The sequence below is a fragment of the Stenotrophomonas sp. PUT21 genome, assembly GCF_052232875.1.
Lineage (GTDB): Bacteria > Pseudomonadota > Gammaproteobacteria > Xanthomonadales > Xanthomonadaceae > Stenotrophomonas > Stenotrophomonas maltophilia_N.
Window position 1 is genome coordinate 2,379,221 of the sequence record NZ_CP197645.1, and the last position, 56,980, is coordinate 2,436,200.

General features: G+C 66.4%; 51 protein-coding genes and 1 pseudogene (2 of these 52 cut by a window edge). 31 read left to right on the forward strand and 21 right to left on the reverse strand.

Features of this window, described 5'->3' with window-relative positions; all coding sequences use genetic code 11:
* From ACTT2I_RS10960 to ACTT2I_RS10975, 4 genes are all read left to right on the forward strand, one after another.
* Positions 1-997 carry the 3' portion of a homocysteine S-methyltransferase family protein gene (locus ACTT2I_RS10960; protein ID WP_293982235.1) on the forward strand. Its footprint begins 110 nt before the window's first position, so only the last 997 of its 1,107 coding nucleotides appear in the window; its start codon lies beyond the left edge, outside the window; its stop codon occupies positions 995-997.
* A 63-nt stretch (positions 998-1,060) separates the two neighbouring features.
* On the forward strand, positions 1,061-3,745 hold the full coding sequence (gene metH, locus ACTT2I_RS10965) for a methionine synthase (protein WP_421099381.1): 2,685 nt from the start codon (positions 1,061-1,063) through the stop codon (positions 3,743-3,745).
* 91 nt (positions 3,746-3,836) lie between these two features.
* Positions 3,837-5,042, forward strand: coding sequence for an MFS transporter (locus ACTT2I_RS10970; protein WP_088434646.1), 1,206 nt, complete (start codon positions 3,837-3,839; stop codon positions 5,040-5,042).
* Positions 5,043-5,114: 72 nt separating this feature from the next.
* The gene (locus ACTT2I_RS10975) at positions 5,115-6,485 is read left to right on the forward strand and encodes an amidohydrolase family protein (protein WP_088434647.1); all 1,371 of its coding nucleotides are present in this window, start codon (positions 5,115-5,117) and stop codon (positions 6,483-6,485) included.
* A 16-nt stretch (positions 6,486-6,501) separates the two neighbouring features.
* Here ACTT2I_RS10975 and ACTT2I_RS10980 read toward each other — a convergent pair whose 3' ends face one another.
* From ACTT2I_RS10980 to ACTT2I_RS11005, 6 genes are all read right to left on the reverse strand, one after another.
* A complete protein-coding gene (locus ACTT2I_RS10980; RefSeq protein WP_088434648.1) occupies positions 6,502-8,586 on the reverse strand; it encodes an acyltransferase family protein in 2,085 nt (694 codons plus the stop codon).
* Between the two features lie 67 nt (positions 8,587-8,653).
* Positions 8,654-9,346 carry a DUF2058 domain-containing protein gene (locus ACTT2I_RS10985; RefSeq protein WP_293982221.1) on the reverse strand — a complete coding sequence of 231 codons (693 nt, stop codon included), beginning with the start codon at positions 9,344-9,346 and terminating at the stop codon, positions 8,654-8,656.
* A gap of 9 nt (positions 9,347-9,355) precedes the next feature.
* Positions 9,356-9,595, reverse strand: coding sequence for a SlyX family protein (locus tag ACTT2I_RS10990; protein ID WP_019185948.1), 240 nt, complete (start codon positions 9,593-9,595; stop codon positions 9,356-9,358).
* Entirely contained in the window at positions 9,588-10,937 is a 1,350-nt protein-coding gene (locus ACTT2I_RS10995) for a UDP-glucose dehydrogenase family protein (RefSeq protein WP_421099380.1), read from the reverse strand. The genes ACTT2I_RS10990 and ACTT2I_RS10995 overlap by 8 nt, the downstream gene beginning before the upstream one ends.
* Positions 10,938-10,959: 22 nt before the next feature.
* Positions 10,960-11,940 (reverse strand): FKBP-type peptidyl-prolyl cis-trans isomerase, encoded by a 981-nt coding sequence (locus ACTT2I_RS11000; protein ID WP_088434651.1) that lies wholly within the window; start codon positions 11,938-11,940, stop codon positions 10,960-10,962.
* An 84-nt stretch (positions 11,941-12,024) separates the two neighbouring features.
* Complete coding sequence (locus tag ACTT2I_RS11005) at positions 12,025-12,561, reverse strand: glutathione peroxidase (protein WP_253247768.1); 537 nt, start codon at positions 12,559-12,561, stop codon at positions 12,025-12,027.
* A gap of 487 nt (positions 12,562-13,048) precedes the next feature.
* On the opposite strand from ACTT2I_RS11005, the gene ACTT2I_RS11010 reads away from it, so the two are divergent.
* The 7 genes from ACTT2I_RS11010 (at position 13,049) to ACTT2I_RS11040 (ending at position 17,632) form a co-directional block, all read left to right on the forward strand.
* The gene (locus ACTT2I_RS11010) at positions 13,049-13,303 is read left to right on the forward strand and encodes a hypothetical protein (protein WP_293982213.1); all 255 of its coding nucleotides are present in this window, start codon (positions 13,049-13,051) and stop codon (positions 13,301-13,303) included.
* A gap of 2 nt (positions 13,304-13,305) precedes the next feature.
* A complete protein-coding gene (locus tag ACTT2I_RS11015; protein ID WP_019185943.1) occupies positions 13,306-13,668 on the forward strand; it encodes a GntR family transcriptional regulator in 363 nt (120 codons plus the stop codon).
* Positions 13,665-14,540, forward strand: coding sequence for an ABC transporter ATP-binding protein (locus tag ACTT2I_RS11020; RefSeq protein WP_088434654.1), 876 nt, complete (start codon positions 13,665-13,667; stop codon positions 14,538-14,540). The genes ACTT2I_RS11015 and ACTT2I_RS11020 overlap by 4 nt, the downstream gene beginning before the upstream one ends.
* Positions 14,537-15,565: a hypothetical protein gene (locus ACTT2I_RS11025; protein ID WP_293982207.1), complete on the forward strand. Its 1,029-nt coding sequence runs from the start codon at positions 14,537-14,539 to the stop codon at positions 15,563-15,565. Before ACTT2I_RS11020 ends, ACTT2I_RS11025 begins: the two co-directional genes overlap by 4 nt.
* Before the next feature lie 27 nt (positions 15,566-15,592).
* The gene (locus tag ACTT2I_RS11030) at positions 15,593-16,474 is read left to right on the forward strand and encodes a GIN domain-containing protein (RefSeq protein WP_421099379.1); all 882 of its coding nucleotides are present in this window, start codon (positions 15,593-15,595) and stop codon (positions 16,472-16,474) included.
* Between the two features lie 30 nt (positions 16,475-16,504).
* On the forward strand, positions 16,505-17,113 hold the full coding sequence (locus ACTT2I_RS11035; RefSeq protein ID WP_421099378.1) for a DUF2884 family protein: 609 nt from the start codon (positions 16,505-16,507) through the stop codon (positions 17,111-17,113).
* A gap of 93 nt (positions 17,114-17,206) precedes the next feature.
* Positions 17,207-17,632 carry a hypothetical protein gene (locus ACTT2I_RS11040; RefSeq protein WP_088434658.1) on the forward strand — a complete coding sequence of 142 codons (426 nt, stop codon included), beginning with the start codon at positions 17,207-17,209 and terminating at the stop codon, positions 17,630-17,632.
* A 178-nt stretch (positions 17,633-17,810) separates the two neighbouring features.
* On the opposite strand, the gene ACTT2I_RS11045 is transcribed toward ACTT2I_RS11040, so the two are convergent.
* Positions 17,811-19,223 (reverse strand): class II fumarate hydratase, encoded by a 1,413-nt coding sequence (locus tag ACTT2I_RS11045; RefSeq protein WP_088434659.1) that lies wholly within the window; start codon positions 19,221-19,223, stop codon positions 17,811-17,813.
* Between the two features lie 295 nt (positions 19,224-19,518).
* Between ACTT2I_RS11045 and ACTT2I_RS11050 the strand changes: the two genes are divergently transcribed.
* The 7 genes from ACTT2I_RS11050 to lpdA all read left to right on the forward strand — a co-directional run bounded on the left by ACTT2I_RS11050 (position 19,519) and on the right by lpdA (position 30,394).
* On the forward strand, positions 19,519-20,841 hold the full coding sequence (locus ACTT2I_RS11050) for a hemolysin family protein (RefSeq protein ID WP_088434660.1): 1,323 nt from the start codon (positions 19,519-19,521) through the stop codon (positions 20,839-20,841).
* 37 nt (positions 20,842-20,878) lie between these two features.
* A complete protein-coding gene (gene purB / locus ACTT2I_RS11055; RefSeq protein WP_026070207.1) occupies positions 20,879-22,246 on the forward strand; it encodes an adenylosuccinate lyase in 1,368 nt (455 codons plus the stop codon).
* Between the two features lie 62 nt (positions 22,247-22,308).
* On the forward strand, positions 22,309-23,712 hold the full coding sequence (locus ACTT2I_RS11060; RefSeq protein ID WP_421099377.1) for a ribosomal protein uL16 3-hydroxylase: 1,404 nt from the start codon (positions 22,309-22,311) through the stop codon (positions 23,710-23,712).
* Positions 23,713-23,726: 14 nt separating this feature from the next.
* A complete protein-coding gene (locus ACTT2I_RS11065; RefSeq protein ID WP_421099376.1) occupies positions 23,727-24,635 on the forward strand; it encodes a GNAT family N-acetyltransferase in 909 nt (302 codons plus the stop codon).
* Between the two features lie 184 nt (positions 24,636-24,819).
* Complete coding sequence (locus ACTT2I_RS11070; RefSeq protein ID WP_421099375.1) at positions 24,820-27,651, forward strand: 2-oxoglutarate dehydrogenase E1 component; 2,832 nt, start codon at positions 24,820-24,822, stop codon at positions 27,649-27,651.
* A gap of 43 nt (positions 27,652-27,694) precedes the next feature.
* A complete protein-coding gene (sucB, locus tag ACTT2I_RS11075; RefSeq protein WP_088434664.1) occupies positions 27,695-28,897 on the forward strand; it encodes a dihydrolipoyllysine-residue succinyltransferase in 1,203 nt (400 codons plus the stop codon).
* 60 nt (positions 28,898-28,957) lie between these two features.
* Complete coding sequence (lpdA, locus tag ACTT2I_RS11080; protein ID WP_088434665.1) at positions 28,958-30,394, forward strand: dihydrolipoyl dehydrogenase; 1,437 nt, start codon at positions 28,958-28,960, stop codon at positions 30,392-30,394.
* A 143-nt stretch (positions 30,395-30,537) separates the two neighbouring features.
* Here lpdA and ACTT2I_RS11085 read toward each other — a convergent pair whose 3' ends face one another.
* The 8 genes and pseudogenes from ACTT2I_RS11085 to ACTT2I_RS11120 form a co-directional block, all read right to left on the reverse strand.
* A complete protein-coding gene (locus tag ACTT2I_RS11085; protein ID WP_088434666.1) occupies positions 30,538-30,753 on the reverse strand; it encodes a hypothetical protein in 216 nt (71 codons plus the stop codon).
* A 109-nt stretch (positions 30,754-30,862) separates the two neighbouring features.
* On the reverse strand, positions 30,863-32,287 hold the full coding sequence (locus tag ACTT2I_RS11090; protein ID WP_019185928.1) for a replicative DNA helicase: 1,425 nt from the start codon (positions 32,285-32,287) through the stop codon (positions 30,863-30,865).
* 214 nt (positions 32,288-32,501) lie between these two features.
* Positions 32,502-33,062 carry an NADPH-dependent FMN reductase gene (locus ACTT2I_RS11095; RefSeq protein WP_088434667.1) on the reverse strand — a complete coding sequence of 187 codons (561 nt, stop codon included), beginning with the start codon at positions 33,060-33,062 and terminating at the stop codon, positions 32,502-32,504.
* Between the two features lie 121 nt (positions 33,063-33,183).
* Positions 33,184-35,127 carry an asparagine synthase (glutamine-hydrolyzing) gene (gene asnB / locus ACTT2I_RS11100; RefSeq protein WP_421099374.1) on the reverse strand — a complete coding sequence of 648 codons (1,944 nt, stop codon included), beginning with the start codon at positions 35,125-35,127 and terminating at the stop codon, positions 33,184-33,186.
* Between the two features lie 3 nt (positions 35,128-35,130).
* Positions 35,131-37,410, reverse strand: a complete 2,280-nt coding sequence (locus tag ACTT2I_RS11105; RefSeq protein WP_421099373.1) for a thiamine pyrophosphate-dependent enzyme — start codon at positions 37,408-37,410, stop codon at positions 35,131-35,133.
* A 46-nt stretch (positions 37,411-37,456) separates the two neighbouring features.
* Positions 37,457-38,116, reverse strand: a complete 660-nt coding sequence (locus tag ACTT2I_RS11110; RefSeq protein WP_421099372.1) for a glutathione S-transferase family protein — start codon at positions 38,114-38,116, stop codon at positions 37,457-37,459.
* A gap of 91 nt (positions 38,117-38,207) precedes the next feature.
* Positions 38,208-38,758: pseudogene (locus ACTT2I_RS11115) on the reverse strand (GNAT family N-acetyltransferase).
* Positions 38,759-38,888: 130 nt separating this feature from the next.
* Positions 38,889-39,719, reverse strand: coding sequence for a glycine zipper 2TM domain-containing protein (locus ACTT2I_RS11120; RefSeq protein ID WP_088434672.1), 831 nt, complete (start codon positions 39,717-39,719; stop codon positions 38,889-38,891).
* A gap of 159 nt (positions 39,720-39,878) precedes the next feature.
* Here ACTT2I_RS11120 and ACTT2I_RS11125 point away from each other — a divergent pair, with 159 nt between their 5' ends.
* Complete coding sequence (locus tag ACTT2I_RS11125) at positions 39,879-40,103, forward strand: DUF6116 family protein (protein WP_088434673.1); 225 nt, start codon at positions 39,879-39,881, stop codon at positions 40,101-40,103.
* Positions 40,100-40,861: a TatD family hydrolase gene (locus ACTT2I_RS11130; RefSeq protein WP_088434674.1), complete on the forward strand. Its 762-nt coding sequence runs from the start codon at positions 40,100-40,102 to the stop codon at positions 40,859-40,861. Before ACTT2I_RS11125 ends, ACTT2I_RS11130 begins: the two co-directional genes overlap by 4 nt.
* 22 nt (positions 40,862-40,883) lie before the next feature.
* Here ACTT2I_RS11130 and ACTT2I_RS11135 read toward each other — a convergent pair whose 3' ends face one another.
* On the reverse strand, positions 40,884-41,696 hold the full coding sequence (locus tag ACTT2I_RS11135; RefSeq protein ID WP_421099371.1) for a tRNA threonylcarbamoyladenosine dehydratase: 813 nt from the start codon (positions 41,694-41,696) through the stop codon (positions 40,884-40,886).
* Positions 41,697-41,792: 96 nt separating this feature from the next.
* On the opposite strand from ACTT2I_RS11135, the gene ACTT2I_RS11140 reads away from it, so the two are divergent.
* Together ACTT2I_RS11140 and ACTT2I_RS11145 are read left to right on the forward strand one after the other, a co-directional pair.
* Entirely contained in the window at positions 41,793-42,233 is a 441-nt protein-coding gene (locus ACTT2I_RS11140) for a cytochrome c (protein WP_088434676.1), read from the forward strand.
* A gap of 118 nt (positions 42,234-42,351) precedes the next feature.
* Positions 42,352-42,837: a glycine zipper 2TM domain-containing protein gene (locus ACTT2I_RS11145; RefSeq protein ID WP_019185918.1), complete on the forward strand. Its 486-nt coding sequence runs from the start codon at positions 42,352-42,354 to the stop codon at positions 42,835-42,837.
* 88 nt (positions 42,838-42,925) lie between these two features.
* Here ACTT2I_RS11145 and ACTT2I_RS11150 read toward each other — a convergent pair whose 3' ends face one another.
* Entirely contained in the window at positions 42,926-43,129 is a 204-nt protein-coding gene (locus ACTT2I_RS11150; protein WP_019185917.1) for a cold-shock protein, read from the reverse strand.
* Positions 43,130-43,361: 232 nt separating this feature from the next.
* Between ACTT2I_RS11150 and ACTT2I_RS11155 the strand changes: the two genes are divergently transcribed.
* The 3 genes from ACTT2I_RS11155 (at position 43,362) to arsC (ending at position 45,516) form a co-directional block, all read left to right on the forward strand.
* Complete coding sequence (locus ACTT2I_RS11155) at positions 43,362-43,847, forward strand: DUF456 domain-containing protein (protein ID WP_293979092.1); 486 nt, start codon at positions 43,362-43,364, stop codon at positions 43,845-43,847.
* A gap of 149 nt (positions 43,848-43,996) precedes the next feature.
* On the forward strand, positions 43,997-45,163 hold the full coding sequence (locus tag ACTT2I_RS11160; protein ID WP_172407586.1) for a phospholipase A: 1,167 nt from the start codon (positions 43,997-43,999) through the stop codon (positions 45,161-45,163).
* On the forward strand, positions 45,163-45,516 hold the full coding sequence (arsC, locus tag ACTT2I_RS11165; RefSeq protein ID WP_421099370.1) for an arsenate reductase (glutaredoxin): 354 nt from the start codon (positions 45,163-45,165) through the stop codon (positions 45,514-45,516). Before ACTT2I_RS11160 ends, arsC begins: the two co-directional genes overlap by 1 nt.
* 9 nt (positions 45,517-45,525) lie before the next feature.
* Here the strand turns inward: arsC and ACTT2I_RS11170 are convergent, their stop codons facing one another.
* The 3 genes from ACTT2I_RS11170 to ACTT2I_RS11180 all read right to left on the reverse strand — a co-directional run bounded on the left by ACTT2I_RS11170 (position 45,526) and on the right by ACTT2I_RS11180 (position 48,346).
* A complete protein-coding gene (locus tag ACTT2I_RS11170; RefSeq protein WP_293979087.1) occupies positions 45,526-45,885 on the reverse strand; it encodes a hypothetical protein in 360 nt (119 codons plus the stop codon).
* A gap of 108 nt (positions 45,886-45,993) precedes the next feature.
* Complete coding sequence (locus tag ACTT2I_RS11175) at positions 45,994-46,629, reverse strand: glutathione S-transferase family protein (RefSeq protein WP_421099369.1); 636 nt, start codon at positions 46,627-46,629, stop codon at positions 45,994-45,996.
* A 199-nt stretch (positions 46,630-46,828) separates the two neighbouring features.
* Positions 46,829-48,346 (reverse strand): fumarate hydratase, encoded by a 1,518-nt coding sequence (locus tag ACTT2I_RS11180; protein WP_019185911.1) that lies wholly within the window; start codon positions 48,344-48,346, stop codon positions 46,829-46,831.
* Positions 48,347-48,500: 154 nt separating this feature from the next.
* Between ACTT2I_RS11180 and ACTT2I_RS11185 the strand changes: the two genes are divergently transcribed.
* The 5 genes from ACTT2I_RS11185 (at position 48,501) to ACTT2I_RS11205 (ending at position 54,843) form a co-directional block, all read left to right on the forward strand.
* Positions 48,501-49,397, forward strand: coding sequence for an RNA polymerase sigma-70 factor (locus ACTT2I_RS11185; RefSeq protein ID WP_293979083.1), 897 nt, complete (start codon positions 48,501-48,503; stop codon positions 49,395-49,397).
* Between the two features lie 35 nt (positions 49,398-49,432).
* Positions 49,433-49,876, forward strand: a complete 444-nt coding sequence (locus tag ACTT2I_RS11190; protein WP_421099368.1) for a carboxymuconolactone decarboxylase family protein — start codon at positions 49,433-49,435, stop codon at positions 49,874-49,876.
* A gap of 252 nt (positions 49,877-50,128) precedes the next feature.
* Positions 50,129-51,994, forward strand: coding sequence for a sulfatase-like hydrolase/transferase (locus ACTT2I_RS11195; protein ID WP_421099367.1), 1,866 nt, complete (start codon positions 50,129-50,131; stop codon positions 51,992-51,994).
* A 102-nt stretch (positions 51,995-52,096) separates the two neighbouring features.
* Entirely contained in the window at positions 52,097-53,968 is a 1,872-nt protein-coding gene (locus ACTT2I_RS11200; RefSeq protein WP_421099366.1) for an ABC transporter ATP-binding protein, read from the forward strand.
* A 95-nt stretch (positions 53,969-54,063) separates the two neighbouring features.
* The gene (locus ACTT2I_RS11205) at positions 54,064-54,843 is read left to right on the forward strand and encodes a ferredoxin--NADP reductase (RefSeq protein WP_019185907.1); all 780 of its coding nucleotides are present in this window, start codon (positions 54,064-54,066) and stop codon (positions 54,841-54,843) included.
* A gap of 108 nt (positions 54,844-54,951) precedes the next feature.
* Here ACTT2I_RS11205 and ACTT2I_RS11210 read toward each other — a convergent pair whose 3' ends face one another.
* On the reverse strand, positions 54,952-55,434 hold the full coding sequence (locus ACTT2I_RS11210; RefSeq protein ID WP_421099365.1) for a glutathione peroxidase: 483 nt from the start codon (positions 55,432-55,434) through the stop codon (positions 54,952-54,954).
* A gap of 128 nt (positions 55,435-55,562) precedes the next feature.
* Here ACTT2I_RS11210 and ACTT2I_RS11215 point away from each other — a divergent pair, with 128 nt between their 5' ends.
* Positions 55,563-56,980, forward strand: partial view of a M3 family metallopeptidase gene (locus ACTT2I_RS11215; RefSeq protein WP_421099364.1) — the 5' portion only. It continues 754 nt past the right edge of the window; 1,418 of the gene's 2,172 nt are visible here — the first part of the coding sequence; it begins with the start codon at positions 55,563-55,565; its stop codon lies beyond the right edge, outside the window.

Here is a 56,980-nt window from a genome sequence, read left to right on the forward strand (position 1 = left end):
TGGGCTGGAGGAGGACGATTACCGGGGCGAGCGCTTCGCCGACGGCTACGACCACCAGCACGGGCCCGGCTGCGACCATGCCGTGCCCGGCGACGCCCCACAGGGCCATGACCTCAAGGGCAACAACGACCTGTTGCTGTTGACCCGCCCGGAGGTCATCGGCGGCATCCACACCGCCTACCTGGAGGCCGGTGCCGATCTGGTCGAGACCAACACTTTCAATGCGACCTCGGTCAGCCAGGCCGACTATCACCTTGAACACCTGGTCTACGAGCTCAACAAGGCCGGTGCCGCCGTGGCGCGCGCCTGCTGCGATGCGGTCGCGGCGACCACACCGGGCAAACCGCGCTTCGTGATCGGGGTGCTCGGCCCGACCAGCCGCACCGCCTCGATCAGCCCGGACGTAAACGATCCCGGCTTCCGCAACACCAGCTTCGATGCGCTGCGCGAGACCTATCGCGAGGCCATCGATGGCCTGATCGACGGCGGCGCCGACACCCTGATGGTGGAAACCATCTTCGACACGCTCAACGCCAAAGCCGCGCTGTTCGCCATCGAGGAAGTGTTCGATGCCCGCGGCGGGCGGCTGCCGGTGATGATCTCCGGCACGATCACCGATGCCTCCGGGCGCACCCTGTCCGGGCAGACGGCCGAAGCGTTCTACGCCTCGGTCGCGCATGGCCGGCCGCTGTCGATCGGGCTGAACTGCGCGCTCGGTGCCAGCGACATGCGGCCCCATGTGGAAACCTTGTCCACCGTGGCCGAGTGCCTGGTCAGTGCGCATCCCAATGCCGGCCTGCCCAATGCGTTCGGCGAGTACGACGAAACCCCGGAAGAAATGGCCACCACGCTGCGCGAATTCGCCAGCGCCGGTCTGCTCAACCTGGTGGGCGGCTGCTGCGGCACCACCCCGGCGCATATCCGCGCGATTGCCGAGGCCGTGGCCGATCTGCCCCCACGCCGCCTGCCGGCGCCACCGCTGGAAGACGCGGCATGACCGCGTCCGCCCCACGTTCCCGTTGTCGTTGACCCTCCTCCGCCAGCCCGTGCCAGCCTGCCCATGACGTCTTCCCGCCACACCCGCCTGTCCGGTCTCGAGCCGCTGGTCATCACCCCGGACCTGCTGTTCGTCAACATCGGTGAGCGCACCAACGTTACCGGCAGCGCGCAGTTCCGCAAGCTGGTGAAGGAAGAGCGCTACGAAGAGGCGGTGGAAGTGGCGCGCCAGCAGGTCGCCAACGGCGCGCAGATCCTCGATGTGAACATGGACGAGGGCCTGATCGATTCCGAGAAGGCGATGACGCGCTATCTGAATCTGATCATGTCCGAGCCGGACATCGCCCGCATCCCGGTGATGGTCGACTCTTCCAAGTGGAGCGTGATCGAGGCTGGGCTGAAATGCCTGCAGGGCAAGAGCGTGGTCAACTCGATCTCGCTCAAGGAAGGCGAAGCGCAGTTCATCGAGCAGGCGCGCAAGGTGCTGCGCTACGGTGCGGCCGCCGTGGTCATGGCCTTCGATGAAGATGGCCAGGCCGATACCTGCGCGCGCAAGGTCGAGATCTGCACCCGCGCCTACCGGATCCTGGTCGACCAGGTCGGCTTCCCGCCGCAGGACATCATCTTCGACCCGAACATCTTCGCCGTCGCCACCGGCATCGAAGAGCACGACAACTACGCGGTCGACTTCATTGAAGCCACCCGCATCATCAAGCGCACCCTGCCGCACTGCCATGTTTCCGGCGGTGTCTCCAACGTGTCGTTCTCCTTCCGCGGCAATGAGACCGTGCGCCAGGCGATCCACTCGGTCTTCCTGTTCCACGCCATCAGCGCGGGCATGGACATGGGCATCGTCAACGCCGGCGCAATGCCCATCTACGACGATCTGGACGCCGAGCTTCGCGAGCGCGTGGAGGATGTGATCCTCAACCGCCGCAGCGACGGCACCGAGCGCCTGCTCGAGATCGCCGAGCGCTACAAGGGCAAGAAAGGCGACGTTCGCGGCGAAGACCTGGCCTGGCGCGAAAAGCCGGTCAACGACCGCCTTGCGCATGCGCTGGTCCACGGCATGGACGCCTGGGTCGAGCAGGACACCGAGGAAGCGCGTGCGCGTTCGACCCGTCCGCTGGATGTGATCGAAGGGCCGCTGATGGACGGCATGAACATCGTCGGCGACCTGTTCGGCGCCGGCAAGATGTTCCTGCCGCAGGTGGTCAAGTCCGCACGGGTGATGAAGAAGGCGGTGGCCTACCTGCTGCCCTACATCGAGGCCGAGAAGGCGCGCAGTGGCGACACCGCCAAGAGCAACGGCAAGATCATCATGGCCACGGTGAAGGGCGATGTGCACGACATCGGCAAGAACATCGTCGGCGTGGTCCTGGCCTGCAACAACTTCGATGTGGTCGATCTGGGCGTGATGGTGCCGGCGCAGAAGATCCTGGATGCCGCCCGCGCGGAGAACGCGGACATCATCGGCCTGTCCGGGCTGATCACGCCCTCGCTGGAAGAGATGAGCCACGTCGCCCGCGAGATGGAACGGCAGGGCTTCACGATGCCGCTGATGATCGGCGGTGCGACCACCTCGCGCGCGCATACCGCGTTGAAGATCGACCCGCACTACAAGGCGCCCACGGTGTGGGTGAAGGATGCCTCGCGTGCGGTCGGCGTGGCGCAGTCGCTGATCTCGCGCGAGCTGCGCGATGCGTTCGTGGCCGCCAACGAGGCCGACTATGCCGACATCCGCCAGCGCCACCGCAACCGTGGCGACGCCAAGCGCCTGGTGACCCTGGCCAAGGCACGCGCCCAGCGCTTCGTGGGTGACTGGGCCACGTACACCCCGCCGGCACCGCGCAAGCCGGGCCTGCATGTGCTCGACGATTACCCGTTGGCCGACCTGGTCGAGGTGATCGACTGGACCCCGTTCTTCCAGGCCTGGGAACTGGCCGGCAAGTTCCCGGCGATCCTGACCGATGAGATCGTCGGGCCGCAGGCGACCGATCTCTACAAGGACGCCCGCGCAATGCTCGCCCGCATCGTCGAGGAGAAGTGGCTGACCGCCAAGGCGGTGTTCGGCCTGTGGCCGGCCAACAGCGTCGGCGATGACGTGCACCTGCGTACCGACAACGGCCCGGCCGTGCTGCACTTCCTGCGCCAGCAGGTGGACAAGCCCGTCGAACGCCCGGATTTCTGCCTGGCCGACTTCATCGCCCCGGCCGATACGGGCAAGCAGGACTGGATCGGTGCGTTCGCGGTGACCGCCGGGATCGGCATCGATCCGCACGTGGCCCGCTTCGAGGCCGACCACGATGACTACAACGCGATCCTGCTCAAGGCGCTGGCCGACCGTTTGGCCGAAGCCCTGGCCGAGCGCCTGCACCAGCACGTGCGCATGGACTACTGGGGCTACCAGCCCGATGAGCAGCTGGACAACGAATCGCTGATCGCCGAGAAGTACGCCGGTATCCGCCCTGCGCCAGGCTATCCGGCCTGCCCGGAGCACAGCGAGAAGGCCACGCTGTTCCAATTGCTCGATGCCGAGCGCAACGCGGGCATGCAGCTGACCGAAAGTTTCGCGATGCTGCCCACCGCAGCGGTATCGGGCTATTACTTCAGCCACCCGCAGAGCCAGTATTTCGTGGTCGGCCGGGTCACCCGCGAGCAGGTGGCCGACTATGCCAAGCGCAAGGGCGTGGACCGCGTACAGGCCGAACGCTGGCTGGCCTCGAACCTGGATTACGATCCGGAATGATCGCCGCGCCCGACAACGGCCGGTGCCAGCGGCCATAATGCCCCGGTAGATACCCGCTGCCGGTGGGTGCGCGCAACCACCGAGACCCCGCATGACCGCCCTCCCCCGCGACGCCGTTCCGGCTGTTCGCCTGTCCTCGTTCTATCTGTTCTACTACGCCGCCCTCGGCGCGTTCACGCCGTACTGGTCGTTGTTCCTGACCTCGCGTGGCATGAGTGTCACCGCGATCAGCGTGATGATGGGCCTGTGGTACGCCACCCGCATCGTCGCACCGACAACATGGACCTCCATCGCCGCTGCTTCGCCGCGCCCGATCTTCTGGCTGCGGCTGGGCTGTGTACTCACCCTGCTCACCTTCTGCGCGTTCCTGCTGCCGTTGCCGCAGCCGTGGCTGTACCCGGCGATGATCGCGTTCTGCTTCTTCTACAACGCGGTGATGCCGCAGTTCGAATCGATCACGCTGACCCACCTGGGCAGCGACAGCCACCGCTACGGTCTGATCCGGGTCTGGGGCTCGCTGGGCTTCATCGCCGTGGTGATGCTGTTCGGCTGGATCATCGAAGGCGATGGCGGCGCCGGCAACGCCCACCTGCTGCCGTGGCTGATGCTGCCGCTGTTCGGCCTGCTCACCGCCTCGGGCTTTGCCAACCGCTACGCGCGCAACCTGCAGCGCAGCGAGGGCGATGCCAGTGGCTTCTGGCAGATCGTGCGCAAGCCGCAGGTGGCGGCGTTCTTCCTGGCCGCGTTCATGGAGCAGCTCTCGTTCGGGCCGTACTACACGTTCTTCTCGGTCTACATGGATCACCACGGCTATGCGACCTCCACGCTGGGCGTGTTGTGGACGGTGGGCGTGGTGTTCGAAGTGGGCGTGTTCTTCACCATCGGTCGCTTCTTCCGCCGCTATGACGCCAGCTGGATGCTGCTGATCGCGCTGCTCAGTTCCACCGTGCGCTGGGCGGTCACCGCCCTGTTCCCGGAGAACCTGCCGGTGATGCTGGTCGCCCAGACCGCGCATGCGCTCGGCTTTGCGGCCTTCTTCGCCGCCGCGATGCAGATGCTGGCCACCTACTTCCCCGGCCGCCTGAACGGCCATGGCCAAGGCCTGCTGTACGGATTCTCGTCCGGTGTGGGCGGCGTGCTCGGTGCGCTGATCGCCGGGCAGTTGTGGCCGATCGACCAGGGCCGCACCGCCTTCCTGGCCGCCAGCGGGTTCGCGCTGGCCGGCGCGCTGCTGTGCTTCTTCGCGATCAGCCTGCCGCTGTTGCGCGCCGGCCGCAGGAAGCCCGGAATCGTGTAGAGCCACGCCTCGCGTGGCCCTGCCGTCACGTTGGTGCCGGTACGCTCGGGACTCCCCAACACCGGAGTCCCCATGCGACGTTCCCTGCGCCTGCCGACCCTGTTCACTGCCCTCGTGGCCGCCTGTGGCGCCGCCAATGCGGCCCCCCCGATCATTCTCGACAATGCCCGCGTGTTCGACGGCGAACGCGATCTCGGCATCACCACGCTGACTCTGCGCGATGAGCGCATCGCGCACATCGGCCCGCCGCCGCCCGCACTGGCCAAGGGTGCCAAGCGCATCGACTACCAGGGCAAGGTGATCCTGCCCGGCCTGGTCAGCAACCACATCCACGTCGGCAACACCGACGGGCTCGAGCATGGTGACCGCTTCTATACCCGCGACCATGTGGTCCGCGACCTGCAGCAGTTCCAGCGCTACGGCATCACCACGGTGACCGCGCTGGGCATGAACGGCGCCGCGTTCCCCGCGATCCGCGCCGAGGTCCGTGACCAACCCGCGCTCGGTGCGCAACTCTATGGCGCCGGTGGTGGCATCGGTGCGGCCGCAGGCGCGCCCCCGGCCAACACGATGGGGCTTGAGCACGATCCCGTCGCACGCCCGACCACGCCCGATCAGGCCCGCGCCGCGGTCCGCGCGCAGCAGCAGGCCGGGGTGGACGTGATCAAGCTGTGGGTGGACGACCTCGGCGGCCGCTTCCCGATGATGGCCCCGCCGATCTACCGCGCCGCGATCGATGAAGCGCACCAGCACCAGCTCAAGGTGGCCGCGCACATCCATGATCAGGCTCCGGCGGCGGACCTGGTCGCGGCCGGCGTGGACATCATCGCGCACGGCATCCGCGATACGCCGGTCGCCCCGGCATTGGTCAGCGCGATGCGCGACAAGGGCGTCTGGTACATCCCGACGGTCAACATCGACGAGGCAAACTATCTGTACGCCGAGAATCCCCAGTGGCTGCAGCAACCGTTCCTGGCCAATGCCCTGCCGTCGGCGGTGCGTGAGCGCTGGCAGCAACCGCAGTGGCAGCAGGAACAACTGGCCGGCGATGGCATTCCCAAGGCGCGCGCGTCCGTGGCGATGAACCTGCGCAACCTGCGCACGCTGCACGAAGCGGGGGTGAACATCGGCTTTGGTACCGATGCCGGCGCGATGCCGCAGCGGGTGATCGGCTTCGCCGAGCATCGCGAGCTGGAGTTGATGACCCAGGCCGGCTTCACGCCGGCGCAGGCACTCCAGGTGGCCACCGCCGATGCGGCGCGCGTGCTCGGCCTGGAGGATCGCGGCCGCATTGCGGTGGGGCGCCGCGCGGATCTGCTGGTGCTGGGCGCCAACCCGCTCGACGACATCCGTAACAGCCGGCGGATCGACGCGGTCTGGCAGGCGGGCCAGCAGGTCGCCGGCCCGATCGAGGCCGCCGCGGACACTGCGGCCCGCGACTGATCACCAGGGGGTGGAGTCAGGGGACGGCGGCGGGTGCCGTCGTCTCCAAGCGCTCCAACTGTGCCTGGAAATCAGGCAGCAGCAGACGATTGCCATAGCCGCTGAGATGGTCGCCATCGAAGAACAGCGGCTTGCCTTCGCGGGTCGGCAGGCACTGCTCGCCAGGGCACAGCAGCGGCATCGGATCCCAGATCGACGCGCCGGGCAGCCCCGCAGCCACCTGCCGCAGGCCGGCCAGTACCGGCGCACGCAGAGCCTCGATCTCGCTGCGCGGCACGGTCATGCCGTTGGCGCAGATCGGGTTGTGCCGGTTGAACGCATCCGAGCACCGATACGGCGGCGCCGGCAGCACGGGTTTGGGCGCTTCCAGCACGATGTGCACGCCACGATCGGCCAGCGGCGTGAGCTGCTCGACCCACTGCGCGATTTCGGCGGTACGGCCAGCATTGGCCGTCTCGCTGAGATGATCGGCGCGCACCTGTGCGACGTCGAACAAGGCGTACTGTTCGGACAGGCGCGGCAGGCGCAGGCCCGCCAGCAGCACCACATCGCCTGGCCGCGCACGCGCCTGGATATCCTCCAGCACGTTGCGTGCGTATGCCTCGCAGGCTGGATTGGGGCCCTGCCAGGCACGCAGCCCGACCAGCGCGCAACCGCCGCTGCCATACAGGCGGATCGGCGCGCCATCCAGGACGGCCAGACGCTGCAGCATCTCGTGGTAGGCCAGTGCGTGCGAATCGCCGGCCACGAACAGTTGGCGGGTCGATGCGGTACGTCCCGGGCACTCACCGCGCTCATACAGGCGCGCCTGACCGCCCAGGACAGGCACATTGCTGACCCGCACGCGGCAGTCCGGGATTTCCTTTTTCAGCCCCTTGGCATACGGATACCAGTCCAGCGGGGCCCGGCTGACCACGCTGAGCGAGGTGTACTGCTGCGTCTTGACCAGTGCCGACTGCAGCCCGGCGCCCAGCACCAGGACCCCCAGCCCTGCCGCGACCCAGCGCGCGTTGCTGACGCGCCAGCGCGCGCCATGCCGCAGCGGTTGTTCCACCCACCGCCATGACAGCCAGGACAGCAGCGCCACGCACAGCAGCGCAGCCCCGCCGGTCGCCACGGTCTCCAGGCCCACGGTCCAGCGAAACAGCACAAACACCGGCCAGTGCCACAGGTACAGCGAATAGGAGAGGCGACCGATCGTCACCATCGGCGTGGTCGCCAGCGCGCGCCCGATCCAGCCGCCCGGCGAGCGCTGCAGCAGCCCCAGCAGTCCCAGCGTACCCAGCACCGGCCATAGGCCATCCATCCACGGTGAATGTCCCGGCCGTGCCGCCCACAGACCATAGCCCAGGGCCACAAGGCTCAGCAGCAACAACGGCGAGCGCCAGCTGATCCCGCGCGGCGGCACTGGGGGCGGCGTGAACCGACCGCTCAGCGACAAGACCTGGAACAGCAGCACTCCCGCGCCCAACTGCCAGAACCGCGTGGTGGTCAGGTAGAAGGCATCGATCTCATGGCCCCCCTGCCGCGCGCGGAACACCGCATACCCCAGCGAGGCCAAGGTCGCCACGCCGAACAGGCCCAGCGACACCCAGCGTCCACGCGTGCCTCTGGCCCACGCCAGGAACAACAGCGGGAACAGCAGGTAGAACTGCTCTTCGACCCCCAGCGACCAGGTGTGCGTGTACGGATTGAACTCGGTACGCGGCGAGAAGTAATCATTGCCGGTGCTGGCCAGCACCCAGTTGCTCAGCCCGAAGAACGCCATGCGCCCGGTCTTGTCGCTGGTCTCGCTGAGCCAGGATTCGGGAATCAGCAACGCGCTGAGCATCGCCGTCGCCAGCAGGCACACCACCAGTGCCGGGGCAATACGGCGCATGCGGCGCGCATAGAAGCGCGCCAGCCCGGCCCAGCCGCCGACCGCCGGCAGGCGATCCACCGAGGCGCTGACGACGAAACCGGAAATGACGAAGAACACGTCCACGCCAGTGAAGCCGCCCGGCAGCCAGCTGGCCTTGAGGTGATAGAGGATGACCGCCAGCACCGCGATCGCACGCAGGCCATCAATGTGCGGGAAATACCCGGGACTGCGTTCCTGCATGGCCCTGCTCCTGACATGCAACGGGCGCCTGACGGCGCCCAGTGCGTTCAACAATGGTGGCGTTGGCTTACCAGACCAGGTCGTCGGGCACCTGGTACTGCGGGTCGGCATACGGATCTTCGCCGGCCGGTGCATCCGGGTCGACCTTCAGCGCCACGGACGGTGCGAACACCGCTTCGGCTTCGGCCAGCACCGCGGCGGTCACCAGCACATAGCGCCCGTTCTGCTGCAGCACGCCCAGCTCGCCGGCATTGAGCGCCTTGAGCTGATCGGCCGTCACATAGATGCGCTTGATCTTGCCGCCATACGGGAAGTGGCGCGCGATGTCGGCCGCTTCGGCGTTGAGGGCCTTGCCTTCCAGCAGGACCTCCAGCTTGGCCTTGGCTTCGCGACGCAGACGCGCTTCTTCCTGCTTCAGGCGCTCGGCCTCGATGCGGTCGTCCTTTTCCTTCTGCGCACGGATCGCATAGGCCTTGGCGAGATCGATGTCCTCGCGAGAGCGCGGCTTGCCGGGCGCGCCCTGCGGTGGGCGGGCGCCGGCGGGACGACCCTTGCCCGGCGGACGGCGGTCGCCGTCGCGCGCGGGGCGCTGGCCTTCGCCCGGCTTGCCGGCCGGGCGTGCGCCCTGCGGCTTGCCGGCCGGGCGGCCATCGCGGCGCGCATCGGGCCGACGGTCCGGCTTGCGGTCGTTGGTTCGTTCGGGTTTGGGCGCGGCTTTGAAGCCAAGGCCCAGCAGCTGGTCGCGGAGAGTATCGCTCATGACGTCAGATCAGTAATGCGGAGGCGGCGGCTCTTCGGCCGAATCGGAATACAACGCGGTGCGGACCTTGCCGAGGTCTTCGAGCAGAATGCGGGTGAGGTCGGCATTGCGATTGCCTTCCATGCGCGCATCGGCCAGGGCCTCGCTCAGTTCGGCCAGCGCCTGCTCCTGGAAGGAGACGCGCATTTCCAGCTCGATCAGGCGTGCTTCCAATGCCTGTTCGCGCTCGGAGGGTGTGGACTCATGCATTCAACGAACGTCCCCGGCCAATGCCGTAGTAAGCCAGGCCCGCGGCTTCGATTTCCTGCGGGTCGTACAGATTGCGGCCGTCGAACACGACCGCATCGCTGAGCATCTCGCGCAGGCGGACGAAATCCGGGCTGCGGAACTGCTTCCATTCGGTCACCACGACCAGCGCATCGGCACCCTCCAGGGCGTCGTAGGCGTTGTCGCAGAACACCAGATCATCGCGATCGCCGAAAATGCGGCGCGCTTCTTCAGTCGCTTCCGGATCATAGGCGCGCACCTGCGCACCCGCCTCCCACAGCTGCGCCAGCAGGCGGCGGCTGGAGGCTTCACGCATGTCGTCGGTGTTCGGCTTGAACGCCAGCCCCCACACCGCGAACGTCTTGCCGCGCACGCCTTCATCTTCGCCACGGTCGTAGTGGCGCTGGATCAGGGCGTACAGATGGCCCTTCTGGTGTTCGTTGACGGCTTCGACCGCGTTCAACAGCTTCGGCTCGTGGCCGTATTGCTGGGCGGTCCGGGCCAGGGCCTGCACATCCTTCGGGAAGCACGAGCCACCGTAACCGGCACCGGGATAGATGAAGTGCCAGCCGATGCGCGGATCCGAGCCGATGCCCTGACGGACCTGCTCGATATCGGCACCGACCTTCTCGGCGATGTTGGCGATTTCGTTCATGAACGAAATCTTGGTCGCCAGCATCGCGTTGGCCGCGTACTTGGTCAGCTCCGCCGAGCGTACGTCCATCTCCACCACGCGGTCGTGGTTGCGATTGAACGGCGCATACAGGCGGCGCATCAGCGCGACCGACTCAGGATTGGACGCGCCCACCACGATGCGGTCCGGCCGCATGCAGTCGGCGACCGCGTCACCTTCCTTCAGGAATTCGGGGTTGGAGACCACGTCGAACGCGATCTCCACGCCGCGCTCGGCCAGCGCCTGGGCGATGGCCTCACGGACTTTGTCGGCCGTGCCTACCGGCACGGTCGATTTGTTCACCACCACCACCGGCACGGTGATGTGCCGGCCGATGGTGCGGGCCACGGCCAGCACGTACTGCAGGTCGGCACTGCCGTCCTCGTCCGGTGGCGTGCCCACGGCAATGAAAATCACCTGGCCATGCGCGATCGCGGTAGCGGCGTCGGAGGTGAAGGTCAACCGCGACGCATCGTGGTTGGCCTTGACCATCGGCTCCAGGCCGGGCTCATAGATCGGGATGATCCCGTTGTTGAGGCCGTCGACCTTGGCCTGGTCGATATCGACACAGATCACCTGATGGCCAACCTCGGCCAGGCAGGTACCCGTGACAAGACCGACGTAGCCGGTACCGAAAATCGCAACGCGCATGGGCGGTGGTGCTCCAGATCCGTTACGGCAGAACGTTCAGCAGCTCGACGTCGAACGTCAGCGTAGCGTTCGGACCGATCGGGCCGCCCGGGGTGCCCTGCTCGCCATAGGCCAGCTCGCCCGGGATCCAGAAACGGTACTTGGAACCGGTCGGCATCAGCGAGACGCCTTCGGACCAGCCCTTGATCACCTGGTCCAGACCGAACTCGATCGGCTGGCCGCGCTGGTAGCTGCTGTCGAACACGGTGCCGTCGAGCAGCTTGCCTTCGTAGTTCACGCGGACCTTGCTGGTCGGCATCGGGCGTTCGCCCGAACCCGGACGCAGCACTTGGTACTGCAGGCCCGAGGCGGTGGTCACCACGCCCGGCGCGGTCTTGTTCTTGGCCAGGAAGTTGTTGCCTTCCACGCGGTTGGTACCGGCCTGGGCGGCGGACTTGGCTTCCATTTCAGCCTGCTTGCCCTTCATGAAGCCTTCCAGCGTGGCCTTGGCCTGCTCGGCGGTCATCTTCGGGGTGCCGTTGTTGAACGTGGTGCTGACCGCGTCGAACAGCGCGTCCAGATCGACATCATCCTTCAGCGGTGCCAGCGACGGGCCCACGGCGAAGCTGCCCAGCATCAGGCCGACCTTCTCGCGGTCCACCTTCGGCGGCGCGGTGCCCGGGGCAACGCCCGGAACCGGCTGGCCGCTCTTGGCCATCACGGCCTGGCGCAGGGCGGCATCGGTCTTCTGCGCCTCTTCCTGGCTGATCAGCGGCTGCTTGCCTTCAAAGGCATTGGTCACGCCGCGACGCAGGGCGGCCAGGTCGATCTCGCTGGAGATCGGACCAAACGAATTGGCCACATCGATACCGATGGCGTAGCCAAGCTTTTCGCGTTGGGTGTTCAAAGTGGAAGTCTCCTTGACAGCCGCGCGGGCGGCTGGTTGTTGCGACATCGCGGTACCGGTGGCACCCATCGCCAGAATCAGAACCGACGCCGCGGCGCCGCGCATTCCCATCTTCATTCGCTGCATTCCTGGAAGTGACTGGACGCCGACGTCGGCGCGAAAGCAACCATTGTCGCACGCGCGTCCGAGATGTCGATATCGTCAGCGCTTGTTGGCGGTGACAGAGAGTTCACGTTCGATCGCCGCGACCAGCTTCGGATCGTCCGGGGTGACCTTGCTCGGGAACTGGGCCACCACCCGGCCATCGCGGCCGATCAGATACTTGTGGAAGTTCCAGCCCGGTGACACGCCCGTGGCGGTGGCGAGACTGCGATACAGCGGCGTCGCCTCCGGCCCGGTCACCACCACCTTCTGGAACATCGGGAACTTCACGCCGTAGGTCAGCGTGCAGAACTCCTGGATCTGGGTCTCATCGCCCGGCTCCTGGCCCTTGAAGTCATTGGACGGGAAGCCCAGCACCGAGAAACCCCGCGCAGCGTATTTGCGCTGCAGGGCTTCAAGGCCTTCGTACTGCGGGGTAAATCCGCACTTGCTGGCGGTGTTGACCACCAGCAGCACCTTGCCACCGTACTGCTTGGCCAGATTGACCTCACCCTTGCCCGCCAGCGGGCGGTAGCTCACATCCAGCAGATCGGCCGCCTGGGCCGAGGCGCCGGCCAGCAGACCGACCGCCAGCATCAGCACAGACCACCGCGCCCGGCGCGGAACGCGGTCGCGACGGACGGGCGACATCAAAGACACGTGGTGCATCGCGACACTCCAAAGTAGGGAACAACAAGGGGAAGAAGCGCCTGGCAGGGGCTGCCAAGGCTGCGGCGGGCACTATATCACCAGCGTTTTTGCCGCCGGACGCCGCCGGCGCGGCGCCGGCCAGGCGTATTCATCGGCTGCTTTGCGGCATCTGGCGGTGTCGCGCGCTTGTCGGCCATCCTCAGGCCACGGCCTGAATACGCCTCTTGATTGCCATACCATTGACATCGATGAATGGCGACTGGCAGATACCGGCGCCCCGCACTTCGATATAAACCTTTAAATTCAATTACTTGAGGACGCCCACTGACTGTCATACACCCCCTGCCATCAGTTGGGTCAATCACCCAGTTGATCTTCGGCGTGCCGGTGTTATAGTTGCATACAACACCAGTCATCTAGACAGGGGAAGCCCATGAACCGCATGCGCCACCACCACGCTGCCAAAGCCATCACCGCCGCCTCGGCGTTGCTGTTGCTTGGCTGGTTCGGCATCCCCTCCGGTGACGCTGGCAGCCCTGCCAGCGCCAATGTGTTTGAAGGCCCGCAGGACGCAGGCGTCATCGAGGCAGGGAACGCCGACGGCGCCCCCACGCCTCCCCGCCGGCTGCACAGCTCCCTGTCCATGCCTTACTTCTCATTCGCGCAGTCGCTGAACCCACGGAGCTGACCATGAGCGATATTCAATGGAGCGATGGTGCTCCGATCTACCGCCAGCTGAAAGAGCGCGTGATTGCCATGATGCTTGACGGCATCATCAAGCCGGGCGATGCCCTGCCTTCGGTTCGGCAGGTTGCCGCCGAGTACCAGCTCAACCCCATCACCGTTTCGCGCGCCTACCAGGAACTGGCTGATGAAGGCCTGGTCGAGAAGCGCCGCGGCCTGGGCATGTTCATGACCGAAGAAGCGGCCACGCAGCTGCGCAGCAGCGAGCGCGACCGGTTCCTCAATGAAGAATGGCCGCTGGTTCTGGAACGCATCCAGCGCCTGGGCCTGAACCTCGACGAATTGCTGCCCCAGGGGAAATCCTCATGAATGCCGTTGCAAGTGATGTCGTCATTTCCGCTCGAGGCCTGCGCAAGGCCTATAAACAGACCGTGGCGCTGGACAACACCAGCTTCACCATCGCCCCCGGCCGCATCACCGGCCTGATCGGCCCCAACGGCGCCGGCAAGACCACCCTGCTCAAGGCGCTGCTCGGCCTGACCTCGGTGGAAGGCGAACTGCGCGTGCTCGGGCTGGACCCGACCACGCAGCGCAACGCGCTGATGAACGATGTGTGCTTCATCGCCGACGTGGCGGTGCTGCCGCGCTGGATGAAGGTGCGCGAGGCGATCGATTTCGTCGCCGGCACCCACCCGCGTTTCGACCGGGCGCGCTGCGAGCGCTTCCTGGCCTCCACCAAGCTGCATCCCAAGCAGCGCGTGCGCGAACTGTCCAAGGGCATGATCGTGCAGCTGCACCTGGCGCTGGTGATGGCCATCGATGCCAAGGTCTTGGTGCTGGACGAGCCGACCCTGGGCCTGGACATCCTGTACCGCAAGGAGTTCTACCAGCGTCTGCTGGAAGACTACTTCGACGAACAGAAAACGATCATCGTCACCACCCATCAGGTGGAAGAGATCGAGCACATCCTCACCGATGTCATGTTCATACGCGATGGCCGCATCGTGCTGACCACCGACATGGAAGACATCGGCGAACGCTATACCGAAGTGCTGGTCTCGGCCGATGCCGTGGAGGCCGCACGTGCACTCAAACCGATCGACGAGCGCGCCCTGCCCTTCGGCAAGACCGTGCTGCTGTTTGACGGGGTGCCACGCGCCCAGCTCACGCCCCTGGGCGAAATCCGCAGCCCGGGGCTGGCGGATCTGTTCGTGGCCATCATGAAGGGAACCTACGCATGAACACCGTCAACCATCCCATCAGCAAGGCCAGTGCGTTCAAGTGGCTGCTCAAGCGTGAGTACTGGGAAAACCGCGGCGGCTTCCTGTATGCGCCGGTGATCGCCGGCGGCATATCGCTGGTGATGAGCCTGCTCGGCATCGTGTTCGGCCTGGTCGCCATGCACCGTGCGGTCAAGAGCGGCGGCATCCACATCGACAACGAAAGCGTCAACATCAACGGTCTGGACCTGAGCCTGCTGACCAGCAAGCTCGATGCCAAGGACCTGCATGACCTGGCCAACGGCCTGGACCTGACCCTGATCCTGAGCTCGGGCTGGCCGCTGATCGTGCTCGCCTTCGTGGTGTTCTTCTACTGCCTGGGCGCCCTGTATGACGACCGCCGCGACCGCAGCATCCTGTTCTGGAAGTCGCTGCCGCTGTCGGATACGTCCACCGTCCTGTCCAAGGCGCTGAGCGCATTGCTGATCGCCCCGCTCATCGCGGTGATCGCCTCGGCGCTGACCATGCTCGGCTTCCTGGTGATGATCTCGATCGTGGTGATCGCCCATGGCGGTGATCCGATGATGCTGATCTGGGGGCCGGCCAGCCCGCTGACCATCATCGCCGGCCACCTGTCCTGGATCCCGGTCTACCTGCTCTGGGCGTTGCCCACCGTCGGCTGGCTGCTGCTGTGCTCGGCCTGGGCCAAGACCAAGCCGTTCCTGTGGGCGGTGATGCTGCCGCTGTTTGCCGGCATCATCGTCAGCACCACCAAGGTCATGACCCTGTTTGACCTGACCGGTGGCTGGTTCTGGAAGCATATCGTCGGCCGCCTGCTGCTCAGTGCGGTCCCGGCCACCGACCAGTTCTACCGCGGCGAGTCGATGTTCAGTGGCAACGGCAACATGGACAACCTGGTCAACGAACTGGGCCCAAGCCACCAGCTGGCCGCCTTCGCCATGCCGGAACTGTGGATCGGCGCCGCCGTCGGCGTAGTGTTCCTGTTCCTGGCCATCCGTCTGCGCCGCCGCGCCGGCGAAATCTGATCCCTGCCCTTCTTCGAGGAGCCACCCATGATCCGCAAGCTCGCTGTTGCCTCCCTGCTGTTGCTGCCGCTGACCGCGTTCGCCAATGAACCGCAGTGCAAGTTCAACGAACCGCGCGACCTCAAGCTCGACCTGGCCGGCGCCAAGGCCGTGGTGTTCGAAGTGAACCAGCATGATCTGGTGTTGCAGGCCGGCCCGGGGACGGCCCAGCTCGGCGGCCGCGCCTGCGCCTCCAACGCGGATTGGCTGCGCCAGCTGACCGTGACCCAGCAGAAGGTCGGCGACAAGCTCGTCGTCCGGCTGCAGCGCGAGGGCCGCAGCCTCAGCATGAGCGGCAACAGCTACGCCTACCTGGACCTGCGCGGCACGGTGCCGGACACGATTCTGGTGCAGATGAAGGTCGGCTCCGGCGATGCCAGCGTCACCGGCGCGCATTCGCTCAGCGCGGATGTCGGCTCGGGCGACATCAAGCTGGAGAACGTCAAGGGCCTGGTGACCGCGGCGGTCGGCTCGGGCGATGTCACGCTCGACGGCGCCGGTGCACTGAACGTGCTGTCGGTCGGTTCGGGCGACTTCAAGGCCCGCAACGTCCGCGGTGATGCCAAGGTCGGCACGATCGGCTCGGGCGACTTCGAGCTGGACATGGTAGGTGGCAACGTCGAGATCGGCGTGGTCGGCTCCGGTGACACCGACGTGCGCCAGGCCAAGGGCAGCGTGCGGGTCGGCACGGTCGGCTCCGGCGACACCGAGCTGCGCGATATCGGCGGCAGCGTCACGGTGGACCGCCATGGCTCGGGCGACGTCACCGTCCGCGATGTCGGTGGCGACCTGCGCGTGGCCAACAGCGGCAGCGGCGATATCCGCCACAGCAATGTACGCGGCCGGGTTGAACTGCCGCGCGGCAAGTAAGCCTTTCTCCTCCACTGACGGATACGCATCATGACGACTCGACTGCTGCTGCCTGCCCTGCTGTTGTGCCTGCCCATCGCTGCCTGCACCGCCCCCGACAGTGGGAAAGGCAAAGCCCCCGCCGACCAGAGCGCCGCCGCCCCGGCCACCAGCGCGCTGGACAGCGAGAGCATCGGCAAGACCGTGCAGGAGGCCACCGACAAGGCCCGCAAGGAAATCGCCCAGGGCAACATCTCCATCTCCAACGGCAAATCGCCGAAGGCCGAGATCAGCCCCCAGGGCGACCTGCTCATCGATGGCAAAGCGGTGCCCGTGGACGCCCACCAGCGTGCACTGCTGCAGGACTACCGCAAACAGGTCGAATCGCTGGCCAGTGCCGGCATGGAGATCGGCGTGGCCGGTGCCAATCTGGGGGTGAAGGCAGCCGGTGAGGCGATCAAGGGCATGTTCTCCGGCGACACCCAGGGCATCGAAGCGCGGGTGAACGAGGAGGCCAGGAAGATCGAAGGCCAGGCCCAGAAACTGTGCAGCCTGCTGCCCGGCATGATGGCCAGACAGCAGGCGCTGGCGGCCGCGCTGCCGGCCTTCCAGCCCTACGCGACCATGGACCAGAGCGACATCGACGACTGCGGCAAGTAAACGGGCGCCTGCCTGCGACGATGCGTCGCAGGCAGGCCCTTCCCGGCGCCGGAGGACTACAATCTGCGTTCCCGCCGCATGCGTTGCCTGCTCATGAAGAAGCTGAGTCTGTTGCTGTTCGCCCTGTTCTGCCTGGTCGCTACCGGTTGCGATCAGGAGTACCGCAATCACCGTGCCGAGCGCAGCAAGCCGAAGATCACCGTCAGTGACGGCATGGTCACCGTGCGCCGCGCGCCCGCACCCAACATCATCATCCTGCCCAACGGGCACATGAAAATCGATGAGATCGAAATCCCGCTTAATGACGAGCAGCAGGCGATGCTGCAGGGCATGTTCGGCCAGCTGCAGGTGCTGCGTCAGAACACCCTGACCGATGCCCCGCCGGACCCGGCCAAGCGCTCGGTGAAGATCCAGGTGCCGGATGGCATGCAGCCGATTCCGCCGGACCTGATCACGAAGATTCCGGAATTCAAGGATTACACCGAAACCTTCGGCAATCTGCAGGCCGATCGCCACTGAGTCTGTGCGCGAACCCCGCAGTGACCGGCAGGCGCCTGGGCAGATGTCCCCCGTCCGCCGCCTGGCGGCAACGGCCTCCTCCTTGATGTTGCCCTGGGGCCCGCCGGCCGCTACGGGGCTCAGCCACAAAAAAACGGGCCGTTCGGGCCCGTTTTTTCGTGTCAGTCAGTGCCCGCGATCAACCGCCACCACCACCACCGGCATGGATGCCGCCGGCCGTCAGCGCGGCCGGATCGAGCAGCCTGCGCAGCTCCGCCTCGGGCAGACCGCTGTCTTCCCGGGCCACGTCCAGCACCGGGCGCTGTTCCTTGTAGGCACGCTTGGCGATCGCGGCGGCCTTTTCATAGCCGATGATCGGGTTCAGCGCGGTCACCAGGATCGGGTTGCGATCCAACGCCTCGCGCACACGTTCCTCGCGCACCTTCAGCCCGGCGATCGCGGTATCGGCCAGCAGGCGGGTGATGTTGGCCAGCAGATTGATGCCATCGAGCAGGTTCGCGGCGATCAACGGCAGCGTCACGTTCAACTGGAAGTTGCCGGTCTGCCCGGCCACGGTGATCGCGGTGTGGTGGCCGATCACCTGCGCGCACACCATCACGGTGGCCTCGGGAATCACCGGATTGACCTTGCCCGGCATGATCGAGCTGCCCGGCTGCAGCGCCGGCAGTTCGATCTCGCCCAGGCCGGCCAGCGGACCGGCATTCATCCAGCGCAGGTCGTTGGCGATCTTGATCAGCGCCACCGCCAACGCGTTGAGCTGGCCGGACAGTTCAACCGCATCATCCTGCGCGGCCAGGCCTTCGAACTTGTTCTCGGCACTGTCGAACTTGATGCCGGTCTGCTGCTTGAGCTGCTTGGCCACCTGCGCGCCAAACCGCGGATCAGCGTTGATGCCGGTGCCGATCGCCGTGCCACCCAGCGGCAGCCGACGCAGGCGCTTGAGGCTGTCTTCGATGCGCTCCTGGGCAGAGGACAACTGCGCCGACCAGGCACCGAATTCCTGCTCGAAGGTCAGCGGCATCGCATCCATCAGATGGGTGCGGCCGGTCTTGACCACCTTGCGCAGTGCGCGGCCGCGCTTGTCGATGGTCTTGCGCAGGTGCACCAGCGAGGGCAGCAGCTGCTCATGCACGCCCAGCAGCGCCGAGACGCGCAGCGCGGTCGGGATCACGTCGTTGGAGCTCTGCCCCTGGTTGACGTGATCGTTGGGATGCACCGCGGTCTTGCCCGCCTTGCCGGCACGGTTGGCCAGCGTGGCGATGACCTCGTTGGCATTCATGTTCGAGGACGTGCCCGAACCGGTCTGGTACACATCGATCGGGAAGTGCGCGTCATGGCGTCCCTCGGCGACTTCGGCGGCCGCCGCTTCGATGGCCTTGCCGATGTTGCGCGGCAGATGGCCCAGCTCGACGTTGACGTTGGCCGCAGCGCCCTTGACCAGGCCGAGTGCGCGGATGAAACCGCGCGGCATGCGCTGGCCCGACACCGGGAAATTATCGACGGCGCGCTGGGTCTGCGCGCCCCACAACGCATCGGCGGGCACCTGCAGCTCGCCCATGCTGTCGTGTTCAATCCTGAAACCCTTGCTCATTGCTTCAACTCCGCACATCTTTCGTGGATGAAAGGGAACCTGCGGCTGGCAACGGGCCTGATTCCCTGGCTGGCGGCTCTGATCACGATACTCCCAAGCCCCACTGAAACCCAACAACGCAGTGGATCGGCTAGACTCGGGATTCGTTTTCATTCAGACAGACTGCCGCCCCCATGGGTGACGATCCCGACAGTAGTACCGGGCGTGCCGCCGCGCACGCACTGATGACCGCCCTCGCCGCCCCGGCGAACGCGGGTGCCATTCCGCCTCAGGCAGCAGCGCTGCGGAGCCGCGGATGATCGGCAACCTCCTGCTTCTTGTGCTGGCCCTGCTGCTGGTGGTGCTCAACGGCTTCTTCGTGGCCGCCGAGTTCGCGCTGGTCAAGCTGCGCCACACCCAGGCCGTCGGCCTGGCCGAGAACCATGGCTGGCGGGGACGCCTGCTGCTCAATGTGCACTCGCACCTGGATGCGTACCTCTCTGCCTGCCAGCTGGGCATCACGCTGTCCTCGCTGGGCCTGGGCTGGGTCGGCGAGCCGGCCTTCGCACACCTGCTGCAGCCGTTGTTCGACACCTTGGGGCTGACCCCGGAAGCCTCGCGCCTGACGTCCTTCATCATCGCCTTCAGCCTGATCTCGTTCCTGCACATCGTGCTGGGCGAGCTGGCGCCGAAATCGATGGCGATCCGTCGCCCCGAGGCGATGTCGCTGTGGACGGCCGCGCCGTTGTACCTGTTCTACTGGGCGATGTATCCGGCGATCTGGCTGCTCAACAACAGCGCCAACGCGCTGCTGCGGCTGGCCGGCTGGGGCGATGTGGAGCACACCTCGCACCGCTATTCGCGCGAGGAGCTCAAGCTGATCGTGGGTCGCCAGCAACCGGTCGGCAGTGCGCCGGATCAGGACCTCACCCTGATGAGCCACGCACTGGAACTGCCCGAACTGGTGGCCGGCGATCTGATGCGCTCACGCGACCACATGCGCTCGTTCCGCGACGGCATGGACCTGGCCGATGTGATGGCCGAGTTCGCCGAAAGCCGCTACAGCCGCTACCCGTGGTTCGACCGCGATGGCGAGGAAGTCCTCGGCATCCTGCACATGAAGGATCTGCTGGTCGAGATCGCCCGCGGCAACTCCACCGACGACCTGCGCCCATTGCTGCGCCCGGCCAATCTGATCGCGCTGGAAACCCCGGTCCCGCTGGTGCTGGAGCGCTTCCGCACCGGCACCACCCACCTGGCCCTGTGCGTGGAAGAGCACGGCCGCATCCTGGGCTACTTCACCCTGGAAGACCTGTTGGAAGTGGTGGTCGGCGATATCGAGGACGAACACCCGCATATCGTCAAGGACGCCCCCACCCGCGGCGCCGACGGCACCCTGCTGGTGGCCGGCTCGACCTCGATCTTCCGGTTGGAGCGCCTGCTGGGGCATGACCTGAGCGCGCCGGACCACCTCAATTCGGTCGGCGGGCTGATCGTGCACCAGCTGCAGCGGCTGCCCGAGGAAGGCGAGCAGCTGGAGATCGACGGGCACCAGTTCACGATCAAGCGCATGGCCGGGCACCGGATCCAGGCCGTGACGGTGCGCATGGCACAGGCCGAGGACGCCGGGGCAGCGTAGAATGGCGGCCCCCGCTGCCACCGATCTGCGCCCTGCCATGTCCGAATTCGCCCTGCTCGCCCTGTCCCCGCTCGATGGCCGCTACGCCGGCAAGGTCGACGCCCTGCGCCCGATCTTCTCCGAATACGGCCTGATCAAGGCCCGCGTGAAGGTGGAAGTGGAATGGCTGCTGGCACTGGCCAATGAGCCGGGCATCGTGGAGCTGGCGCCGTTCTCGGCCGCTGCCACCGCGCGCCTGCGCGCCCTGGCCGACGACTTCGCCCCGGCCCACGCCGCGCGGGTGAAGGAGATCGAGCGCACCACCAACCACGACGTCAAGGCCGTGGAGTACTTCATCAAGGAGCAGCTCACCGCCGATGCGGAGCTGGGCCCGGCGCTGGAATTCGTGCATTTCGCCTGCACCAGTGAAGACATCAACAACCTCAGCTACGGGCTGATGCTCGAGCAGGCCCGCCGCGAAGTGCTGCTGCCCTCGCTGGACAACATCGCCGGCGTGCTGCGCGCCCTCGCCCACGCCCAGGCCGCCCAGCCGATGCTGTCGCGCACCCATGGCCAGACCGCCTCGCCGACCACCCTGGGCAAGGAAGTGGCCAACGTGGTCGCCCGCCTGGAGCGCCAGCGCCGGCAGATCGCCGCGGTCGAGCTGACCGGCAAGATCAATGGTGCGGTGGGCAACTACAACGCGCACGTCATCGCTTACCCGGATGTGGACTGGCCGGCCTTCGCCCAGCGCTTCGTGGAAAGCCTCGGCCTGGTGTTCAACCCGTACACCACCCAGATCGAACCGCATGACAACGTCGCCGAGATCGGCGATGCCGCGCGCCGCGCCAACATCATCCTGATCGACCTGGCCCGCGACGTCTGGGGCTACATCTCGCTGGGCTACTTCAAGCAGAAGCTCAAGGAAGGCGAAGTCGGCTCCTCGACCATGCCGCACAAGGTCAACCCGATCGACTTCGAGAACGCCGAAGGCAACTTCGGCATCGCCAACGCCCTGTTCGAGCATTTCAGCGCCAAGCTGCCGATCAGCCGCTGGCAGCGTGACCTGACCGACTCCACCGTGCTGCGCGCGGTCGGCACCGCCTTCGGCCACACCCAGGTCGCCCTGGATTCGCTGGCCAAGGGCCTGGGCAAGCTGACCGTCAATCCGGAACGCCTGGACGCCGACCTGGACGCCGCGTGGGAAGTGCTGGCCGAAGCCGTGCAGACCGTCATGCGCCGCCATGGCCTGCCCAACCCCTACGAACAGCTCAAGGCGCTCACCCGCGGCCAGGGCATCACCACCGAATCGATGCAGGCCTTCGTTGAATCGCTGGACCTGCCGGCCGACGCCAAGCAGAGCCTGCGCGCCCTGACCCCGGGCGGCTACATCGGCCTGGCAGCGGACCTGGCCAAGGCGATCTGAAGGCATGGGCGCGGCCCCGCTGCGCCCCGAATTCCCGTCTACACGTTGCAAGGATCTCCCCCATGGCCGCACGCAAGATCAAAACTCCCGTCATCGAAATCCAGGCCCGCCCCGGCCTGCCGCTGGGCATGCCCGCCGCCACCTTCCTGCGCGATTACTGGCAGAAGCGCCCGCTGCTCATCCGCGGCGCCTTCCCGGATTTCGAGACCCCGGTGCAGCCCGAAGACCTCGCCGGCCTGGCGTGTGAAGAAGGCGCGCTGTCGCGCCTGATCACCCACGACCGCGCCACCGACGGCTGGAGCGTGCGCACCGGCCCGTTCCAGGAAGAAGAGTTCCCCGGCATGCCCGACCACGACTGGACCCTGCTGGTCCAGGACGTGGACAAGTGGGACGCCGACGTGCGCGCCCTGATCAGCCACTTCGATTTCCTGCCGCGCTGGCGCATGGACGATGTGATGATCAGCTTCGCCGCCACCGGCGGCTCGGTCGGCGCCCATGTGGACCAGTACGATGTCTTCCTGCTGCAGGCCCACGGCCATCGCCGCTGGCAGATCGACGCCAGCGAATCGATCAAGGGCAAGCGCCCGCCGCTGGACTTCCGCGACGACGTCGAGCTCAAGCTGCTGCGCCGCTTCAAGCCGACCCATGACTGGGTGCTGGCCCCGGGCGACATGCTCTACCTGCCGCCGAACGTGCCGCACAACGGCGTCGCCGAAGACCCGTGCCTGACGTTCTCGTTCGGCATGCGCGCCCCGGCCTCGGCCGAGCTGATCAGCGACTACCTCGATACCCTGATCGAGGGCGCCGACGAGTCCATCCGCTACCAGGATCCGGACCTGAAGGTCCCGGAAGACCCGAACGAAATCGACGTGGTCTCGATGAACCGCGTGGTCGAAGCGCTCAATGCCATCCGCATGAACGATCCGGACAAGCTCGGCGACTGGTTCGGCCGCTTCATCACCACCTACCGCGCCGCCGGGGAAGTGATGGCGCACGGCGAACCGCTGCCGCGCGAAGAGATCGAAGCCGCGCTGGGCGCGGGCGTGGAACTGCAGCGCCACCCGTGGGCGCGCCTGGCCTGGCGTCGTGCCAAGCGCGGTGCCAGCCTGTACTGCAGCGGCCTGGACTTCGCCCTGCCGGTCAAGGATGCGCAGGTGCTGGCCGGCACCGAACAGATCGGCGCGGCCTTGTACCAGAAGCTCTCGGCCAAGGGCCGTGATGCCGTGCAGGCACTGGTTGCCGGCGGCTTCTACCAGCTGGTGGAGGACACCGGGCTGGAGGACGAAGACGACTACGTCGCCGAGTACGACATCGTCGACGGCACCGATGCGGTCGAGGTCATCGATGACGAGGCCGTCGAGGCCGACGTGCACGAGGTCACCATCCATGACGACGGTATCGAAGTGATCGTCGATTTCGACGACAGCGACGAGACCGACGGCAAGGACGAGCCCCAGCGCGGCTGAGCGCCCCGCCCGCGATGACCGGCTCCCGCTTCCACGTCGAGGTGGTCGATTACCCGGCGCAGCACGCTGCGCTGCACCGGGTGCGGTTCACCGTGTTCGTCGATGAACAGAAGGTCCCTGCCGGGCTGGAGATCGACGCCCTCGATCCCTTGAGCGTGCATGTTCTGGCCCGTGACGCCGCTGGCACCCCGATCGGTGCCGGCCGGCTCACCCCGGATGGCCGGATCGGCCGCATGGCCGTGCTGGCCGCCTGGCGTGGCAAAGGTGTCGGCGATGCCCTGCTGCTGGCCCTGGTCGACCAGGCCCGGGCCCGGGGCTGGCGCGAGGTCGGGCTGCATGCGCAGCTGCCGGCCCGCGTGTTCTATACCCGGCAGGGCTTTCTGCCGGAAGGCGAGATCTTCGAAGAGGCCGGCATCGCCCACCAGCACATGCGGCTGGCCCTGTCCGGTGCAGTCGCGATCGAGCGCGCCGAAGAGGCCGTGGCGATCACCACCGCGTTGATCCACCGCGCCCGTCGCCAGCTGTGGATCCACAGCCGCCAGCTCGACCCCGGCCTGCTCGATGCACCGCCGGTGCTGGAAGCGTTGCGCCGCTACGCCACCGCCCGCCACGACAAACAGGCCTGGCTGATCGTCCACGACAGCGCCGCCATCCGTCAGGCCGGCTCACCCGTGCTGAGCCTGCTCCAGCGGCTGCCGAGCGTCTTCCGGGTGCGCGAGGTGAGCGATCCGATCGACCGCGCGACGCCATCTGCCTGCCTGCTCAACGATACGGGCGACTACTACTTTCGTCTGAGCGGCCACCGCTTCGATGGCGAGGCCGGCCTGGCCCAACCGGCACGTTCACGACCGTTGCAGGAAGGTTTGCAGCGCGTATGGGAACGTTCGCGTGATTGCAGCGAACTGCGGGCACTCGGCCTGTAGCCCACTGCGCGGCCCCGAACCTGTCTGGGAATGACACCGCGGTTCCCGCACTGGACCGTACGGTGCCCCTTCCTGTCGCGTTGGGGGTACAATTTGGGGCGTTAGATACCGCCCGCGCAGGCTATTCACTTTTCCCTGCCGGATCATCGAAGCCTTACCCCACAAGCGAATCCGACTCTCCATCGTGGACAATCAACTGAAGCAGTTTGCGCAATCTTCGCAGCTCGCCGGCGGCAACGCCTCCTATATCGAGGATCTGTACGAGCAGTACCTCGTTTCTCCGGACAGTGTCGATCCCAAATGGAAGACCTACTTCGACGGCTTCCAGGGCCGCGAAGCCGGTGATATTCCGCATTCGGCCGTCATCGCCCACATTGCCGACGCCGCCAAAAACGCCATCAAGAGCGGCACCGCCGATGGTGCCGGCGACGAGCGCGAGCGCAATGTCGGCCGCCTGATCACCGCTTACCGGTCGCGTGGCCACCTCGGTGCCCGCCTGGACCCGCTGAGCCTGACCGCGCCGACCAATCCGCCGGATCTGGGCCTGCCGTTCCACAGCCTGTCGGAAAGCGACCTGGGCAGTGAGTTCAGCACCGGCGGCGTCGCCGGCCAGCCGCGCATGAAACTGCGTGACCTGCTGGAGCGCCTGAAGAAGACCTACACCGGCTCGATCGGTGCGGAATTCATGCACATCTCCGAGGTCGAGCAGCGCCAGTGGCTGTACCAGCGCCTGGAAATGGCCGGTGGCAACTACAACCTGGACGCAGACACCCAGCGCCGTACCCTGGAGCGCCTGACGGCTGCCGAGGGTCTGGAACGCTACCTGCACACCAAGTACGTGGGCCAGAAGCGCTTCTCGCTGGAAGGCGGCGATTCGCTGATCCCGATGATGGACACCATCATCCGTGACGCCGGCAAGGATGGCGTCAAGGACGTGGTGATCGGCATGGCCCACCGCGGCCGCCTGAACGTGCTGGTCAACACCCTCGGCAAGAGCCCGCGCAAGCTGTTCGACGAGTTCGAAGGCAAGTTCGAGCATGACGATCACGCCTCCGCGGGCGACGTGAAGTACCACATGGGCTTCTCGGCGGACGTTTCCACCGCCGGTGGCGCCGTCCACCTGGCGCTGGCGTTCAACCCGTCGCACCTGGAAATCGCCGATCCGGTCGTGGCCGGCAGCGTGCGCTCGCGCCAGGAACGCCGTGGCGACACCGCCCGCAAGCAGGTGATGCCGATCCTGATCCACGGTGACGCGGCCTTCGCCGGTCAGGGCGTGGTGATGGAACTGTTCCAGATGTCCCAGGCCCGCGGCTTCGCCGTCGGTGGCACGGTGCACATCGTGGTCAACAACCAGGTCGGTTTCACCACCTCCAACCCGGAAGATTCGCGTTCCACGCTGTACTGCACCGACGTGGCCAAGATGATCGCCGCGCCCGTGCTGCACGTGAACGGCGACGACCCGGAAGCGGTCGTGTTCGCCGCCAAGCTGGCCTTCGAGTTCCGCCAGAAGTTCAGCAAGGACGTGGTCATCGATCTGATGTGCTACCGCCGCTGGGGCCACAACGAAGCCGATGAACCGGCCATCACCCAGCCGCTGATGTACCAGGTCATCCGCAAGCACCAGACGACCCGCGAGCTGTACGCCGCGACGCTGGAAGCAGCCGGCGTGATCGAAGCCGGTGGCGGCAAGGCGCTGGTCGATGCGTACCGCAACAAGCTCGATGCCGGTGAAGTCACCACCGAGCTGGCCCAGGTCGAGAAGACCCCGGCGACCAGCAAGATGTATGTCGACTGGCCCAAGCTGCTCAACGGCAAGCTGTCCGATGCCATCTCCACCGCCGTGGGCATGGAGAAGGTCAAGCAGCTGGCGCAGATCATCAACACCGTGCCGGAAGGTGTGGAACTGCACTCGCGCGTGGCCAAGGTCTATGACGACCGCCGCAAGATGGCCGCTGGCGAGATCCCGGGCGACTGGGGCTTTGCCGAGAACCTGGCCTACGCCACCATCCTCGATGAAGGCAACAACCTGCGCCTGGTCGGCCAGGACGTCGGCCGCGGTACGTTCACGCACCGCCACGCGATCCTGCACGACCAGAAGACCGACAACTACTACCTGCCGCTGCGCCAGCTGGTCGAGTCGCCGGAACAGGCCACCATCATCGATTCGCTGCTCAGCGAAGAAGCGGTGATGGCCTATGAGTACGGCTTCTCCACCACCGATCCGAACACCCTGTGCATCTGGGAAGGCCAGTTCGGCGACTTCGCCAACGGCGCCCAGGTCGTGATCGATCAGTTCATCGCCGCCGGTGAAGCCAAGTGGGGCCGCATCACCGGCCTGACCCTGCTGCTGCCGCACGGTTACGAAGGCCAGGGCCCGGAGCACAGCTCCGCACGCCTGGAGCGTTTCCTGCAGCTGTGCGCGCTGGAGAACATGCTGGTGTGCGTGCCGTCGACCCCGGCGCAGGCATACCACATGCTGCGTCGCCAGATGCGCATGACTACCCGCAAGCCGCTGATCGTGATGTCGCCCAAGTCACTGCTGCGCCACAAGCTGGCCGTGTCGACCCTGGACGAACTGGCCAACGGCGAGTTCCAGCACCTGATCGGCGATGCCAACGCAGACGCCAAGAAGGTCAAGCGCGTGGTGCTGTGCTCGGGCAAGGTCTACTACGACCTGCTGGAAGACCAGACCAAGCGTGGCCAGGACGATGTCGCCATCATCCGCGTGGAGCAGCTGTATCCGTTCCCGCGCGTGGCACTGGCGGCAGAGCTGAAGAAGTACGGCAAGGCGGCCGATGTGGTGTGGTGTCAGGAAGAACCGCAGAACCAGGGTGCCTGGTACCAGATCCGCCACCACCTGCAGGCCTGCCTGGCCGATGGCCAGAGCATCCATTACGCAGGTCGCGCCCGTTCGGCATCGCCGGCCGCTGGACACATGGCTGACCACATCATCGAACAGCAGAAGCTGATCGCCGATGCCCTGGTCAACCCGTTCAACGACTCGGTCGCTGAATAACTCTCCCCCTCATTCTAGAAAAGACAAATCAGGAAGCTCCCGCATGGCCACCGAAGTCAAAGCCCCGGTACTGCCCGAATCCGTCGCCGACGGCACCATCGCCACCTGGCACAAGAAGGTCGGCGATGCCGTCAAGCGCGATGAAAACCTGCTTGATCTGGAAACCGACAAGGTCGTCCTGGAAGTGCCGTCGCCGGTCGATGGCGTGCTGAAGGAGATCAAGTTCGAGGTGGGCGCCACCGTGACCTCGAGCCAGATCGTGGCGATCATCGAAGAAGGCGCCGTGGCCGATGCCCCGGCTCCGGCGGCCGAAGAGAAGAAGGCCGAGGCCGCTCCGGCCAAGGCGGCCGCGCCGGCCGCTGCCGCAGCGCCGGCCCCGGCGGCCAAGTCCGCTGCCGATTCGCTGCCCCCGGGCGCCCGCTTCACGGCCATCACCGAAGGCGTGAATCCGGCCGACGTGGACGGCACCGGCCGCCGCGGCGCGGTGACCAAGGAAGACATCGTCAACTTCGCCCGCAACGGTGGCGCCGGCAAGTCCGGTGGCGCACGTCCGGAAGAACGCGTGCCGATGACCCGCATCCGCAAGCGCATCGCCGAGCGCCTGATGCAGTCCAAGAACGGCACCGCGATGCTGACCACCTTCAACGAGGTCGACCTGTCCAAGGTCTCGGCCGCGCGTAAGGATCTGCAGGACGAGTTCGTCAAGGCCCACGGCATCAAGCTGGGCTTCATGAGCTTCTTCGTGAAGGCTGCCGCCAACGCGCTGCAGCGCTTCCCGCTGGTCAATGCCTCGATCGATGGTGACGACATCATCTATCACGGCTACTCGGACATCTCGATCGCCGTGTCGACCGAGAAGGGTCTGGTGACCCCGGTGCTGCGCAACGTCGAGCGCATGTCCTTTGCCGACATCGAAAAGACCATCGCCGACTACGCCAAGAAGGCCCGTGACGGCAAGCTGAGCCTGGAAGAACTGCAGGGCGGCACCTTCACCGTGACCAACGGCGGCACCTTCGGTTCGCTGCTGTCGACCCCGATCATCAACCCGCCGCAGAGCGCCATCCTGGGCATGCACGCCATCAAGGAGCGTCCGATCGCCCAGAACGGCCAGGTCGTGATCGCGCCGATGATGTACCTGGCGCTGTCCTACGACCACCGCATCATCGATGGCAAGGACTCGGTGCAGTTCCTGGTGGACATCAAGAACCAGCTGGAAAACCCGGGCCGCATGCTGTTCGGCCTGTAAGACCTCCCGCCCCTCCGCGCCTGCGCGGAGGGGTTCTGGTAAAGAAACAAGGAACTATCAATGGCTGAACAATTCGACGTCGTCGTCATCGGTGCCGGTCCGGCCGGCTATCATGCCGCCATCCGCGCCGCGCAGCTGGGTCTGAAGACCGCCTGCATCGACGCTGCGCTGGGCAAGGACGGCAAGCCGGCCCTGGGCGGCACCTGCCTGCGCGTGGGCTGCATTCCGTCCAAGGCGCTGCTGGATTCCTCGCGCCAGTTCTGGAACATGGGCCACATCTTTGGCGACCACGGCATCAGCTTCAAGGATGCCAAGATGGACGTCGAGGCGATGGTTGGCCGCAAGGACAAGATCGTCAAGCAGTTCACCGGCGGCATCGCCATGCTGTTCAAGGCGAACAAGGTCACCGCGTACTACGGTTTCGGTGAGCTGCAGCCGGGCAACATCGTCAAGGTGAAGCAGCACGACGGTTCGGAAGTCGAGCTGAAGGGCACCAACGTCATCATCGCCGCCGGTTCGGACTCGATCGAACTGCCGTTCGCCAAGTTCGATGGCGACACCATCGTCGACAACGTCGGCGGCCTGGACTTCACCGAAGTGCCGGCACGTCTGGCCGTGATCGGTGCCGGCGTGATCGGCCTGGAACTGGGCAGCGTGTGGAAGCGCCTGGGTTCGGAAGTGACCATCCTGGAAGCGCTGCCGGACTTCCTGGCCGCGGCTGATGCCGAAGTGGCCAAGACCGCCTTGAAGGAATTCAAGAAGCAGGGCCTGGACATCCGCTTGGGCGCCAAGGTCTCCAAGGCCGAAGTGACCGGCAAGGGCAAGAAGAAGGAAGTCGCCCTGACCTACACCGATGGTGAAGGCGAGAAGAACCTCATCGTGGACAAGCTGCTGGTGGCTGTTGGCCGTCGCGCCGCCACCAAGGGCCTGCTGGCCGAAGGCACCGGCGTCAAGATCAACGAGCGGGGCCAGATCGAAGTGGACGCACACTGCCACACCGGCGTCGATGGCGTCTGGGCGGTCGGTGACTGCGTGCGCGGGCCGATGCTGGCGCACAAGGGCTTCGAGGAAGGCATCGCCGTGGCCGAGCTGATCGCTGGCCTGCCGGGCCACGTCAACTTCGACACCATCCCGTGGGTGATCTACACCGAACCGGAGCTGGCCTGGGTCGGCAAGACCGAGCAGCAGCTCAAGGACGAAGGCATCCCGTACAAGGCCGGCAGCTTCCCGTTCGCCGCCAACGGCCGTGCCGTGGCGATGATCGAGCCGTCGGGCTTCGTGAAGGTCCTGGCGCACGCCGAGACCGACCGCATCCTGGGCATGCACCTGGTCGGCGCGAACGTCTCCGAGCTGGTGCACGAAGGCGTGCTGACCATGGAGTTCAGCGGTTCGGCCGACGACCTGGCGCGGATCTGCCACGCGCATCCGTCGCTGTCGGAAGTGGTGCATGACGCCGCCATGGCCGTGAGCAAGCGCGCGATCCACAAGGCCAACTGAGCCTTGTTGGTGGCGTAACGAAAAACCCCGCTTCGGCGGGGTTTTTTGTGGGCGACAGGTAGCGCCGGCCGCTGGCCGGCTCCTCGCCATCCGGGCAGAAGAGCCGCCGGCCAGCGGCCGGCCCTACCCGATCCCAGTGTTATTCAGGCAGTCGCCGTGCGCCCGCCACCCAGGAGCCGCGCCGGCAGCATCAACAGTGCGCCCAGGAAAGCAAACAGGGCCGAGAACGTGATCCCCACCAGACGGAACGGCAGGCTGATCAACCACACGAACGGCCACGCCACCAGGGCCAGGATCGCCAGCGGCCAGCACAGCACGAACAGCAGGCACCACACGCCCAGGGCGAACAGGGTCTTCATCGTCGGTCTCCGTTGGCGGCACCCTGCCGCCCGGACACCACCATCGCGCCCTGCCCGGGCGCACTGCAACGGGTTTGCGACGAAACCCGGAATACGCCGATGAAACCCCTTACTCGAACGAACCCACCGAGTCGTGCGACAGGTTGTCGAAGCGGGTGTACTCACCGAAGAACTTGAGCTTGCACGAGCCGGTCGGGCCGCCTCGGTGCTTGCCGATGATGATCTCGGCCAGGCCCTTGTCCGGCGAGTTTTCCTTGTTGTAGTAGTCGTCGCGGTAGATGAACACGATCATGTCCGCGTCCTGCTCGATAGCGCCGGATTCGCGAAGATCGGCCATCACCGGACGCTTGTCGGTACGCGTTTCCAGCGAGCGGTTGAGCTGGGACAGTGCGATCACCGGCACGTTGAGCTCCTTGGCCAGGCCCTTCAACGAACGCGAGATTTCCGAGATTTCGGTCGCGCGGTTTTCGCTGTTGCCCGGCACGCTCATCAGCTGCAGGTAGTCGATCACAATCAGGCCCAGGTCGTGCTCGCGCTTGAGGCGGCGGCACTTGGAGCGCAGGATTTCCGGCGACACGCCCGGCGTATCGTCGATGAAGATCTTGGTTTCCTTCAGCATCCGGATCGCGCCGGTGACGCGGCTCCAGTCCTCGTCTTCCAGCTGGCCGGTACGCAGGCGCTGGGCGTTGATGCGGCCGTTGGAGGAGATCAAGCGCATCGCCAGCTGCGAGGCCGACATTTCCATCGAGAACACCGCAACGCCCTTCTTGGACTTGATCGCGGCGTACTCGGCGATGTTCAGCGCGAAAGTGGTCTTGCCCATCGCCGGGCGCGCGGCCAGGATGATCAGATCGGTCGGCTGCAGGCCGGCGGTCATCGCGTCGAAGTCGGCATAGCCGGTCGGCAGGCCGGTGATGTTGCCGCCGTTCTCGAAGCGGATGCGCAGCTCTTCGAAGGCATCCTTCAGTGCGCCGGGCATCGCCACGAAATCGGTCCGGCCGCGCGCGCCCTGCTCGGCGATCGCGAACACGGATTTTTCGGCGGCCGACAGCAGCTCGCTGCTCTCACGCCCTTCGGGCTGGAAGCCATCGTTGACGATGTCGGTGCCGACCTGGATCAGCTGGCGCAGCACCGCCTTGTCGCGCACGATCTCCGCATAGGCGGCGATGTTGGCGGCCGACGGCGTGGTGCTGGCCAGTTCGATCAGGTACGCGCCATCGCCCACCAGCTCCATCTTGCCCTGCGATTCGAACCACTCGCCCAAGGTCACCGCATCGAACGGGCGATCACGCTCGGAGAGCTCGCGGATCGCACGGTAGATCATCTGGTGATCGCGGCGGTAGAAGTCGGTTTCGGTCAGCTGGTCGTTGACCCGGTCATAGCTCTCCGGGGCCAGCATCAGCCCGCCCAGCACCGCCTGTTCGGCCTCGATCGAATGCGGCGGCACGCGCAGGGCGTCGATGCGCATCTCATCGCGATCAAAGCGGTCACCGCGGTCTTTGCGGTCGGAACGGAAGCCAGAACGGGCGGACATGGGGGGCGTACTTCCTGCAGTGTGAGGCGTGGGACATGGTAGGCACGCGGGGAGCCCCGCAGCCATGCACAAACCTGTGGATAAACAGTGGATGAGCTGGGGATACCGGCGCCTGCCGGTACGATCGGCCGGGGCCGTCGCATCGCGTGCGACGGACGCCCTTGCGACGTCCGTCCACGCCATTATCGCAGAAGCCCGACCCGCCCGCGGTGGATCAGTGCGTGCCGCCGTGGGTGCCAACCCAGGCGATGAACGTGTCCACGAAGCCCTGCAGGAAGTCCTTGGTGCCCTCGTTGCTGATCGTGCCGTGCTCGTCGATCAGCCCTTCCTTGAAATGCAGGAAGGCCTCGGGCTGGCCCAGCACCGGCATGTCCAGGTAGGCCAGGATGTTGCGCAGGTGCTGCTGGGCCAGGGCGGTGCCGATCACCCCGATCGAGGCACCGATCACCGCCGCCGGCTTGCCCGCGAAGGCACTGTCGCCATACGGGCGCGAGCCGAGGTCGATGGCGTTCTTGAGCACGCCCGGCACCGAGCGGTTGTATTCGGGGGTGACGAACAGCACCGCATCGGCGTCACGGATCTGCTGTTTGAGGCGGACGCCCTGGCTGGGGTAGTCCTTGTCGAAATCCTGGTTGTACAGCGGCAGGTCGCCGATCTCCACGTAGGAGAACACCGCCTTGCCGGCGGCCAGCTTCTCCAGCGCGCGTGCCAGCACCCGGTTGTGGGAGCCCTTGCGCAGGCTGCCCACCAGTACGGCGATCTTGTAGTCGGCCATCACGTCATCTCCGTCGGGGAAAGGCCCAGCCTAGGCGGGCCCACCTTCGGCAACGGTGAAGGCGACGTCGGCCACCCCACGGGTGGCTGCTTTCGGTCCGGACGTACCCGCACGCGCGTTGCTATGCGCTCGTCACATCGGCGCGTGCGTTGCGCCAATGCGCCTGCCAGGCCTGGAACATCAACACGTTCCACAGATGCGTGTGCCATTTGCGCTCGCCCTGCTTGAACTGCTGCCACAGCGGCGCCACCGCCTCGACGTTGAACACGCCCTCTTCGGCCAGCCGCGCCGGATCCAGCAGCTCATCGGCCCAGCCGCGCAGGTCGCCCTTGAGCCACGCGCTGACCGGGGCACCGAAACCACGCTTCGGGCGGTGCACCATGTCCTGCGGCACGTAGCGGCCAAGCACCCGCTTGAGCAGGTACTTGCTGACGCCATCGCGCTGTTTCATCGCCATCGGCAGCGACCAGGCGAACTCGGCGACGCGCCAGTCCAGCAGCGGCGCGCGGGCTTCCAGGCTGACCGCCATGCTGGTGCGGTCCACCTTGCACAGCAGGTCATCGGGCAGATAGGTGCTGAAATCGGCCAGCATCATCGCGTCCGCCGGCGAGCCGGCGCCGTGCAGCGGATCGGCCAGGTCGTAGAAACTGCCGGCCGCCTGGGCGCCACGTACCGCGGCGACCGGGTCGCGCCAGCGGGAGATCCGGTTGCGGTAGACATCGCCGATCCCGCGCGCGCCCGACTCGGCCAGCAAGGCTGCAAGACCGCCGGTGCGCGAGGCCTCGCCCTGCGTGTGCGCGTGACTGGCCATCCAGCGCCGCAGCGGCGCCGGCACCTTGCCCAGCAGCCGCCAGTTGCGCATCGCCCGCTGGTAGCGGGTGTAGCCGAAGAACAGTTCATCGCCCCCGTCACCGGACAGCGCCACGGTCACACCCTGCCGCGCCAGCTTGGCGACCAAGGCGGTGGGCACCTGCGAGGCATCGGCGAAGGGTTCATCGAACATCGCCGGCAGAGTGGGCACCACCGCCAGCGCATCGGCACCGCTGACATACAGCTCGGTGTGATCACAGCTCAGGTGCTGGGCCAGCGACTTGGCCAGCGGCGCTTCGTCATGGTCCGAGCCGGTGAAGCCGATGCTGAAACTGTGCACCGGCTGGCTCGACTGCGCCTGCATCAGCGCGGCTACCACCGAGGAATCGGTGCCGCCGGAGAGGAACACGCCGACCGGCACATCGGCCACCATGCGCAGCGCCACCGCGTCGCGCAGCACCGCATCCAGCCGTTCTTCGGCCTCGGCCTCGTTGCCGGTGAACGGCGCGGCCAGTGCCTGCTGCATGCGCTCGCGCGCATTCCAGAACGGCTGCTGCAGCTGGTCCGGCCGGTGCGCGGCAGCGCCGGCGGCTACCGCCTCGGCGTCCAGCCGCAGCACGCGGCCGGGCATGAGCTTGAAGCAGCGCTCATGGATGCAGTGCGGCGCGGGAATGTAGTCCAGCCGCAGCAGCAGGGTCAGTGCGTCGCGGTCGACCTCGTTGTCGAAGGCCGGGTGCTGCCACAAGGCCTTGAGCTCGGAGCCGAACACCAGCGTTTCACCGGCCCAGCCGTAGTACAGCGGTTTCTTGCCGACCCGGTCGCGGGCCAGCCACAGGCAGCGCTCGGCGCGGTCCCACAGGGCGATGGCGAACATGCCGTTGCTGCGCTGCAGGGTTTCCTCGAAGCCCCACTGGGTGATCGCGGCGAGCAGCACTTCAGTGTCCGAATGGCCGCGGAAGCCATGCCCCAGCGCTTCCAGTTCGGCGCGCAGCTCGGCGAAGTTGTAGACCTCGCCGTTGTAGGCCAGCACGTAGCGGCCATCCACCGAGGTCATCGGCTGGTGACCCAGCGGCGACAGGTCCAGGATGCTCAGCCGGCGATGCGCCAGTGCGATGCCGGCCGAGGCATCGGCCCACACCCCGCTGTCATCCGGGCCACGGTGCACCAATGCGTCGCCCATGCGCCGCGCCTGTTCTTCCAGTGCTGCCTGCTCCCTTGCCGGAGCGGGCAGCAACATGCCTGCCAATCCACACATGTATCAATGGTCCTGCGCCAGCGCGAGGGCGGCGTTCAATACCGCATTGTCGCTTGGAAGCACGCACAATGCTGCCCCCGCCAGCGGCGTGTAGGTATCGGCCCCGCACACGCGCCGGACCGGCAGATGCCCGAGCCCCGCCTCGACCAGCGCGGTGATCACGCCCTCCCCCACCCCCGCGCTCTGCCGGCCCTCATCGACGACGAGCACGCGCTGGGCATCGGCGGCCTGGCCGCTGATGAAGCCGGCGTTGAGCGGCACCAGCCAGCGCAGGTCGACCACCCGCACCTGCCAGCCCAGCTGCTGCTCGATCGCCCGGGCCGCACGCAGGCTCATCGGCACGCCATTGCCGTAGGTGAAGATCACCAGGTCACTGGCCTCCGGCGCGTAGACCCGGCCCTCGCCGAGCACCAGGGCCTGGTCCGGAGCCGGATACGGGAACAGCCACTGGCCATCCCCCGGGGCGTGCAGGTCCTTGGTCATGTACAGCGCGATCGGTTCGAGGAACACCGCGACCCGGCCATCGACGGTCGCCAGGGCCGCCAGCGTGCGCAGCATCATCGCCGCGTCGTCGCCGCGCGAAGGACAGCCGACTACCAGGCCGGGGATGTCGCGCAGTGCGGCGATCGAGTTGTCGTTGTGGAAATGGCCGCCGAAGCCCTTCTGGTAGCCCAGCCCCGCGATCCGCACCAGCATCGGGTTGCGGTACTGATCGTTGGAGAAGAACTGCAGCGAGCACGCTTCGCCACGCAACTGGTCGGCCGCGTTGTGCAGGTAGGCCAGGTACTGGATCTCCGGGATCGGCAACATGCCCAGGTTCGCCAGGCCCTGCGCCATGCCCAGGATCATGGTTTCATCCAGCAGCGTGTTGAACACCCGGCGCGGGCCGAAGGCCTTCAGCAGGCCCTTGCTGACCGTATACACCCCGCCCTTCTGCGCGACGTCCTCACCGAACAGCAGCGTGGCCGGGTACTTGGCCATCAGATCGTGCAGGGCCTGGTTGATCTGGATCGCCAGATGGCGCGGCGACTGTGTTTCAGGCAGTTGCGCAGGGCCACCGAATGCGGCCGCTCGGGCATTATCCGCGGCCACGCGCGTGGCTTCGGCATGGACGGCCGCCGGCGAGTACGGCGCCAGCGGCGCGACGACCTCGGCCAGACCGGTCAGTTTGGGGCGTCGATCCGCTTCAGCGGCCGCGGCGAAACAGCGCGCGCGCACGCGCTCGTACAGATCGAGCACCTGGGCGGCGGTCATCCACCCGGACTGCAGCGCGATCGCCGCCGAGCGCAGCAGTGGATCGCTCGCTTCTGCCGCGCACAGCTCGGGCAACGGTCGCCATTCGATCTCGAAATCGGTGCCCGCATGGCCCATCAAACGCGTGGTGCGCAGGTGCAGAAAGGTCGGGCGGCGGGTCTGCCGGCAATGGGCCAGCGCGCGCTCGACCTGCGCGTGCCCCTCAACCAGGTCCAGCCCGTCGGCGGCGAAATAGTCCAGGCCCGGGCGGTGCGCGAAACTCTGCGCGATCCACCCGTCCGGGGTCTTCACCGAGATGCCGATGCCGTTGTCCTCGCAGACGAACAGGATCGGTGCCGGCAGCCGCTGATACGACGCCCACGCGGCGGTGTTGAACGCAGTCTGCGCGGTGGCGTGGTTGGCCGAGGCATCGCCGAAGGAGCAGATCACCACGCTGTCGCCGGGAATCGGCAGCGTGTGGCCGATGCGCCGCCCGCTTTCGATGGCCAGTGCGGTGCCCAACGCCTTGGGCAGGTGCGAGGCGATGGTGGAGGTCTGCGGCAGTACCCACAGTGGCTTGCTGCCCCACACCTTGTGGCGCCCGCCGCTGGCCGGATCGTCCCGGCTGGCCGCGAACGAGAGCGCCGCGTCCATCACCGGGTCCATGCCCGGCAGCTTGCGGAAGCGCTCGGCCATGAAGCCGCCGGAACGGTAGTGCAGGAACGCCGGATCGGTGTGCCGGGCCAGCCGCGCGACCAGCGCATTGCCCTCATGGCCGGACGAGCCGATCGTATAGAAGACCTTGTTCTGCACGCGCAGCACGCGAGCCATCAGATCCAGGTGGCGGCTGATCAGCTGTGATTCGAATAGTTCGGCAAAGCCCCGCGCATCCAGCGTGCTGCCGGGCAGGATCGGCGCATCGGGTGCCGGCGTCGGCGCCGGATCGCCGCGCCACTGCTGCACGAAATCAATGAAGTTGGCGTCGCAGATCTCGGCCCGGTTGAGGCCTTTCATGCGCGCGGGAATCGGATCGGGAACCACAGCAAACATGCATCACCCTCCGTGACGTGCTGCGTAGGCGGATAACCGGATGGACTCAGCGGGACTGCGCGAACAGGGCCTGCACCTCCGGCAGCGGCGCGGGCATGGGGACGAAACCCGGCTGCTCGCGCACGCGCTGCAGCCAGGCCTGGACGGCCGGGTACGGGGCCAGCGCGACACCGCCGTCGGCGGCGACATCGGTGTAAGCGAACAGCGCGATATCGGCGATGCCGTAAGCACGGCCACTGAACCACGGCGCCGTGCCCAGATGCTCTTCCATCACCGCCAGCGCCTGTGCCGAGCGCTCACGCAGGCGCGCCAGCTCGGCGCGGCGCGGGGAGTCCGGGGGCGTCCAGCCACTGATGAAACGCGCGACCGCCAGGCAGGGTTCGTGGCTGTACTGTTCGAAGAACATCCAGCGCAGGGTCTGCGCACGCTCCCAGCCGTCGCTGGAGAGATACGGCGTCCCCTCGGCCAGCCAGAACAGGATCGCGTTGGATTCGGGCAGCACACGCCCGTCATCGCGCTGCACCAGCGGCACCTTGGCATTGGGGTTCATCGCCAGGAAATCCGGCGTATGGGTCTGGCCGTGCGCGCTGTCGACCTCGACCCAGTCGTAGCGCGTGCCCAGCTGCTCCAGCAGCAGCCGCACCTTGTGGCAGTTGCCCGACACGGACATGCCGTACACCGTCAATGGAGCCCGCAACGACGTCATCGCCACCCTCTTGCCCATGCACCGCGGGCGACCTGCCCGCGATGCCGAGTCTGGCCTCAGCGCAGCGTGTTTGCCAAGCGCGGGTGCAGCATCACGGTTGCCCTGCGCGGCGCTTCTGCCACTGCTGGCGCGACTGGCCCCAGATCTCGACCGGCTTGCCGGCGTGCGGCGGCGGCAGCTCGCCCATGCGCAGCAGCGAACTGCCGAGCTTGCGCGCGACGACCCTGGAGTTTTCGTTGGCCGCATCGATGGTGTGGATGATCTCCTCCCAGCCCAGCGTGTCGAACGCCCAGTCCATGCTGGCCGCCGCCGCCTCGGGCGCATACCCCTTGCCCCAGCTCTCGCGGCGGATGCTCCAGCCGACCTCGGTGCCCGGCCAGTCCAGCGGTTGCCAGGGACCCATGCGGCCAACCCACTCCCCGCTGCTTTTTCGATCACCGAGAACATCGAGAACCCGTACAGATGCCAGCTGCCGACCAGGCAGCTGAAGCTGCGCCATGCCTGCGACGGGGCCTGCACGCCGCCGAGGTGCTGCATGACCTCCGGGTCCGAGCAGAAACGCAGGAAGGCCTCGAAATCCTCGGCGCGTGGCGGGCGCAGGATCAGGCGGTCGGTCTCCAGCTGGAGGTCGAAAATGCTCATGGCGTCCTCGTGCGTTGCGTGGTGCGGTCATGATCGCAGACCCAGCGACCGGCATGCCGTGCGCCCTGCCCCACAACGCAACACGCCGGCTATTGCCGGCGTGTAGGTGATGCGTGCGAACGGTTGCGGATTACTGCTTGTTCGCACTCAGCGCGGCGGTCTGGGTAACCAGCTGACCGTCGATCACCGGCAGGCGATCGCTGCTCGGCTTGTTGTCCATCTTCACGGTCTTTTCGGCGCCATCGTAACGGTAGGTCACGTTGTAGCCGGTCACCGCATTGGTGGTGCCCATCGGGATGCGATTGCCCGGCTTGCTGGCCATGCGCATGGTGCCGGTGGTGCCGTCTTCATTGCGGTAGGTGACGTTGTAGCCGGTCACGCGGGTCGACTCGGAGGTCGCGGTTTCGGTATGGCACTGGCGCTCGGTGCGGTTGACCACACGGCCCCCCACATGGCGCTTGTCCACCTGGTTGCCGATCAGGCCACCGGCCACGGCACCGGCGGCCGTCGCGGCCTTGCGGCCATTGCCACCACCGACCTGGTTGCCGAGCAGACCGCCGATCACGGCGCCGGCAACCGTACCGCCGACATTGCCATCGCGCTCGGGCAGGCGCTCCTGCACCACCACGTCTTCGCAGACTTCATGCGGCGTCTGGGTGCTGGAGGTTTCGCGGACCGGCTCGGTGCCGATCACGGTGGCGTAGGCCTTTTCCTTCCTGGTTAACGGGTCGACCTTGACGATGTCGGCGTACTCCAGCTTGCCGGCCTTGTCTTCAATGGCCAGCTGATCAGTGCGCGCGCCGTCATCGGCCAGCGGCGTGGTGTCCAGGGTGGGCCGGCTCTGTGCAGCGGTCACCGCCTCGGGCGTGGCACTGCCGCCCTTCATGAAGGCAGCGGTGGCGATACCGCCAACCAGCAGCGCACCCGCAGCGACCAACGCAGTAGTAGTTGTACTTTTCATAACCGGCTCCTTGCGGGCGATCCGCAACGTTCTTGAGTGAATTCCAGCACGGCCAGCCTGAACGGAATCTCCACGGATCGTAAACATCCGGCCGCCCATTCAGGTTCGGTGAGCCTTGCGCTCGTGATAGCGTTTACAGCATCTGCCCAGGAGTGCGTCATGTCCAATCCCATGCTGTTGCCGGTGCTGGAATGGGCGCGTCGGCTGCGCTACCCCACCCTGTTCAAGATCACGGCCGCGCTGTTCGCGGTGACCCTGGTGATCCCCGACCCGCTGCCGTTCGTCGATGAAATCCTGTTCGGCCTGGGCACGCTGCTGCTGGCCAACTGGAAACGGCGCGGCGACACGACGCCCCCGCCGTTGCCGAGCAAGCGCCGCGCTTGAGGTTGATCGACAGTCATTGCCATCTGGATGCGGGCGAGTTCGATGCTGATCGCACTGAGGTGATCGCGCGTGCCCGCGCGGCGGGCGTGTTCGCACAGGTGGTGCCTGCGGTGACCGCGGCGAGCTGGCCGGGCCTGCGCGACGCCTGCCGGCTGGCCGACGGACTGCACCCCGCGTACGGCTTGCACCCGATGTTTCTGGACCAGCACCGCCCCGGACACCTCGACGACCTGCGGGAGTGGCTCGAGCGCGAGCGCCCCTGCGCGGTCGGCGAGTGCGGGCTGGATTTCTTCGTCGAAGGGCTGGACCCGGACGCCCAGCAGCAGTACTTCCTCGGCCAATTGCGGCTGGCGCGCGAGTTCGAGTTGCCGGTGATCGTGCATGCGCGCCGGGCGGTGGATGCGGTGATCGCCGCGATCAAGCAGATCGGTGGGCTGCGCGGCGTGGTGCACAGCTTTTCCGGCAGCCCCGAGCAGGCGCGGCAACTGCACCAGCTCGGCTTCCTGATCGGGCTCGGTGGGCCGCTGACCTATGACCGCGCCCAGCGCCTGCACCGCCTGGTAGCCAGCATGCCCCTGGAGCAGCTGCTGCTGGAAACCGATGCACCGGATCAGCCCGATGTGGGGATCCGGGGTGAGCGCAATGAGCCGGCGCGGCTGCCGGTGATCCTGGCGGCGGTGGCGCGGCTGCGCGGGGAGCCGGCCGAGGCGATTGCCGCGCAGACCACGGCCAATGCCAAGGCCTTGTTCCGCATCTGAGCGGCAGGTAGATCGGTCTGGATCAGGCCTCGGCGGTCGCCGCACCTTTCTTCGGCTTCATCAACATCTCCAGCGCCTTGCCGACCGACGCAAATGCGAACGCGCCGGTGATATGCGTGGCCGCGCCCAGCCCGGCGCCGCAGTCCAGCTTCAGCGCCGCATCGGCGCCCAGGTTCGGGCGGATGCCGCACACGCTGCCATCGGCCTGCGGATACTTCACGTTTTCCAATGAGTACACCGCCGGCACGCCGAAGTAACGCGAGGCGTTCTTGGGGAAGTTGAAGTCGCTGCGCAGCTTCTTCCGGATCAGCGCCATCATTGCATCGTGTTCAGTGCGCGAGACATCACGGATCCGCACCAGGGTGGGATCGGTACGGCCACCGGCGGCGCCGACGGTCAGGATCGGCAGCTTGCGGCGGCGGCACCAGGCGATGGTCTCCACCTTGACCCGGAAGCTGTCGCAGGCATCGATCACCAGATCGAAATCGCGGTCCAGCAGCTCGACCATGTTGGACACCGTCAGAAACGAAGCGATCGCATCGACGCTGATGTCCGGGTTGATCGCGCGGCAGCGCTCGGCCATCGCCTCGGCCTTGTTGCGGCCGTACTGGCCGGCCAGGGCCGGCAGCTGGCGGTTGGTGTTGGATACGCAGATGTCGTCGGCATCGATCAGGGTCAGATGCCCCACGGCCGTGCGTGCCAAGGCTTCCACCACCCACGAGCCAACCCCGCCCATGCCCACCACCGCCACCCGGCGGGTGGCAAGCAGATCCACGGTGCCTACCCCATACAACCGGTCGATGCCGGCAAATCGTTCGCGCAATACGTCGTTCATGCGCCCATTTTAATGTGCGCAGGCCGGCACCGGTACGCGCCGTGGACAGGACGCGTCGTACCATCGCCGCAGCCACCTTCAAGGAAGCCCTTCACCATGAACGACCCCGTGACCCCGTCGCGCCGCCCGTCCGCCGCCTACCGCTATCTGTTCGTCGGCCTGCTCGGGCTGGTGATCGGCCTGATCGCCACGGTGATGGTCTCGCGCGCCATCCAGGCCCGCCAGGACCCCTTCCCGGATTCGCTGATGCACGTGATGAACCGCCAGGTGGAGCTGCTGCAGGCCGCGCAGGCGCAGAACCGCTGCAGCCTGGCCGACACCGTGCCGCGCCTGCAGACGCTGCGCTCGCTGTCCAATGATCTGGACCTGGCCTTCCCCGGCCTGAAGGACAGCCAAGGCTTCCAGCAGCACGCCAGCGCCCTGCGCGCCACGCTCAACGAGGCATTGGCGGCGCCGCCGACCGACTGCCCGGGGATGGCCACGCTGGTCGAAAAGATCCAGACCGACTGCAAGGCCTGCCACCAGGATTTCCGCTGATTCATCTTCCAGCCACGCTGGCAGCCCGGGATTGGCACGCTGTTCACGCAGCACAGGACACGATCTGCCCCATGCGCACCAGACGCATTCGACCACCCCTCTGGCCAGGAGATACACCATGAAGATTCAACTGATCGCCGCCGCTGCTGTTGCCACCGTCGCCCTGGCTGGCTGTGCCACCACCTCGCCCGGCTACGGCAGCAGTGGTTACAACAACGGCTACGGCAATTCCGGCGGCAATTACAACACCAACCGTTGCGCCGACTGCGGCATCGTGACCCGCATCAATCAGGTCGCTTCGGGCCGCAGCGCGCCGAGCGCGACCGGCGCGGTGCTGGGCGGCATCGTCGGCGCGGTCGCCGGCCATGAAATCTCCGACCACACCGGCGGCAGCCGCGGCAACAAGAACATCGCCGCCGCCGCAGGTGCCGTGGGTGGTGCACTGGCCGGCAACCAGATCCAGAAGAACGTCACCAGCGATACCTTCGACATCACGGTGCGCATGGATGATGGCCGTACCGTCGTCGTCAACCAGCGCGATCTGGGCGGCATCCGCGAGAACACCTACGTCCGCGTGGTCAACGGCAAGGTGATCCTGCGCTGAGCTGCCTGGCAGCCACCGCATGGAATAGAAAAGGGCCCGCTTGCGCGGGCCCTTTTCATGTCTCAACCAGGCAGGACCCGGCGTGCGCTCAGAGCGGCTTGACCTTGTCGGCCTGCAGGCCCTTCTGGCCAGTCACCACTTCGAACTCGACTGCTTGCCCTTCCTTCAGGCTCTTGAAGCCCTGGGATTCGATCGCGCGGAAGTGCACGAACACATCTTCGCCGCTCTCACGGCTGATGAACCCGAAACCCTTCGCGTCGTTGAACCACTTGACGGTGCCCTTCTCAGCCATCTCAGCTACTCCCTAACTGTCTTGTTGTTGGATACACCCGTACAGGCGGCTGACAGCAAGGGGGAAGCGAGGTGCAACGATGCAGCGGATCTGGAAGATCTACCATCATCAGGCCACGATCCACGGTGACCTTGCCAAGCTCAGCGTCTGCAACTTAACCCGGGCAAAACGAAAAAGCAACTAGCTAAAAGCTTCCGATGTCAACCCCATTTCAGGAACCATACTCGAGAGCATGGACCCTTCATTCATCTTTCATCTGCTAGCCGTCCTGCTGGTGCTGGTCGGCATCGCCGGCATCATCCTTCCCGCCCTGCCCGGAATCCCCCTGGTCTTCGCCGGCCTGCTGCTGGCCGCCTGGGCAGACGACTTCGCGCATGTGGGCTGGCTGCCGCTGACAGTGCTGGGTCTGCTGACGCTGGCATCGTTCGCGGTGGATATCCTCGCCACGGTGGTCGGCGCGCAACGCGTGGGTGCCAGCCGCAAGGCGCTGTGGGGCACCTTCGTCGGCAGCATCGTCGGCCTGTTCTTCATGCCGATCGGCCTGTTCGTGGGGCCATTGGCCGGTGCGCTGCTTGGCGAGTACTGGCACACCCGCGAGCTCGGCCGCTCCACCAAGGTGGGGCTGGCGACGTGGCTCGGCATTCTGCTCGGGTTCGCGCTGAAGCTGGCGCTGGTAATCGCGATGCTGGGGCTGTTCGCGTTCGCGTGGTTCTTCTGACCGGCAGCGGCGGGACGGCTTCACGCCCTGACCACACCCGTGACCGGCATAAACCGGATCAGATCGACCGTGTCGTGCGCTGGCGGGAACAGCTTGCAGCGGCCACACTGTGCCGGTTGACCCATTCATTCTTGTCGCGTGGCCTTCCCATGACCCTCCCCCGCCCTCGTTCCGCCCTGTTCACCGCGTTGGCCCTGGCCGGCACCGCCCTGCCCGCCGCGGCGCAGGAAGCCGCCCCCACCCCGGCGACGCCGGAAGCCTGCGCACTGGTCGATACGGACGCGGCGCGCCTGGCCTGTTACGACAAGCTGTTCGGCCGCACCCCCGATGTGACGTTGGCCGCCGATGCCGCCGCCACGGCCGCCAAGCAGGAGCGCCGCGAGGAACGCCAGGCCGCGCGCAGCGCCGACGCCGATGCGCCGGCCGCGCAGCGGGTCAAGCAGCGGCTGGGCGAGGTGTTCAAGAACGACGGCCACCAGGACGCCCTGGCCAACGCCGGCAAAGGCTCGCTGCTGGACAGCCGCTGGGAGCTGGCCCAGGACTCCAAGCTGGGCGCCTTCCAGCTGCGCGCCTACAAGCCGGTCTACCTGCTGCCCGCCTTCTGGACCAGCGACAAGAACCAGATGCCGCAGTCGCCCAATCCGGTCAATACGGTCACCACCTCCCAGCAGCTGGACAGCGCCGAGCTGAAATTCCAGCTCAGTTTCAAGACCAAGGTGGTGGAGAACCTGTTCGGCGACAACGGCGATATCTGGGCCGGCTACACCCAGAGCTCGCGCTGGCAGGCCTACAACGCCGACAACTCGCGCCCGTTCCGTGAAACGAACTACGAGCCGGAAGTGATGCTGCTGTTCCGCAACGGCTACTCGATCGGCGGCTGGCGCGGACGCATGAGCGGGATCGGCATCAACCACATGTCCAACGGCCGCGCCGATCCGCTCTCGCGCAGCTGGAACCGGGTGATCGCCACCGTCGGCCTGGACCGCGAGAACTGGGCGCTGGTGCTGCGCCCGTGGTACCGCATTCCGGAAGACCGCAAGGACGACAACAATCCGGACATCTCCGATTACATGGGCCGTGGCGACGCGACCCTGACCTGGAACAAGAACGGTCACGAGGTCTCGCTGATGGCGCGGCACTCACTGCGCGGCGGTGACCGCTCACACGGCGCCCTGCAGCTCGATTACGGCTTCCCGATCAGCAATCTGCTGCGCGGCCACGTGCAGATCTTCGATGGCTACGGCGAGAGCATGATCGACTACAACCACAAGGCCACCTATGTAGGCCTGGGTGTGTCGCTGCTGGAGTGGTATTGATGGCGGTGACGATCTGGCACAACCCGCGCTGCAGCAATTCGCGCGGGGCGTTGGAGATCCTGCGTGAGCACGGCATCGACCCGGTGGTGATCGAATACCTCAGGACGCCGCCGGACCGTGTCACCCTGGCCGCCCTGATCACGCGCATGGGCATCGCCCCGCGTGAGCTGCTGCGCACCAAGGAAGCCGCCTACGGTTCACTTGGACTGGGCGACCTGGGCCTTCCCGATGCGGCGCTGATCGCGGCGATGGTCGCCCACCCCGAACTGATCAACCGCCCGATCGTGGAAACCGCGCAGGGCGCGCGCCTGTGCCGGCCGCCGGAGACCGTGCTGGAGATCCTGCCGGCATGATGCCGCGCCTCAGCCGCCTCCGCAGCGGCTGATACACCGGTTGCGATCCTCACCGCAGGTCAGTGCGGGCAGCCGGTTGCGGCAGTAATCGCTGCTGGCCTGGCAGGCCTTGCGCAGGTCCGGATTGTCGATCTTCTCGCACTTCGCATCGCGCTGGGTCGCTACCCCGGCGCCACAGCTGTCATCGCTGCTGAATCCCGTGCGGGTGCCGATGCAGCTGTCGTACTGGGCCTGGCAGTGGTCCATGCACTGGTTGGCGGCGGTGACATCGCGCAAGCTGGGCGCGGAGTACAGGTCGCCCTCGGTGCTGCAGGCGGTCAGCAACAGGACCAGTACGGCCAGCACAGTGGTGTTGAAACTCCTTGGCATGGTCACTCCTTGGTGAAGGACGCCGGCAAGTGGGCGCGCAGGCCCTGATCATCCTTGAACGGCACACGCCCGACTCTAGCAGCACGTCATTGCGTCCTGCCATTAGCCTCAGCGCCAGTCGGTGATGCCCTCGCGCCGGTAGACCTCGACGAACGCCGGGCGTGCTTTCAGGCGATCCGCATAAGCCTTCAAGGCCGGCCAGGTGTCGCTGGGCGTGGGCATGTTGCGTGACCAGCGCATCAGCATCACCAGCATGAAATCGACCACGCTCAACGACTCGCCCAGCACGTAAGGATGTCGCGTGGACAGGTGCTCGGCCAGATGCTGCCACGCGCCCTCCAGCCGTTCGCGTGCGCGCTGCCGGGTCGCGTCCACGTGTTCGGTGCCGGCCATTTCCTGCGGATAGAACCACGCCCGGTACGCCGGCTGCACGGTATTGGCACACCAGAACATCCAGCGGTAGGCCTCGGCGCGCGCGGCGCTGCCCACAGCCGGCAACAGGCCCGCCTCGGGGTGCCGGTCGGCCAGGTGCAGGGCGATCGCCGCCGCCTCGGTCAGGACCTGGCCGTCGAGAATCAACGTCGGCACCAGGCCCGCCGGATTCAAGGCGAGATACGCCGGGTCCTTGTGCTCGCGCTTGTCGAAATCCAGCAGCACCAGATCATGCTCGATCTGCAGTTCCAGCAACAGCCAGTGCACGACCAGCGCGGCGGTGCTCGGTGATCCGTACAGCGTGGTGCGCATGTGGTAGGCCCTGTCGAGGAAGGCTCACATTATGCGCGCGGCACGCACGCCGCTGGACGTGCCTCGCGGCGAAAGCATCCAGCAAGGGTTGATAGCGACCGGATTGGCCAACGGAAAACGGCGCCCGTGGGCGCCGTTCTCGTATCAGCAGCGTATCGGCGCGTTGCCGCTACCTGCCGCGATGCATCGATCGGAGGCCTCAGGCCACCACGACCGGAATCTTGCCGATCCGGGCCTGCCATTCGCGCGGGCCGGTCTGGTGCACGGACTCACCGGTGGAATCCACCGCCACGGTGACCGGCATGTCCTGCACGGTGAACTCGTAGATCGCTTCCATCCCCAGATCGGCGAAGCCGACCACCTTGGCCGCCTTGATCGCCTTGGACACCAGGTACGCCGAGCCGCCGACCGCCATCAGGTAGGCCGACTTGTTGTCACGGATCGCCTCGATCGCCGCCGGGCCGCGCTCGGCCTTGCCGACCATGCCCAGCAGGCCGGTCTGTTCCAGCACCTGGCGGGTGAACTTGTCCATGCGGGTGGCGGTGGTCGGACCGGCCGGGCCCACCACTTCGTCGCGCACCGGATCGACCGGGCCCACGTAGTAGATGAAGCGGCCCTTGAGGTCCACCGGCAGTGGCTCGCCCTTGTCCAGCATTTCGACCATGCGCTTGTGCGCGGCATCGCGGCCGGTCAGCAGCTTGCCGTTGAGCAGCAGGGTCTGGCCCGGCTTCCAGCTGGCCACGTCTTCCGGGGTGATCGTGTCCAGATCGACACGGGTGCCCTTGGAGGCGTCATAGGTGATCTGCGGCCAGTCTTCCAGCGACGGCGGGTCGAGCATCACCGGGCCACTGCCATCCAGGGTGAAGTGCGCATGGCGGGTGGCCGCGCAGTTCGGGATCATTGCCACCGGCAGGTTGGCCGCGTGGGTCGGGAAGTCCTTGACCTTGATGTCCAGCACGGTAGTCAGGCCGCCCAGGCCCTGCGCACCGATGCCCAGCGCGTTGACCTTGTCGAACAGTTCCAGGCGCAGTTCTTCGGCACGGTTGGAGGCGCCACGGGCCTTGAGCTCGTTGATGTCGATCGGCTCCATCAGCGATTCCTTGGCCAGCAGCATCGCCTTTTCAGCGGTGCCACCGATGCCGATACCGAGCATGCCCGGCGGGCACCAGCCGGCGCCCATGGTCGGCACGGTCTTGAGCACCCAGTCCACGATCGAGTCGGACGGGTTGAGCATGGCGAACTTGCTCTTGGCTTCCGAACCACCGCCCTTGGCCGCGACGATCACCTCCACGGTGTCACCCGGCACGACCTTGACGTTGACCACGCCGGGGGTGTTGTCCTTGGTGTTGATGCGCTTGCCGGCCGGATCGGCCAGCACCGAGGCGCGCAGCTTGTTGTCCGGGTAGTTGTAGGCCCGGCGCACGCCTTCGTTGGCCATGTCTTCCACGCCCATCGTGGCGTCGTCCCAACGCACGTTCATGCCGATTTCTAGGAACACGGTGACGATGCCGGTGTCCTGGCAGATCGGCCGGTGGCCTTCGGCGCACATGCGCGAGTTGATCAGGATCTGGGCCATCGCCTCCTTCGCGGCCGGCGACTCTTCGCGCTCATAGGCAGCGTTGAGGCTCTTGATGTAATCGACCGGGTGGTAGTACGAGATGTACTGCAGCGCGTCGGCGATGGACTGGATGAGGTCTTCCTGCTTGATCGATGTCACGACTTGCTCGCTTGCTGGAGGCTGGCGGGGGTTGAACCGCCGATTTTAACAAGGACCGCCCGGCGGCGTTGAGAATCGCTCGCGGCCGCGGCTTTTGGTGCACAGTGGCCGCCCAGCCCTGTCACAGCGGCCCGCCCGGCCGCGTCCTCCCGGCATGACTCCGACCGATACCTTCCAGACCCACCGCCCCCGCCTGTTCGCCCTGGCCTACCGCCTGCTGGGCAGCCGCAGCGACGCCGAGGACATCGTCCAGGACGCCTGGCTGCGCTGGCAGGGCGCCGATACCGCCGTGATCCGCGATCCGGAGGGCTGGCTGGTCACCGCCACCACCCGGCTCGGCCTGGACCGCCTGCGCGCCCTGCGCAGCGCGCGCGTGGACTACGTCGGGCCGTGGCTGCCGGAGCCGCTGGAGATCGCCCTGGACCCGGATCCGCTGCAGGACCCGGCCCAGCGCCATGCCCTGGCCGACGAGGTCTCCGTAGCCTTCCTGGCACTGCTGGAGCAGCTCAAGCCGGATGAGCGTGCCGCCTTCCTGCTCAAGGACGTGTTCGATTACGACTACCCGGACATCGCCCCGCTGCTGGAGCACTCAGCGGCCAACTGCCGGCAGCTGGTACACCGGGCGCGGCAGCGCCTGCAGACTGGCGCGCCCCGCTTCACGGTCCCGGCCGCACAGCACCGCGAGTTGCTGGCGCGTTTCATGGACGCCTCCCAGCAGGGCGACCTGGCGTCGATACGCTCACTGCTCGACGCCAACGCCGAGATGATCTCCGATGGCGGGGGCCGCGTGACGGCGGCAATCCGTCCACTACTCGGCGCCGAGCGCATCGCGCAGCTGTACTGGGCGATCGCGCGCCGCAACGGCCAGCATCCGGCGCAGCTCGGCCAGGTCAATGGCGAGCCGGCGATCCTGCGCTTTGCCGGCGACCAGCTGCACTCCGTCACGATGATCACGGTCGATGCGGGGCGCATCGTGCGCGTGCTCAGCGTGCTCAATCCGGAAAAACTCACCGCGTTTGTCACAGCGCGCGACGCTGGCGCGTCCTCCTGATGAAGACGGCCGCTGCGGCCGTCATGGAGTCCCCGATGTCCAGCTCACCCCGCGTTCCGTATACCCGCCTCGCCGCCGATGCCTTCAAGGGCCTGCTTGCTACCAGCAAGGCGGTCCACGACAGCTCGATCGATCCTGTGTTGATGGAGCTGGTGTTCCTGCGTGTCTCGCAGATCAATGGCTGCGGCTACTGCATGGACATGCACGGCACCACCCTGCGCAAGGGGGGAATCGAACCGCGCAAGCTCGATACGCTGCCGGCCTGGCACGAGAGCCGTTTCTTCAACGCACGCGAGCGCGCCGCCCGGGGCTGGGCTGAGGCACTGACCCGGCTGAGCAGCGCAGCGCCTTCGGATGCCGCGTACGAAGCGCTGTTGCCGCACTTCGATGAAAAGGGCATCAGCGACCTCAGCATGGGCATCGCGGTGATCAATGCCTGGAACCGCCTCGGCGCCGGGCTGTTGCCGCCGCTGCCGTGATTTGCTGGCGGGAACGCGCTGAGCCGCCTTGTCCAAGCGCTCGCACGGAGTGACTGAATCGCACCTGCATGCGCGCACGCAGCGCGTGAGCGCAAAGCAGGGGTATTTCTGACATGGAACTCGGACTTTCAGGACAGAAAACAGTGGGTGCGCCTATCCAAAACACCTCGCTGATTTCTTGTTCAAATAACACCTCAGCCACGCCACGGTTCGCAGTACGGTCCGCCCTCTTTTTGGGCAGGACCGGACTGCATGACACGCACGCGCAGCGCAACGCTTCATCCACACCCGACTGCGTGGTTGACCGCGTATCTGCTCATCAACGCGGCCGGGTCTTCCCTGCCGGTGCTGTTGAACGTCACATGGCCCGCTGCCATCGACGCGCAGCTGTTTGTCGCCGTGGCACTGGCAAGCCACCTGATCCTCGCCCTGGCTGTGTGCTGCCTGCCCGGTTGGTTGCTGGGCAACATCAAGATCAAGCCACTGCGTGCGCTGGCATTGCCCAGCGTGGTCACGCTGACCACGCTGTGGTGGATTGCGCTGCTCATCGATGCGCGGGTGTTCCACCAGTTCGGTTTTCATCTCAATGGTCTGGTCATCGGCCTGCTGCTCAGCGGTCGTCTAATGGAACAGCTCGGCCTGACCACCGTGTCCTGTCTGGTCGCCGGCGGCGTGCTCGCCGGCATGGCCACGCTGCAACTGCTGTTCGCGCGCTGGCTTAGACACCGGCGCATTGCCGCGCTCCCGCGCGCCCGCTGGCTGTGGGTGCTGCTCCCCCTGCTGCCGATCACCCAAGGCCTGGCGATCTGGTACGACGCGCGCAGCCGAGCCGATGCCATGACCGGACTGCGCGCCATTCCCTGGCTGCACACCGCGACTGCGCGGCGCCACCTGGCCAGGCTGGGCTGGGCACAGGAAGACGGCAGGCAACGCCAGCTGGCGGGGCAGCCCAGCACCACCGCCGCCCTGCAGTACCCGCACCAGCCTTTGCAGTGCCGCGCAGAGCGACCCATGAACGTGCTGATGATCGTGGTCGATTCGCTGCGTCATGACATGCTCACACCTGCGCAGATGCCCAATGCCAGCCAATTCGCCGCGCAGGGATGGCAGGCGGAGCAGCACTACAGCACCGGCAACAACACCATGCATGGCTTGTTTGGGCTGTTCTACGGCCTGCCGGCCCTGCATACCAACACCATGATCCACCACCGCCGCGGGCCGGAGCTGCTGCGCCAGCTGGACCAGCGTGGCTACCAGTTCCATCTGTATGGTGGCGCTTCCCTGCAGGGCGCCCGCATGGACCGGGCCGTGTTCGCGCAGGTCGCCGCGCCGCTGCATACCGCGCCGAATGACGTCGCCCAGGATCTGCGTGATCGTTACGTTGTGAATCAGCTGGCCGCTGCCCTGCGCGCGCAGCCCGCCGAGACACCGTTTTTCGGGTTCATGCTGCTGGACAGTGCCCATGCGCCCTATGCCGTTCCGGCCGACGCAGAGCACCGGTTCCTGCCCCAGGCCAGATCCGGTGATCACCTCAAAACCCATCGCGGCACGGACCCCGCACCGTTGTTCAACCGCTACCGCAATGCCGTGCTCAAGGCCGACGCCCTGATCGGCCAGTTGCTGCAGGCCCTGGATGACAGCGGCCGCCGCGACGATACCGTGGTGATCATCACCAGTGATCACGGCGAGTCCTTCAACGATCTCGGCCAGAACGACTGGGGGCACAACGGAAATTTCAGCGATGTGCAGACCCGTGTGCCGATGGCGATCCGCTGGCCGGGCCGGGCACCCGCCAAAGAACCGGCCATCACCAGCCACATCGATATGGCACCGACGCTGCTGCGCCACCTGCTGGCCTGCAGCAATCCGCCCTCGGACCATTCGGCGGGGCTGGACCTGTTCGGCCCGCTGCCGCCGATGCGCCCGCTGCTGGTGGAGTCATGGACCCAGCGCGCGGTGCGCGTCGGCCCTCGGGCGCTGATCGTGCGGCCCTATGGCATCGAGGTACGCGACGCCGACTATCGTCAGATCCCGGATACCACCTCAACGGCCGCCATCACCGCCGCCATCATCGACCAGATACAGCTGCTCCAACCCATCAGCAGGCCGTCGCCGTAGCGCGTTGGCGACACGGGCCGATGGGCCGTCATGGCATGTACCGGCAGCGCAGGCGGCAGGCTTCATCTGCAAACCACGCGGGCGACGCGCACAATGTCGCCCATGCCCGCCTCCCCCGCTGCCGGTGCACCCGGCCAGAAGAATCCCAGCCTGCGTGAGCGCGTCAATGCGATGCGCAACCTGCCCCCGTTCCTGCGCCAGGTCTGGCAGACCAGCCCGGGGCTGACGCTGGCCAGCCTCGGCCTGCGCGTGATCCGCGCGTTGCTGCCGGTAGCGATGTTGTACGTCGGCAAGCTGATCATCGATGCCGCCGTGCACCTCAGCCAGCACGACGCCGGCTTTCCGCCGTTCGGTGAGGCGCTCTCCAGCGGCCTGCTCAACCCGCTGCTCGGCCTGCTCGCGCTCGAGTTCGGCCTGGCGATGGCCTCGGACCTGCTTGGCCGCATGGTCAGTTACGCCGATACGCTGCTGTCGGAGCTGTTCACCAACGTCACCAGCGTGCGCCTGATGGAACACGCGGCCGAGCTGGACCTGGAGGATTTCGAAGACCCCGACCTGCAGGACAAACTGGACCGTGCGCGGCGCCAGACCATGGGCCGGATGAACCTGATGAGCCAGCTGTTCGGCCAGGTGCAGGACACCATCACCGTAGCCAGCCTCGCGGTCGGCCTGATCGTCTACGCGCCCTGGTTGATCCTGCTGCTGGCGGTCGCGCTGATCCCGGCCTTCATCGGCGAATCGCATTTCAACGCGGCCGGTTACAGCCTCAATTTCCAGTGGACACCGGAGCGTCGGCAGCTGGAGTACCTGCGCCAGATCGGGGCGAGCGTGGAAACCGCGAAGGAGGTGAAGATCTTCAACCTCCATCGCTTCCTGATCGACCGCTATAAATTACTCGCCGAGAAGTTCTATCTCGCCAACCGCGCCCTGGCCCGCAAGCGCGCGATCTGGGGCACGCTGCTGGCCGCGCTCGGGACGCTGGGCTATTACGCGGCGTACGCCTACATCGCCTGGCGCACCGTGCGCGGCGATTTCTCGATCGGCGACCTGACCTTCCTGGCCGGCAGCTTCCTGCGTCTGCGCCAGCTGCTGGAAGGCCTGCTGATCGGTTTTTCGCAGGTCGCCGGGCAAGCGCTGTACCTGGACGACCTGTTTTCGTTCTTCCAGATCGAACCGGAAATCCATTCGCGCCCGGACGCCATCGCCATCCCGCAACCGATCACCCAGGGCTTCGTGTTCGAGAATGTCGGCTTCCGCTATCCCGATGCCGAAAGCTGGGCCGTGCGCCATCTGGATTTCGACCTGCGTGCCGGCGAAGTGCTGGCGCTGGTCGGCGAGAACGGTGCCGGCAAGACCACCCTGGTCAAGCTGCTCGCCCGCCTGTACGACCCCGATGAAGGCCGCATCCTGCTCGATGGCCGCGACCTGCGCGACTACGACCTCGATGACCTGCGCGCCAACATGGGCGTGATCTTCCAGGATTTCGTGCGCTACAACCTCAGCGCCGGCGAGAACATCGGCGTCGGCCTGGTCGAGGCGATGACCGACGATGCGCGTATCCGCGATGCCGCCCGGCGCGGCATGGCCGATGAGGTGATCGCCGGCCTGCCCGGTGGCTACGACCAGCTGATCGGCCGACGCTTCAAGATGGGCGTGGACCTGTCCGGTGGCCAGTGGCAGAAGATCGCCATCGCACGGGCCTACATGCGCGATGCGCAGGTCATGATCCTGGATGAACCCACCGCGGCGCTGGATGCCCGCAGCGAGTTCGAGGTGTTCCAGCGCTTCAAGGAACTGTCCGACAACCGTACCGCGGTACTGATCTCGCACCGCTTCTCGTCGGTGCGCATGGCCGACCGCATCCTGGTGCTGGCCGGCGGCCGGATCGAGGCCAGCGGCACCCATGCCGAACTGATGACCCAGGGCGGCCGCTATGCCGAACTGTTCGAGCTGCAGGCCGCCGGCTACCGGTGAAACCCATGTCTGACGGGCCTGTCCGGCCAGTCAATGAGAATTTATCTCATTTGAGATAAACTAGACCCGACGAAACCGACCAGAACCCCACCCCCATGTCTTCCGCTTTTGGCGCCGAAACGGTGCTTGAGGTCCGTCATTGGACCGACGCCTACTTCAGCTTCACCACGACCCGCGACAGCGGCTTCCGCTTCGAGAACGGCCAGTTCGTGATGATCGGCCTGGAAACCGAAGCGCGCCCGTTGCTGCGCGCGTACTCCATCGCCAGTGCCAACTGGGAAGAAAACCTGGAGTTCTTCAGCATCAAGGTCCAGGACGGTCCGCTGACCTCGCGCCTGCAGCACATCAAGCCCGGCGACAAGGTGCTGGTCGGCAAGAAGCCCACCGGCACCCTGCTGATCAGCGATCTGCACCCGGGCAAGCACCTGTACCTGCTTGGCACCGGCACGGGCCTGGCGCCATGGCTGTCGGTGATCAAGGACCCGGAAACCTACGAACGCTTCGACAAGGTGATCCTCACCCACGGCGTGCGCTACGAAAAGGACCTGGCCTACCGCGACCTGTTCGAGAAGGAACTGCGCGAGCACGAATTCCTTGGCGAGATGATCGGCGACAAGCTGCTGTACTACCCGGCCGTCACCCGTGAGGCGTTCCCCAACCAGGGCCGCCTGACCTCGCTGATGGAAAGCGGGGAAATGCAGAAGACGCTCGGCCTGCCGCCGCTGGATCCGGAAAACGACCGCGCCATGATCTGCGGCAGCCCGCAGATGCTGGCCGACCTGCGCACCGTGCTGGACAGCCGCGGCTTCCAGACCTCCCCGCGCATCGGCACCCCGGGCCACTACGTGTTCGAACGCGCCTTCGTCGAAAAATGAGGACCAGCCACGCCACGCGTGGCTGAACCCCACCGAGGTGACGCAACACGAGCCGCCGGCCAACGGCCGGCGCTCCCCCGATCGCCCGGCCCAGACCGGGCGACGCCCTCAGCCCAGCGCCGCCTCGATATCCCCGCGCAGCGATGCCGGCGTATCGGTCGGCGCGTAGCGCCCCAGTACCTGCCCATCGCGGCCCACCAGGAACTTGCTGAAGTTCCACTTGATCCGCCGTGTGCCCAGCACCCCGGCTTTCTCGGCCTTGAGCCACTGCCACAGCGGATCCGCCCCGTCGCCGTTGACCTCCACCTTGTCCGACATCGGGAAGCTGACCCCATAGGTCAGCGAACAGAACTCCCCGATCTGCGCCGCATCGCCCGGCTCCTGGTGCCCGAACTGATCGCAGGGAAACCCGATCACCACCAGCCCCCGCGGCCCGAACTCCCGCCACAGCGCCTCCAGCCCCTCGTACTGCGGCGTGAAGCCACACTTGCTGGCCACATTGACCAGCAACAACACCTTGCCCCGGTACTGCGCCAACGCCTGCGGCTGACCCGACAGGTCCACGAACGGGAAATCGAAGGCAGTGGTCATGGCAGGGAACTCCGTTGGAAAGACCTGATCTTAGAATGCCCTGCCCGGCCCAAACATGCCTTTCGACACAAGCCCCCTCCCGACGGCTCGGGTTACCCTCAAAGACTTGTCTGACCGGAGAACTCCCCTTGACCACCCGTCTTGCCCTCGCCGTCGCCGTGACCCTCGGCCTTGCCCTGCCCGCCTATTCCGCCACCGCCGCCACCCCGGCCGCGACCACCGCCCAGCAGGCCAACCCGTTCTTCGCCGACAGCCCGCTGCCGCTGCACTTCCCGCAGTTCGACAAGATCAAGGACAGCGACTTCGCCCCCGCCTTCGACGCCGGCATGGCCCAGCAGCTCAAGGAAGTGGAGGCGATCGCCAACAACAAGGCCAAGCCGACCTTCGACAACACCCTCATCGCGCTGGAAAAGAGCGGTGAGACCCTGGACCGCGCCACCACCGTCTTCTTCAGCCTGGTCGGCGCCGACACCAACGACGCACGCAAGAAGCTGCAGGCCGACTACTCCGCCCGCTTCGCCGCGCACAGCGACGCCATCGCGCTGAACGGCAAGCTGTTTGCCCGCATCCAGACCCTGTATGACACCCGCACCCAGCTCGGCCTCGACGCCGAAGGCGTGCGCCTGGTCGAGAAGTACTACGAGAGCTACGTCCGCGCCGGCGCCAAGCTGTCCGAAGCCGACAAGACCAAGCTCAAGGAAATGAACGCCGAACTGGCCAACCTGGGTACCAAGTTCAGCCAGAACGTGCTGGCCGAAGTGAACGCTTCGGCGATCACCGTCGATGACGTCAAGGAACTGGACGGCCTCTCGCAGGAGCAGATCTCCGCCGCCGCCGAAGCCGCCAAGGCCCGTGGCCAGGACGGCAAGTACGTCATCACCCTGCTCAACACCACCGGCCAGCCGCCGCTGACCAACCTGGCCAACCGCGCCCTGCGCCAGAAGATCTACGAAGCCTCGGTGACCCGCGGCAGCCGCGGCGGCGAGTACGACAACACCGCCCTGGTCTCGCGCATCATGCAGCTGCGTGCCGACAAGGCCAAGCTGATGGGCTTTGCGAACTTCGCCGCCTACAACCTGACCAACCAGACCGCCAAGACCCCCGAAGCGGTCAACGCCATGCTCGGCCAGCTCGCCCCGGCCGCCGTCGCCAACGCCAAGCGCGAAGCTGCCGACCTGCAGGCGATGATCGACAAGGAACAGAAGGCCGCCGGCAAGCCGACCTTCAAGCTGGAAGCCTGGGACTGGGCGTTCTACAGCGAGAAGGTCCGCCAGGCCAAGTACAACTTCGACGAATCCCAGCTCAAGCCGTACTTCGAAATGAAGAACGTGCTCGAGAACGGTGTCTTCCACGCCGCCCAGCTCGAATTCGGCCTGACCTTCAAGCAGCGCACCGACCTGCCGGTCTACCACGACGACGTCACCGTCTACGACGTGTTCGATGCCGACGGCAGCCAGCTGGCGATCTTCATCTTCGACCCGTATGCACGCGCCTCCAAGCGCGGCGGTGCGTGGATGAACTCCTACGTCTCGCAGTCCGAACTGAC

Bases quoted from the DNA above. Each gene is read 5' to 3' on its own strand.
- ACTT2I_RS11010 (WP_293982213.1), top strand. From the start codon at position 13,049: ATGAACCGCATGCGCCACCACCACGCTGCCAAAGCCATCACCGCCGCC.
- ACTT2I_RS11085 (WP_088434666.1), bottom strand. From the start codon at position 30,753: ATGAAGACCCTGTTCGCCCTGGGCGTGTGGTGCCTGCTGTTCGTGCTG.
- ACTT2I_RS11120 (WP_088434672.1), bottom strand. From the start codon at position 39,719: ATGAAAAGTACAACTACTACTGCGTTGGTCGCTGCGGGTGCGCTGCTG.
- ACTT2I_RS11155 (WP_293979092.1), top strand. From the start codon at position 43,362: ATGGACCCTTCATTCATCTTTCATCTGCTAGCCGTCCTGCTGGTGCTG.
- lpdA (WP_088434665.1), top strand. From the start codon at position 28,958: ATGGCTGAACAATTCGACGTCGTCGTCATCGGTGCCGGTCCGGCCGGC.
- sucB (WP_088434664.1), top strand. From the start codon at position 27,695: ATGGCCACCGAAGTCAAAGCCCCGGTACTGCCCGAATCCGTCGCCGAC.
- ACTT2I_RS11090 (WP_019185928.1), bottom strand. From the start codon at position 32,287: ATGTCCGCCCGTTCTGGCTTCCGTTCCGACCGCAAAGACCGCGGTGAC.
- ACTT2I_RS11040 (WP_088434658.1), top strand. From the start codon at position 17,207: ATGAAGAAGCTGAGTCTGTTGCTGTTCGCCCTGTTCTGCCTGGTCGCT.
- ACTT2I_RS11135 (WP_421099371.1), bottom strand. From the start codon at position 41,696: ATGAACGACGTATTGCGCGAACGATTTGCCGGCATCGACCGGTTGTAT.
- ACTT2I_RS11150 (WP_019185917.1), bottom strand. From the start codon at position 43,129: ATGGCTGAGAAGGGCACCGTCAAGTGGTTCAACGACGCGAAGGGTTTC.
- ACTT2I_RS10995 (WP_421099380.1), bottom strand. From the start codon at position 10,937: ATGCGCGTTGCGATTTTCGGTACCGGCTACGTCGGTCTTGTCACGGGT.
- ACTT2I_RS11170 (WP_293979087.1), bottom strand. From the start codon at position 45,885: ATGCCAAGGAGTTTCAACACCACTGTGCTGGCCGTACTGGTCCTGTTG.
- ACTT2I_RS11210 (WP_421099365.1), bottom strand. From the start codon at position 55,434: ATGACCACTGCCTTCGATTTCCCGTTCGTGGACCTGTCGGGTCAGCCG.
- ACTT2I_RS11050 (WP_088434660.1), top strand. From the start codon at position 19,519: ATGATCGGCAACCTCCTGCTTCTTGTGCTGGCCCTGCTGCTGGTGGTG.
- ACTT2I_RS11140 (WP_088434676.1), top strand. From the start codon at position 41,793: ATGAACGACCCCGTGACCCCGTCGCGCCGCCCGTCCGCCGCCTACCGC.
- ACTT2I_RS11065 (WP_421099376.1), top strand. From the start codon at position 23,727: ATGACCGGCTCCCGCTTCCACGTCGAGGTGGTCGATTACCCGGCGCAG.
- ACTT2I_RS11145 (WP_019185918.1), top strand. From the start codon at position 42,352: ATGAAGATTCAACTGATCGCCGCCGCTGCTGTTGCCACCGTCGCCCTG.
- ACTT2I_RS11030 (WP_421099379.1), top strand. From the start codon at position 15,593: ATGATCCGCAAGCTCGCTGTTGCCTCCCTGCTGTTGCTGCCGCTGACC.
- ACTT2I_RS11185 (WP_293979083.1), top strand. From the start codon at position 48,501: ATGACTCCGACCGATACCTTCCAGACCCACCGCCCCCGCCTGTTCGCC.
- ACTT2I_RS10970 (WP_088434646.1), top strand. From the start codon at position 3,837: ATGACCGCCCTCCCCCGCGACGCCGTTCCGGCTGTTCGCCTGTCCTCG.
- ACTT2I_RS11060 (WP_421099377.1), top strand. From the start codon at position 22,309: ATGGCCGCACGCAAGATCAAAACTCCCGTCATCGAAATCCAGGCCCGC.
- ACTT2I_RS11160 (WP_172407586.1), top strand. From the start codon at position 43,997: ATGACCCTCCCCCGCCCTCGTTCCGCCCTGTTCACCGCGTTGGCCCTG.
- ACTT2I_RS11175 (WP_421099369.1), bottom strand. From the start codon at position 46,629: ATGCGCACCACGCTGTACGGATCACCGAGCACCGCCGCGCTGGTCGTG.
- ACTT2I_RS11205 (WP_019185907.1), top strand. From the start codon at position 54,064: ATGTCTTCCGCTTTTGGCGCCGAAACGGTGCTTGAGGTCCGTCATTGG.
- arsC (WP_421099370.1), top strand. From the start codon at position 45,163: ATGGCGGTGACGATCTGGCACAACCCGCGCTGCAGCAATTCGCGCGGG.
- ACTT2I_RS10990 (WP_019185948.1), bottom strand. From the start codon at position 9,595: ATGCATGAGTCCACACCCTCCGAGCGCGAACAGGCATTGGAAGCACGC.
- asnB (WP_421099374.1), bottom strand. From the start codon at position 35,127: ATGTGTGGATTGGCAGGCATGTTGCTGCCCGCTCCGGCAAGGGAGCAG.
- ACTT2I_RS11105 (WP_421099373.1), bottom strand. From the start codon at position 37,410: ATGTTTGCTGTGGTTCCCGATCCGATTCCCGCGCGCATGAAAGGCCTC.
- ACTT2I_RS11200 (WP_421099366.1), top strand. From the start codon at position 52,097: ATGCCCGCCTCCCCCGCTGCCGGTGCACCCGGCCAGAAGAATCCCAGC.
- ACTT2I_RS10980 (WP_088434648.1), bottom strand. From the start codon at position 8,586: ATGCAGGAACGCAGTCCCGGGTATTTCCCGCACATTGATGGCCTGCGT.
- ACTT2I_RS11125 (WP_088434673.1), top strand. From the start codon at position 39,879: ATGTCCAATCCCATGCTGTTGCCGGTGCTGGAATGGGCGCGTCGGCTG.
- metH (WP_421099381.1), top strand. From the start codon at position 1,061: ATGACGTCTTCCCGCCACACCCGCCTGTCCGGTCTCGAGCCGCTGGTC.
- ACTT2I_RS11045 (WP_088434659.1), bottom strand. From the start codon at position 19,223: ATGAGCAAGGGTTTCAGGATTGAACACGACAGCATGGGCGAGCTGCAG.
- ACTT2I_RS11025 (WP_293982207.1), top strand. From the start codon at position 14,537: ATGAACACCGTCAACCATCCCATCAGCAAGGCCAGTGCGTTCAAGTGG.
- purB (WP_026070207.1), top strand. From the start codon at position 20,879: ATGTCCGAATTCGCCCTGCTCGCCCTGTCCCCGCTCGATGGCCGCTAC.
- ACTT2I_RS11095 (WP_088434667.1), bottom strand. From the start codon at position 33,062: ATGGCCGACTACAAGATCGCCGTACTGGTGGGCAGCCTGCGCAAGGGC.
- ACTT2I_RS11035 (WP_421099378.1), top strand. From the start codon at position 16,505: ATGACGACTCGACTGCTGCTGCCTGCCCTGCTGTTGTGCCTGCCCATC.
- ACTT2I_RS11110 (WP_421099372.1), bottom strand. From the start codon at position 38,116: ATGACGTCGTTGCGGGCTCCATTGACGGTGTACGGCATGTCCGTGTCG.
- ACTT2I_RS11005 (WP_253247768.1), bottom strand. From the start codon at position 12,561: ATGCTGGCGGTCGGTCTGCTGGCCGGCGCCTCGGCCCAGGCGGCCGAT.
- ACTT2I_RS11015 (WP_019185943.1), top strand. From the start codon at position 13,306: ATGAGCGATATTCAATGGAGCGATGGTGCTCCGATCTACCGCCAGCTG.
- ACTT2I_RS11000 (WP_088434651.1), bottom strand. From the start codon at position 11,940: ATGAAGATGGGAATGCGCGGCGCCGCGGCGTCGGTTCTGATTCTGGCG.
- ACTT2I_RS10985 (WP_293982221.1), bottom strand. From the start codon at position 9,346: ATGAGCGATACTCTCCGCGACCAGCTGCTGGGCCTTGGCTTCAAAGCC.
- ACTT2I_RS11195 (WP_421099367.1), top strand. From the start codon at position 50,129: ATGACACGCACGCGCAGCGCAACGCTTCATCCACACCCGACTGCGTGG.
- ACTT2I_RS10975 (WP_088434647.1), top strand. From the start codon at position 5,115: ATGCGACGTTCCCTGCGCCTGCCGACCCTGTTCACTGCCCTCGTGGCC.
- ACTT2I_RS11190 (WP_421099368.1), top strand. From the start codon at position 49,433: ATGTCCAGCTCACCCCGCGTTCCGTATACCCGCCTCGCCGCCGATGCC.
- ACTT2I_RS11020 (WP_088434654.1), top strand. From the start codon at position 13,665: ATGAATGCCGTTGCAAGTGATGTCGTCATTTCCGCTCGAGGCCTGCGC.